At 64.2% G+C, this 57,500-nt stretch carries 49 protein-coding genes and 2 pseudogenes (1 of these 51 running past the window's edge); 27 read left to right on the forward strand and 24 right to left on the reverse strand.

The window, feature by feature from the left end; genetic code table 11:
• Window positions 1-318 precede the first annotated feature (318 nt).
• Together IVB31_RS33600 and IVB31_RS00010 are read right to left on the reverse strand one after the other, a co-directional pair.
• Window positions 319-588: an HGGxSTG domain-containing protein gene (locus tag IVB31_RS33600; protein ID WP_346730842.1), complete on the reverse strand. Its 270-nt coding sequence runs from the start codon at window positions 586-588 to the stop codon at window positions 319-321.
• Window positions 585-1,241, reverse strand: a complete 657-nt coding sequence (locus IVB31_RS00010) for a hypothetical protein (RefSeq protein WP_247317126.1) — start codon at window positions 1,239-1,241, stop codon at window positions 585-587. Before IVB31_RS00010 ends, IVB31_RS33600 begins: the two co-directional genes overlap by 4 nt.
• Before the next feature lie 504 nt (window positions 1,242-1,745).
• On the opposite strand from IVB31_RS00010, the gene IVB31_RS00015 reads away from it, so the two are divergent.
• Window positions 1,746-2,720 (forward strand): tripartite tricarboxylate transporter substrate binding protein, encoded by a 975-nt coding sequence (locus IVB31_RS00015; RefSeq protein ID WP_247317127.1) that lies wholly within the window; start codon window positions 1,746-1,748, stop codon window positions 2,718-2,720.
• 41 nt (window positions 2,721-2,761) lie between these two features.
• Here the strand turns inward: IVB31_RS00015 and IVB31_RS00020 are convergent, their stop codons facing one another.
• Complete coding sequence (locus IVB31_RS00020) at window positions 2,762-3,709, reverse strand: lytic transglycosylase domain-containing protein (protein ID WP_247317129.1); 948 nt, start codon at window positions 3,707-3,709, stop codon at window positions 2,762-2,764.
• Window positions 3,710-3,915: 206 nt separating this feature from the next.
• Here IVB31_RS00020 and IVB31_RS00025 point away from each other — a divergent pair, with 206 nt between their 5' ends.
• A complete protein-coding gene (locus tag IVB31_RS00025) occupies window positions 3,916-4,950 on the forward strand; it encodes a L,D-transpeptidase family protein (protein WP_247317131.1) in 1,035 nt (344 codons plus the stop codon).
• A 9-nt stretch (window positions 4,951-4,959) separates the two neighbouring features.
• Here IVB31_RS00025 and IVB31_RS00030 read toward each other — a convergent pair whose 3' ends face one another.
• The 3 genes from IVB31_RS00030 to IVB31_RS00040 all read right to left on the reverse strand — a co-directional run bounded on the left by IVB31_RS00030 (window position 4,960) and on the right by IVB31_RS00040 (window position 7,506).
• Complete coding sequence (locus IVB31_RS00030; RefSeq protein WP_247317133.1) at window positions 4,960-5,235, reverse strand: hypothetical protein; 276 nt, start codon at window positions 5,233-5,235, stop codon at window positions 4,960-4,962.
• Window positions 5,236-5,310: 75 nt separating this feature from the next.
• Window positions 5,311-6,168: a VOC family protein gene (locus IVB31_RS00035; protein ID WP_247317135.1), complete on the reverse strand. Its 858-nt coding sequence runs from the start codon at window positions 6,166-6,168 to the stop codon at window positions 5,311-5,313.
• Between the two features lie 147 nt (window positions 6,169-6,315).
• Window positions 6,316-7,506, reverse strand: a complete 1,191-nt coding sequence (locus IVB31_RS00040; protein ID WP_247317136.1) for a urate hydroxylase PuuD — start codon at window positions 7,504-7,506, stop codon at window positions 6,316-6,318.
• Window positions 7,507-7,741: 235 nt separating this feature from the next.
• Between IVB31_RS00040 and IVB31_RS00045 the strand changes: the two genes are divergently transcribed.
• Window positions 7,742-9,073, forward strand: a complete 1,332-nt coding sequence (locus IVB31_RS00045; protein ID WP_247317138.1) for a sorbosone dehydrogenase family protein — start codon at window positions 7,742-7,744, stop codon at window positions 9,071-9,073.
• Between the two features lie 56 nt (window positions 9,074-9,129).
• Here the strand turns inward: IVB31_RS00045 and IVB31_RS00050 are convergent, their stop codons facing one another.
• Window positions 9,130-9,930, reverse strand: coding sequence for an SDR family NAD(P)-dependent oxidoreductase (locus IVB31_RS00050; RefSeq protein ID WP_247317140.1), 801 nt, complete (start codon window positions 9,928-9,930; stop codon window positions 9,130-9,132).
• A 162-nt stretch (window positions 9,931-10,092) separates the two neighbouring features.
• Here IVB31_RS00050 and IVB31_RS00055 point away from each other — a divergent pair, with 162 nt between their 5' ends.
• The 4 genes from IVB31_RS00055 to cyoD are packed head-to-tail and all read left to right on the forward strand — an operon-like array spanning window position 10,093 to window position 13,943.
• The gene (locus tag IVB31_RS00055; protein ID WP_247317141.1) at window positions 10,093-10,926 is read left to right on the forward strand and encodes a cytochrome ubiquinol oxidase subunit II; all 834 of its coding nucleotides are present in this window, start codon (window positions 10,093-10,095) and stop codon (window positions 10,924-10,926) included.
• Entirely contained in the window at window positions 10,916-12,916 is a 2,001-nt protein-coding gene (gene cyoB, locus IVB31_RS00060; protein ID WP_247317144.1) for a cytochrome o ubiquinol oxidase subunit I, read from the forward strand. Before IVB31_RS00055 ends, cyoB begins: the two co-directional genes overlap by 11 nt.
• Window positions 12,916-13,557, forward strand: a complete 642-nt coding sequence (locus IVB31_RS00065) for a cytochrome (ubi)quinol oxidase subunit III (protein WP_247317147.1) — start codon at window positions 12,916-12,918, stop codon at window positions 13,555-13,557. Before cyoB ends, IVB31_RS00065 begins: the two co-directional genes overlap by 1 nt.
• Window positions 13,554-13,943, forward strand: a complete 390-nt coding sequence (gene cyoD, locus IVB31_RS00070) for a cytochrome o ubiquinol oxidase subunit IV (protein WP_247317152.1) — start codon at window positions 13,554-13,556, stop codon at window positions 13,941-13,943. The genes IVB31_RS00065 and cyoD overlap by 4 nt, the downstream gene beginning before the upstream one ends.
• A gap of 219 nt (window positions 13,944-14,162) precedes the next feature.
• On the opposite strand, the gene IVB31_RS00075 is transcribed toward cyoD, so the two are convergent.
• Window positions 14,163-14,951, reverse strand: a complete 789-nt coding sequence (locus IVB31_RS00075) for a thermonuclease family protein (RefSeq protein ID WP_247317155.1) — start codon at window positions 14,949-14,951, stop codon at window positions 14,163-14,165.
• A 198-nt stretch (window positions 14,952-15,149) separates the two neighbouring features.
• Between IVB31_RS00075 and IVB31_RS00080 the strand changes: the two genes are divergently transcribed.
• The 6 genes and pseudogenes from IVB31_RS00080 to IVB31_RS00105 all read left to right on the forward strand — a co-directional run bounded on the left by IVB31_RS00080 (window position 15,150) and on the right by IVB31_RS00105 (window position 22,885).
• The gene (locus tag IVB31_RS00080) at window positions 15,150-16,748 is read left to right on the forward strand and encodes a GMC family oxidoreductase (RefSeq protein WP_247317157.1); all 1,599 of its coding nucleotides are present in this window, start codon (window positions 15,150-15,152) and stop codon (window positions 16,746-16,748) included.
• A 198-nt stretch (window positions 16,749-16,946) separates the two neighbouring features.
• Window positions 16,947-17,396 carry a gluconate 2-dehydrogenase subunit 3 family protein gene (locus tag IVB31_RS00085; protein ID WP_247317159.1) on the forward strand — a complete coding sequence of 150 codons (450 nt, stop codon included), beginning with the start codon at window positions 16,947-16,949 and terminating at the stop codon, window positions 17,394-17,396.
• Between the two features lie 65 nt (window positions 17,397-17,461).
• Complete coding sequence (locus tag IVB31_RS00090) at window positions 17,462-18,481, forward strand: trypsin-like peptidase domain-containing protein (protein WP_247317161.1); 1,020 nt, start codon at window positions 17,462-17,464, stop codon at window positions 18,479-18,481.
• Window positions 18,482-18,540: 59 nt separating this feature from the next.
• Window positions 18,541-20,266 (forward strand): annotated as a pseudogene (locus IVB31_RS00095) (FAD-dependent oxidoreductase).
• A gap of 251 nt (window positions 20,267-20,517) precedes the next feature.
• A complete protein-coding gene (locus IVB31_RS00100; protein ID WP_247317163.1) occupies window positions 20,518-21,222 on the forward strand; it encodes an isochorismatase family cysteine hydrolase in 705 nt (234 codons plus the stop codon).
• A 10-nt stretch (window positions 21,223-21,232) separates the two neighbouring features.
• Window positions 21,233-22,885 (forward strand): regulator, encoded by a 1,653-nt coding sequence (locus IVB31_RS00105; RefSeq protein WP_247317164.1) that lies wholly within the window; start codon window positions 21,233-21,235, stop codon window positions 22,883-22,885.
• Here IVB31_RS00105 and IVB31_RS00110 read toward each other — a convergent pair whose 3' ends face one another.
• From IVB31_RS00110 to IVB31_RS00155, 10 genes are all read right to left on the reverse strand, one after another.
• Window positions 22,886-23,710, reverse strand: a complete 825-nt coding sequence (locus IVB31_RS00110; protein WP_247319302.1) for a carbohydrate ABC transporter permease — start codon at window positions 23,708-23,710, stop codon at window positions 22,886-22,888.
• 11 nt (window positions 23,711-23,721) lie between these two features.
• Window positions 23,722-24,660, reverse strand: coding sequence for a sugar ABC transporter permease (locus IVB31_RS00115; protein ID WP_247317166.1), 939 nt, complete (start codon window positions 24,658-24,660; stop codon window positions 23,722-23,724).
• Window positions 24,657-25,982 (reverse strand): extracellular solute-binding protein, encoded by a 1,326-nt coding sequence (locus tag IVB31_RS00120; RefSeq protein ID WP_247317168.1) that lies wholly within the window; start codon window positions 25,980-25,982, stop codon window positions 24,657-24,659. Before IVB31_RS00120 ends, IVB31_RS00115 begins: the two co-directional genes overlap by 4 nt.
• Before the next feature lie 82 nt (window positions 25,983-26,064).
• A complete protein-coding gene (gene soxA / locus IVB31_RS00125; protein WP_247317171.1) occupies window positions 26,065-26,844 on the reverse strand; it encodes a sulfur oxidation c-type cytochrome SoxA in 780 nt (259 codons plus the stop codon).
• Window positions 26,841-27,158, reverse strand: coding sequence for a thiosulfate oxidation carrier complex protein SoxZ (gene soxZ / locus IVB31_RS00130; protein ID WP_247317175.1), 318 nt, complete (start codon window positions 27,156-27,158; stop codon window positions 26,841-26,843). The genes soxA and soxZ overlap by 4 nt, the downstream gene beginning before the upstream one ends.
• A complete protein-coding gene (locus IVB31_RS00135) occupies window positions 27,158-27,625 on the reverse strand; it encodes a SoxY-related AACIE arm protein (RefSeq protein WP_247317177.1) in 468 nt (155 codons plus the stop codon). Before IVB31_RS00135 ends, soxZ begins: the two co-directional genes overlap by 1 nt.
• Before the next feature lie 8 nt (window positions 27,626-27,633).
• The gene (soxX, locus tag IVB31_RS00140) at window positions 27,634-28,068 is read right to left on the reverse strand and encodes a sulfur oxidation c-type cytochrome SoxX (protein WP_247319306.1); all 435 of its coding nucleotides are present in this window, start codon (window positions 28,066-28,068) and stop codon (window positions 27,634-27,636) included.
• Between the two features lie 198 nt (window positions 28,069-28,266).
• Window positions 28,267-29,535, reverse strand: coding sequence for an NAD(P)/FAD-dependent oxidoreductase (locus IVB31_RS00145; RefSeq protein WP_247317179.1), 1,269 nt, complete (start codon window positions 29,533-29,535; stop codon window positions 28,267-28,269).
• Between the two features lie 54 nt (window positions 29,536-29,589).
• Window positions 29,590-31,776 carry a molybdopterin cofactor-binding domain-containing protein gene (locus IVB31_RS00150; RefSeq protein WP_247317180.1) on the reverse strand — a complete coding sequence of 729 codons (2,187 nt, stop codon included), beginning with the start codon at window positions 31,774-31,776 and terminating at the stop codon, window positions 29,590-29,592.
• Between the two features lie 11 nt (window positions 31,777-31,787).
• A complete protein-coding gene (locus IVB31_RS00155) occupies window positions 31,788-32,237 on the reverse strand; it encodes a (2Fe-2S)-binding protein (protein WP_247317182.1) in 450 nt (149 codons plus the stop codon).
• A 269-nt stretch (window positions 32,238-32,506) separates the two neighbouring features.
• Between IVB31_RS00155 and IVB31_RS00160 the strand changes: the two genes are divergently transcribed.
• The 7 genes from IVB31_RS00160 to IVB31_RS00190 all read left to right on the forward strand — a co-directional run bounded on the left by IVB31_RS00160 (window position 32,507) and on the right by IVB31_RS00190 (window position 41,117).
• Complete coding sequence (locus IVB31_RS00160) at window positions 32,507-32,764, forward strand: hypothetical protein (protein ID WP_247317184.1); 258 nt, start codon at window positions 32,507-32,509, stop codon at window positions 32,762-32,764.
• A gap of 84 nt (window positions 32,765-32,848) precedes the next feature.
• A complete protein-coding gene (locus IVB31_RS00165; RefSeq protein WP_247317185.1) occupies window positions 32,849-33,907 on the forward strand; it encodes a radical SAM/SPASM domain-containing protein in 1,059 nt (352 codons plus the stop codon).
• Window positions 33,904-35,871: a RiPP maturation radical SAM C-methyltransferase gene (locus tag IVB31_RS00170; protein WP_247317187.1), complete on the forward strand. Its 1,968-nt coding sequence runs from the start codon at window positions 33,904-33,906 to the stop codon at window positions 35,869-35,871. The genes IVB31_RS00165 and IVB31_RS00170 overlap by 4 nt, the downstream gene beginning before the upstream one ends.
• Window positions 35,868-37,028 (forward strand): radical SAM protein, encoded by a 1,161-nt coding sequence (locus IVB31_RS00175; protein WP_247317191.1) that lies wholly within the window; start codon window positions 35,868-35,870, stop codon window positions 37,026-37,028. Before IVB31_RS00170 ends, IVB31_RS00175 begins: the two co-directional genes overlap by 4 nt.
• A complete protein-coding gene (locus tag IVB31_RS00180; protein WP_247317194.1) occupies window positions 37,025-38,455 on the forward strand; it encodes a hypothetical protein in 1,431 nt (476 codons plus the stop codon). The genes IVB31_RS00175 and IVB31_RS00180 overlap by 4 nt, the downstream gene beginning before the upstream one ends.
• A gap of 22 nt (window positions 38,456-38,477) precedes the next feature.
• Window positions 38,478-39,317, forward strand: coding sequence for an HEXXH motif-containing putative peptide modification protein (locus IVB31_RS00185; protein WP_247317197.1), 840 nt, complete (start codon window positions 38,478-38,480; stop codon window positions 39,315-39,317).
• A gap of 180 nt (window positions 39,318-39,497) precedes the next feature.
• The gene (locus IVB31_RS00190) at window positions 39,498-41,117 is read left to right on the forward strand and encodes a B12-binding domain-containing radical SAM protein (protein ID WP_247317200.1); all 1,620 of its coding nucleotides are present in this window, start codon (window positions 39,498-39,500) and stop codon (window positions 41,115-41,117) included.
• Between the two features lie 3 nt (window positions 41,118-41,120).
• On the opposite strand, the gene IVB31_RS00195 is transcribed toward IVB31_RS00190, so the two are convergent.
• Entirely contained in the window at window positions 41,121-42,509 is a 1,389-nt protein-coding gene (locus IVB31_RS00195; RefSeq protein ID WP_247317204.1) for an MFS transporter, read from the reverse strand.
• Window positions 42,510-42,678: 169 nt separating this feature from the next.
• On the opposite strand from IVB31_RS00195, the gene IVB31_RS00200 reads away from it, so the two are divergent.
• Window positions 42,679-43,740: an isocitrate/isopropylmalate family dehydrogenase gene (locus IVB31_RS00200; protein WP_247317207.1), complete on the forward strand. Its 1,062-nt coding sequence runs from the start codon at window positions 42,679-42,681 to the stop codon at window positions 43,738-43,740.
• A 196-nt stretch (window positions 43,741-43,936) separates the two neighbouring features.
• Here IVB31_RS00200 and mdoH read toward each other — a convergent pair whose 3' ends face one another.
• The 4 genes from mdoH to IVB31_RS00220 form a co-directional block, all read right to left on the reverse strand.
• On the reverse strand, window positions 43,937-46,069 hold the full coding sequence (gene mdoH / locus IVB31_RS00205) for a glucans biosynthesis glucosyltransferase MdoH (protein WP_247317209.1): 2,133 nt from the start codon (window positions 46,067-46,069) through the stop codon (window positions 43,937-43,939).
• Complete coding sequence (locus IVB31_RS00210) at window positions 46,057-47,517, reverse strand: glucan biosynthesis protein G (protein WP_247319309.1); 1,461 nt, start codon at window positions 47,515-47,517, stop codon at window positions 46,057-46,059. Before IVB31_RS00210 ends, mdoH begins: the two co-directional genes overlap by 13 nt.
• Before the next feature lie 211 nt (window positions 47,518-47,728).
• Window positions 47,729-47,944, reverse strand: coding sequence for a hypothetical protein (locus IVB31_RS00215; protein WP_247317211.1), 216 nt, complete (start codon window positions 47,942-47,944; stop codon window positions 47,729-47,731).
• Between the two features lie 183 nt (window positions 47,945-48,127).
• Window positions 48,128-48,871 (reverse strand): SDR family oxidoreductase, encoded by a 744-nt coding sequence (locus tag IVB31_RS00220; RefSeq protein WP_247319312.1) that lies wholly within the window; start codon window positions 48,869-48,871, stop codon window positions 48,128-48,130.
• A 158-nt stretch (window positions 48,872-49,029) separates the two neighbouring features.
• On the opposite strand from IVB31_RS00220, the gene IVB31_RS00225 reads away from it, so the two are divergent.
• The 5 genes and pseudogenes from IVB31_RS00225 to IVB31_RS00245 all read left to right on the forward strand — a co-directional run bounded on the left by IVB31_RS00225 (window position 49,030) and on the right by IVB31_RS00245 (window position 55,148).
• Complete coding sequence (locus tag IVB31_RS00225; RefSeq protein ID WP_247317213.1) at window positions 49,030-49,800, forward strand: methyltransferase domain-containing protein; 771 nt, start codon at window positions 49,030-49,032, stop codon at window positions 49,798-49,800.
• Between the two features lie 199 nt (window positions 49,801-49,999).
• Entirely contained in the window at window positions 50,000-51,001 is a 1,002-nt protein-coding gene (locus IVB31_RS00230; protein ID WP_247317215.1) for a DctP family TRAP transporter solute-binding subunit, read from the forward strand.
• Window positions 51,002-51,261: 260 nt separating this feature from the next.
• Window positions 51,262-51,606: pseudogene (locus IVB31_RS33630) on the forward strand (TRAP transporter small permease); the annotation flags it as partial.
• Window positions 51,607-51,846: 240 nt separating this feature from the next.
• Window positions 51,847-53,130, forward strand: a complete 1,284-nt coding sequence (locus IVB31_RS33635) for a TRAP transporter large permease subunit (RefSeq protein ID WP_247319314.1) — start codon at window positions 51,847-51,849, stop codon at window positions 53,128-53,130.
• Between the two features lie 89 nt (window positions 53,131-53,219).
• Entirely contained in the window at window positions 53,220-55,148 is a 1,929-nt protein-coding gene (locus IVB31_RS00245; RefSeq protein ID WP_247317218.1) for an alkyl sulfatase dimerization domain-containing protein, read from the forward strand.
• Between the two features lie 134 nt (window positions 55,149-55,282).
• Here IVB31_RS00245 and IVB31_RS00250 read toward each other — a convergent pair whose 3' ends face one another.
• Window positions 55,283-56,353, reverse strand: coding sequence for a glycosyltransferase family 4 protein (locus tag IVB31_RS00250; protein ID WP_247317220.1), 1,071 nt, complete (start codon window positions 56,351-56,353; stop codon window positions 55,283-55,285).
• A gap of 275 nt (window positions 56,354-56,628) precedes the next feature.
• On the opposite strand from IVB31_RS00250, the gene IVB31_RS00255 reads away from it, so the two are divergent.
• Window positions 56,629-57,500 carry the beginning of an ABC transporter ATP-binding protein gene (locus IVB31_RS00255; protein WP_247317221.1) on the forward strand. It continues 892 nt past the right edge of the window, so only the first 872 of its 1,764 coding nucleotides appear in the window; the start codon lies at window positions 56,629-56,631; its stop codon lies beyond the right edge, outside the window.

A 57,500-nucleotide genomic window follows, 5' to 3' on the forward strand; every position in this document is an offset into this window, starting at 1 on the left:
GTTTCCGCGCTATCCTAGATTGAAATTTGACTTGGATCGAGTCCAATGAATGTCTGGCTCTGGCCCTAAGCCGAACAGCGGTTCAGGCGTCATGATGTCCGCTGTCGCTGGTAAATCGGACGCCGGGCTGCACTTGCGTCGCCAGCCCCCTGTGACCCATTGCGGACGTGAGACCGACTTGCGGATTGGCCCTTACAAGCACGTGGAAATAATGATTAGGGCTAGTCCATGGGGGCGTTGATTGCGGGTCTCCACAACCGCGTTCGTCAACGACGATTGCGATCTACGGTGCATCGCCTTTATGGGCTATTCGGCAACTCACGGCAGCTCTCCAAGGAGCTTCAACGCATCATTCAGCACGGCCCGATCCTGCGCTCGTTCAGCGGCTGCATCACCCGTGAACTCGCCGTGCGTCCGCGCATTCTGATTTCCCCTCGGCGCGCCCGATCTCCGGGCGCCGCCGTGCATGCGGCAACGGGCCTTGCCGTGCACTGCCGGCGCGCGGCAGGCGGTGCCGCTACGCGTGTTGGCGCCGCAGCGCTGGCTCCTCATCATCGCGCCTGTGTTGCGGATGTGATCGCCACTCATGCGTTGGCGCCTTGCCTGGATTCGGCCTGTGCGCAGTCGCCGACCTCCCGCGACGGGACCAGTCCCGCCTCAATCGCAGCGTCCGGCTCCGCGATGATCAGGCTTGCGTGCTGGGTGACGTTGCCCAGGATCGCCCTGCCGCCATCCTGCACCGACAAATTCCGGACCGTGATCGCGCGCTCGCCGTTGTTGCGGTGGCGGCTGAGTGCCTCGATCTGGCCTGCGAAGGTGCGGGCCAGCCGGGTCAATGCGCGGGTAATGCTCTCCTGCTGCGAAATGTCGTCGGTGCAGGCGAGGCGACAGGCAGAGCGCATCGACGCCATGTGAATGGACACCATCTGCGCCACGAGCATGGCCTCGATCGAATCCTTCGGTGCGATGCTCTTCACCATCGAGATCATGAAGGCGAGATTGGCTTCGTCGGGCTTTCGTCCGATCGCGCTGGCCTTCACCAATTGCTTCAGCAGACCGTGCAGCGCGTCGAGGTCGGCGGCGCCGAGCGCCTCGGCCAACAGCGGTTCGGCGGCTTGCGGGTCCGAATGCTTGATCACGATGCGCCGCTTGGTGAGCTTGATCCGCGGGCTCGCGGCGAGGCTGCCGCGAGCGTTTGCCGCAAGCGCCGGCATGCCGTGGTGTTCCGGTGATGTCGTCATGTGCTTTGTCCTTTGCCGGCGCGGGTTCATGGCGCGCGAAATCAATCGCTCGCCTGGCGCGCTTGTGGGATTTTCGGGATGTGGATGAAGAGCTTACGCGCGATCGCCGTGATCCGCCCCGTGGTCGGGCGGCCTGAATGCTGGCGATTGTTGCGATGCTGCCATCATGCCAGTGTTTTGCCCGACGGGTCAAACGGATTTGCGTGGTGCGCAATCCTCGTCGTGCAAGTCTCTGACCGTGCAAGTCTCTGACCGTGCAAGTCTCTGACCGTGCAAGTCTCTGACCGTGCAAGTCTCTGACCGCGCAAGTTCTTGTTCTCCCAGGGACCGGCTACTGTGCATGGGGTTGTTTTCGCATTTTTGTTTTGGATGCGGCTCTGACGTGCCGCGCGGCGGAATGCCGGCGGGCAAACGCGATTGCGCAATCCGGCGCGGCCCCCCATCATGATCGCCGAATGTGCCGCGTCAGGCAAAAGCGGCCGCCAGCGTCTGGGGAGAGACCGAATGCAACGAACGCTTCGCCTGCTGGCGATCGTCGCCGGATTGTGCGTGACGAGCGAGGCCCTCGCGCAAAAATATCCGGTGCGGCCGGTCAAGATCATGGTCGGCTTCAGCGCCGGCGGTCCGGTCGACGTCGTCGCGCGCATCATTGCCGATCGTCTCGGCAACAAGCTCGGACAGCCTTTCGTGGTCGAGAACCGCGCCGGCGCCAACGGCATGATCGCTGCCGAAGGCGTCGCGCATGCGGAAGCTGACGGCTACACGATGCTGGCCTGCAACTCGTCCACCATCACGCTCAACAAGACGCTGTTCAAGGATATCCGCTACGATCCGGAAAAAGACTTCGCGCCCTTGACGACAATCGTGTCGGCGCCGCTCGTGCTCGTGGTCAATCCGGAGAATCCCAAGACGGCCAACGTCAACACCGTCGCCGATCTCGTCGCCGCGGCGAAGGCTGCGCCAGGCGCGCTCGCTTACGGCTCGGGCGGCAACGGCAACCTCGCCCATCTCGCCATGGAGCTGCTCAGCCAGAAGGCCGGCGTCAAGATGATCCACGTGCCCTATCGCGGTGGGGCTGCGTCCGAGGTCGGCATCCTCGCGCAGGAGGTCTTGGCGGTGTTCGATCCGCTCTCCGCGGTGCCATTGGTGAAGGCCGGAAAGCTGCGCGCGCTCGCGGTGTCGTCAGCCGAGCGGCTGCCGTCGTTGCCCGAGGTGCCGACCGTGGCGGAAGCCGGTTATCCCGGCTTCGACCTCTCGTTCTGGGTCGGCTTCTTCATGCCGAAGGCTGTACCCGCGCCGATCCTGGAGAGGCTGCACCGGGAGATCGTCGCCGCTGCCAGCGATCCGGGGGTCGCGGACAAGCTCGGCTCGCAAGGCGTCGTCAGTGTGCTGAGCCCGGCCGACTACGCCGCCAAGATCGCGAAGGAGACCAGGGAGCTCGCCGAGGTCGTCGCAGCCGCGAACATCAAGGCGGAGTAGCACGTCGCCGGTGACCGACGACGAGAAACCGGTGTGACCGGTTAGCGCTCGCTGGATGCGAGGCGGATGGCGCGGGCCTTCGCGTTCTTTCCCGCCGCGCGCGCGGCGATCATGCTGCGCGCCTTGCCGTGGGTGCTCTTCCGGATCAGGGATGCAAGCCGCTTGCGCGCGCGGTTGGCCGTCAACCGCGCCGCCAGTTGCTCGGCCTTGCGAATGATGGTCGTGACCGAGGGCGTCAGGTTCACGGGAACCCAGGCGATATCTTTCGTCTTGGAGAGGCTGCCGATGCCTTCGCATGGCGCTTCGCGCGGCAGGTCGATCCGGATCGCGAGGGCTTCCGCCCGTTCGGTCCACTCCTCGGCCTTGGTGCCGGTGATGATGCGGACATAGTCGCGCGTCTCGCGCGGCAGCTCGCTCTCTTTGGCGAGCCATTTCTGGATCCGGCCCGGGCCCGCATTATAGGCGGCGGCGGCGAGGCCGAGATTGCCGAAATCGTCGCGGAGCTTGCGCAGGAATTTTGCCGATGCCGGCAGCGCCTTCATCGGATCGAAGGGATCATCGAGCCCGACCTCCGCCGCCGTTTCCGGCATGAACTGCGCGACGCCTTGGGCGCCGGCCTGGCTGACCTCGTTCGACTTGAAGCGGCTCTCCTGCCAGATCAGGCGGGCGAAGAACGGCACGGGAATGCCGCTGGCCTCGGCGGCTTCACGAAGCGCGTGGCAGAAGCGTTCAGTCGGGGAGACCTGTGCCTGCGCGACAGGTTCGACCACACGCGGCGGCTCGGGCGTCTCCTCATAGGCCGCGCGCGCATTGGCGAGCTCGAGGGCCTGCACGCTTGCGAGGAACAGCTCGACGACCGGAACAAGTGGCGAGGCTTGCGTGTTTTGAAGAACGGCGTGATCGAAACTGGATGTTTGCCGGGACGTCGACGGATCGAGGTCGCACATCAGAACCAGAAACGCGGCGCAAGCCGCGACGACAAATCGCATTGCGTGGACAACCTCGAACTGTGGGATGCAAACTGTGGGATGCAAACTGTGGGATGAGTGGCCGGCGGCGGCGCCGGTGACAAGGACTTGTTAACTGCAATTGCGGCGAAGCTGCGATTCTACCGGTTCCGCCGGTGTTACTACGGTGTTCCCGAACAGGAGTTGCCCGCACTTGTGCGGGTCATTTTCGAATTGGAACAAGCGACATGATGCGATTGATATTCAGCGCCGTGATTTCGCTGGGACTGACCGGTGCGGCCTTCGCGGCCAATCTCGATGCAGCAGCGGTGAACGACGCTGCGCGTCCCGCAAAACAGCCGGCGACCGACAAGATCAGCGCATCCGTCGTCAAGCTTCAAATCATGCTGGACCGTGCGCAGTTCTCGCCCGGCGAAATCGACGGCAAGTTCGGCGAGAACGCGCAGAAAGCGTTGAAGGCATTCGCCGAGCAGAACGGTATCGCATCCGACAAGACGATCGCGCCGGAGCTTTGGGACAGGCTGAGCGCGGCGAGCGAAGGTCCCGCGATTGTCGACTACAGGATCGCCGACGCCGACGTGAAGGGGCCGTTCCTGAAGGAGTTGCCGGGCAAGCTCGAGGACATGAAATCGCTCAAGGCGCTGAGCTACACCAGCCCGCTCGAGGGGCTCGCCGAAAAATTCCACATGAGCGGTGATCTGCTTCGCACCCTCAATCCCGGCAAATCTTTCGACAAGGCCGGCGAGACGATTGCCGTTGCGAATGTCGCTGCACCAAGAGAGCTGCCACCCGTTGCGCGGCTCGAGATCGACAAGAAGAACCAGACGCTGAAGGCGTTTGACTCGGCCGGCCGCCTGCTCGCGTTCTATCCCGCGTCAATCGGCAGTCCGGACCGTCCGACGCCGAGCGGGACGCTCAAGGTCACCAGCACCAACGAGAAGCCGACCTATCACTACAATCCGGACTACAAGTTCAGCAGCGTCAAATCGAAAAAGCCGTTCGATGTCCAGCCGGGTCCGAACAATCCGGTGGGTTCGTACTGGATCGGTCTGTCGGCGCAGGGGTACGGCATCCACGGCACGGCGGAGCCCGACAGGGTCAGCAAGTCCGCGTCACACGGCTGCGTCAGGCTGACCAATTGGGACGTGCGCACACTGGGCGACCACGTCAAGCGCGGTACGCCGGCGGTCTTCCTGAATGCGCCGACGGAATCCTCGTCCAGGCAGCGGGGGAAGCCTGCCGGCAGGCGCGCCTCGAATTAGTCCTAGAAACTAGTCTTTGGGAAAATCCTTGCGCATCGCGATCTCGGCGGCATCGCCGGGCGACAGCACGGTCTGGTCGAACGCGGCTTGCGGCCTCGTCATGATGTCGTAGAGCGAGATGCCCTTGATGGGTTTTCCCATCAGCTCGCGGACGCAGTCGGCGAGCGTGCCGTTGTAGACCATATAGGGCGGCCCGCGATGCCTCTGTCTCTCGCCTTTCAGCGACGGCCACTTCTTCAGTTCGGCCGGCGCGTCGTAGGCGATCGGCGATTCCTCTTTGAACATGCGCTAGGCCTCGGGCGTGGATAGCCTGAAATCCTAGGGCCGCGCGGTAAACGCTTGTTAAAGAATTAGTTCAAATCAGCCGGCAACGAAGGCGAGCAGGGTCCCGTTGGCCTTGGCCGGCGGCACGCAGATCGCGGCCCCGCTGCGCACAGCGGCCGAACCGAGCGCCTTCTCGGTGGCGGCGAGATCGCCGCTTACCAGCACCAGGGCCGCGCCGCCGCGTTCGGAGAGACCTGCGAGCGATACGCCGGGATAGCGCTTGCCGAGCTGGTCCAGCGTCAGATAGACGAAATCGGCACGATCGCCGCCGGAGGGCACGGTGACCGCGCCGTCGGCTTCCGTCTTCGGTTCGCGGTCGATCAGCCGTCCCAGATGCGCGGCCTCCTGCGCGGGTTCGGGCGTCGCGATCAGCGTCTGCTTGATCCGCTTGGCCGCATTGGCGTGCTTCATCAGCTCGGGGATCCACACGGTTTCGCGGGTCTTGTGCTGGCAGGCGAAAATGCGTACGCCGCCGGGCGCTTCCGCGGTCGGCCACATGAAGGTGCGGAATTTCGCTGCCGAGACCTCGCCGTTCGGCAACGTCACCGGCCGTTCGAAATCGGTAGGCCCGATCGGCACCAGGCCGCGTGCGCGGATCTCCTCCGCGCCGGCGGTGGAATCGACCGCGGTGAAGGCGATGCGCTCGATGCCTTCACCGCGCTTGTCGAGGAAGGCGCGCGCGGGCGCATTGTGCTCGGTCGCGGCAAGCACGCCGAGCAGCTCCATATAGTCAGGGTCGAACATGATGGTGTAGTTGCCGGTGCCCATATGCGCGCTGTGGGTGCCGCGCGGCGAGAGGGTGAAGCCGAGCTGCCGGTAGTTCTCGGCGGCCTTGTCGAGGTCCTGAACCATGACCACGGCGTGGTCGATACCGATGACGTTCTTGAGGGCCACTGTTCTTATCCCCGAATGCAAAATGACTTCAGGCCGCGCCAGCGGCCGCGGCTCCTGTCTACGCCGGATAGGCGGTCAAGTCATTTTCAATTCAGCGGGAGCTGCGGATTTTCATTCCGCGAAATGCAGCTCCGAAGCGTCACGGGGTCAGCGCGCCTGCTCGATATAGGCGGCGAGGGTGGCGCGCTCCTCACGGGTCATCTCGGTGATGTTGCCCGGCGGCATCGCATTGGACCAGGCGGCGACCCGGCCAATCAGGCGGATGTTGCGATGGATGTGCTCGGGCGCATCGAGCAATATGCCCTTCGGCGCGGTGACGATGCCGGCCCAGACCGGCTCGACCGCATGGCACATGCTGCAGCGGGACATCACGATCTCCTCGACATTGGCGAGCGTCGGCTGCGCCGACAGCGCGGCTGTCTTGACCTCGCGCGGGCCGGCCGCGGAGAGGAAGAGGATCGCGATCACGCCGGCCGCTGCGACGCCCCACACCCACCACGGCGAATTGCGCCCGGCGTGCCGCTCATTGAAGAAGTGGCGGATCACAGGCCCGAGCGCCAGGATGATCGCGACGATGATCCAGTTGAAGCGCGTGGCGTAGAGCAGGGGATAGTGGTTGCTGATCATCAGCACGACGACGGGGAGCGTCAGATAGTTGTTGTGGACCGAGCGCTCCTTGCTGGTCTTGCCGAGTTTCGGATCAGGCGCCTGTCCCGCGATCAGGCTGGCGACGATCTTCTTCTGGTTCGGGATGATCAGCGTGAAGACGTTGGCGACCATGATGGTGCCGATGAGTGCCCCGATCTGGTTGAAGGCACCGCGCCCGCTCAGCACGTGCGCGAAAGCATAGGTCAACGCGACCAGGAACAGATAGCCGCCGATGGCGAAGGGGAGCTCGCGCTGCGCGAGCCCGGTGCGGCAGGCGCCCTCATAAAGCAGCCACGCCAGCGCGAGGCTGCAGAAGCTGAACAGTCCGGCCTGGAATGGCGTGAGGTCGAGGACCGACTTGTCGACCAGGAACAGATCGGCCTCGAGATAATACACCACCACCATCAGCGCGAAGCCGGACAGCCAGGTGGTGTAGGCCTCCCATTTGAACCAGGTGAGATCGTCCGGCATCTGGGCGGGCGCCACCAGATATTTCATGATCCGGTAGAAGCCGCCGCCATGGACCTGCCAGGCCTCGCCCTGCACGCCGTCGGGCAGGTCGCTGTTGGGCTTGAGGCCGAGGTCGAGGGCGATGAAATAGAAGGAACTCCCGATCCAGGCGATCGCCGCCACCACGTGCAGCCAGCGGAGCAGCAGGCTCGCCCATTCCGATACGATGGATCCCCACATGATCACCCCATCAATTGCGACACCAATGCCGCAGCTTTGATGACCGCAACCGGCGGCCCCGCCCTTACAATGTGTCGCACCGATCAGCGATATTTTCCAGTACGATGGGTTGGCGCCGATGCACATCGTGCGGGCATGAGCTGACGTGGGATTCGGCAGGCGATTGACCTGTCGCAGAACGTTTGTGGGTCGATCGGCGTTGACGCGCGACACGTGCAGGCCGGGAGGGAACGACGTGAAGAACAGGATTTCGGTCGTGGCGATGTCCGCAGGCTGGCTGGTCGCGGTTGCGACCTGCGCGCGGGCCGAGCCGGTACTGCAGGGCAAGGATGCCTACGGCGATTGGCAGGCCGACAAGCCCGGCACCGTCAGGTTGATCCGGCCGCAGGATCTGGTCAGGCCGGGCGCCACGCGATCGGTTGCGAGTTCGTCGCGCGTGGTGCCGCGTCCGCCAGAGGCCGTGCTCCAGGTGCCGACAGGTTTCAAGATCGAGCTTTTCGCCGAGGGCCTGCGCGCCCCGCGCATCGTGCGGGTTGCGCCGAACGGCGATGTTTTCGTCGCGGAGACGCGCGCCGGCAACATCCGCGTATTGCGCGCCGGCGAAGGCGGCAAGGTCGCGACCAACGAGGTCTTTGCGAGCGGCCTGAGGCAGCCGTTTGGCATCGCCTTCTTTCCGAACGGTGACAATCCGCAATGGGTCTATGTCGCCAACACCGACAGCGTCGTCCGCTTTCCCTATCAGGCCGGAGATCTCAAGGCGCGCGGCAAGGCGGAGACGGTCGTGGCCAGCCTGCCGCATGACGGCGGCCATTCCACCCGCGACATCGTCTTCACGCCTGACAACAAGCGCATGCTGGTGTCCGTCGGCTCGCTCAGCAACGTCGCCGAGGGCATGGGCACGCCGCCGGGCGGATTGGAAGCGTGGTCGAAAGTGCAGCCGCTCGGCGCGGCCTGGGCCAGCGAAACCGAGCGCGCCGCCGTGCTCGCCTTCGCTCCTGACGGCAAGGAGCGGAAGATCTACGCCACCGGCATCCGCAACTGCGTCGGACTTGCGGTCCAGCCGCAGACCGGGTTGCCCTGGTGCTCGACCAATGAGCGCGACGGGCTCGGCGACGATCTCGTGCCTGACTACGTCACCAGCGTGAAGGAAGGCGCCTTCTATGGCTGGCCGTGGTTCTACATCGGTGGCAACGAAGACCCGCGCCATGCCGGCGCGCGGCCGGACCTCAATGATAAGGTGACGGTGCCCGATGTGCTGGTGCAGCCGCATTCGGCCTCGCTCGGCATGATTTTCTACCAGGGCACGCAGTTTCCGTCCGAGTACCAGGGCGACGCCTTTGCCGCCGAGCACGGCTCCTGGAACCGGTCGAAGCGCACCGGCTACAAGGTGATCCGCATCCGGATGAAGGACGGCAAGCCGACCGGCGAGTATGAGGATTTTGTCACGGGATTCGTGGTGAGCGATACCGAGGTATGGGGGCGGCCGGTCGGTGTTGCCGTGGCAAAGGATGGGGCGCTGCTGGTGTCGGAGGACGGCAACGGCACGATCTGGCGGGTGACGCATTAGACCAGCGCCACCTTCTCCCACAAGGGAAGAAGGAAGCGGCACGGCGCTCGCTTCACCTACCCCCGCCTCACACTGGCACCGCCATCCACCGGCAGCGTCACGCCGGTAATGAAGTTCGCCTCGTCCGACGCCAAAAACAGCGCGGCATTCGCGACGTCCCAGCCGGTGCCCATCTTCCTGCGCAGCGGCACCTTGCTGTCGCGCTCGGCTTCGACCTCGGCGCGGGTCTTGTGCCATTCGCGGGCGCGGGTGTCGACGGCCATCGGCGTGTTCATCAGGCCGGGCAGGATGACGTTGGCGCGGATTCCGTATTCGGCGTTCTGGTAGGCAAGCTGTTCGGTGAAGGCGATCATCGCCGACTTCGTCGCCTTGTAGGCGACGTAGGGATAGGTGGTGATCGCCGCCATCGAGGAGATGTTGATGATCGCACCGCTGTTCTGCGCGCGCATGATCGGGATCACTTCTTTCGCGGCGAGAATACAGCTCTTGAGATTGATGGCGACGACACGGTCGAACGCCTCCTCGGTGATCTGCAGCAGCTCGGCGTCACCGCCGGACAGGCTGACGCCGACATTGTTGTGCAGCACGTCGATCCGGCCCCAGCGCGCTTGCGCCTCTGCCACCATCGCCTTGATGTCGGCGGACTTTGTCACGTCGGCCTTGAAGGCTGCTGCGATGCCTTGTTTTGCCGTGATCATGGCGGCGGTTTCCTGCGCCGATTCCAGATGATGGTCGACGCATAAAACCTTCGCGCCTTCGCGTGCGAAGGTCAGCGCGGTGGCGCGGCCGTTGCCCATGCCTTCACCGGGGCTTTGCCCGGCTCCGACCACGATGGCGACCTTGTCGTTCAGGCGCATAACGTTTCTCCCTGCTTTTTCATTACGATAGCACAGGCTTTGCACGTGTGCCCAAGAACTTGCCGCTGCTTAGGAACCGTGCCCACGCGCCCGCGTTTGCTGCCGGAGCCTGTCCCGCGCTAGGCTCTGTCCCGGGGCTTCCCAATCGCCAGTGGCTTGCCGATGAATCTGCTCGATCCACAAGGGCCTGTGGCTGCGGCCAACAGCACCATCCTGGTCGATTCCGTCTTCATCATGCTGGCGATCGTGGTGCCGACCATTGTCGCGATCCTGGTCTTTGCGTTCTGGTTTCGCGCCTCCAATCCAAAAGCGCGCTTCCAGCCCGACTTCGTCTATTCGGGGCGCGTCGAGATGGTGGTGTGGGCGATCCCCGCGCTCACCGTCATCCTGCTCGGCGGGGTCGCCTGGATAGGCTCGCACCAACTCGACCCGGCAGCACCGGTGCCGGGGACTGGCAGCCCGGTCCGCATCCAGGCGGTTTCGCTCGACTGGAAATGGCTCTTCATCTATCCGGACCAGCGCATTGCCACCGTCAACACGCTGACCGTGCCGGCCGGTGCGGAGCTGAATTTCCAGCTGACGTCGTCGAGCGTGATGAACGTGTTCTTCATCCCGCAGCTCGGCAGCATGATCTACACCATGAACGGCATGGTGACGAAGCTGAACCTGCGCGCCGACAGCGAAGGCAAGCTGCATGGCCTGTCGGCGCATTTCTCGGGCGACGGCTTTCCGGACATGATGTTCGACGTCAACGTGATCTCGCCGCTCGCTTTTCCGGATTGGGTGGCTGCCACGGCGAAGAGCGACGCTGTCCTCAATGAGGAGAGCTACAAGAAGCTGATGCAGCAGGGCGTCGAAAAGGGCAGGCCGGTCTACCGGCTCGACGATCCCCGCCTGTTCGACCTGATCGCGACCCAGCACATTCCGCCAGGGCCGGGGCCGGAGCTGATCTCCGACGCCGGCCGCCCGCACAGTGGAGGCCACGATGCTCGGTAAGCTCGATTGGTCGGCTATCCCGTTCGATCAGCCCATTCCGCTGATCGCGGGCGCGGTGGTGCTGGTCGGGATCCTGGCAGTGCTGATCTGGGTCGTGGTTAAGGGGCATCTGCCCTATCTCTGGCACGAATGGATCACCAGCGTCGATCACAAGCGCATTGGCGTCATGTACATCCTGCTGGCCTCGGTGATGCTGCTGCGCGGCGGCAGCGACGCCATCATGATGCGGATCCAGCAGGCGGTCGCCTACCAGTCGCAGGGCTATCTGCCGCCCGAGCACTACAACCAGATCTTCTCAGCGCACGGCACCATTATGATCTTCTTCGTGGCGATGCCGTTCGTGATCGGGCTGATGAACCTCGTCGTGCCGCTCCAGCTCGGGGTACGCGATGTGGCTTTCCCGACGCTCAACTCGGTCGGTTTCTGGCTGACCGCGACCGGCGCGCTGCTGGTCAATCTCTCGCTCGTGATTGGCGAATTCGCCCGCACGGGCTGGCTCGCCTTTCCGCCGCTGTCGGAATTGTCCTATTCGCCGGGCGTCGGCGTCGACTATTACGCGTGGTCGCTGCAGATCTCCGGCGTCGGCACGCTGGTGGCCGGCATCAATCTTGTCACGACCGTGCTGAAGCTGCGGACCAAGGGCATGAACTATCTGCGCATGCCGATGTTCTGCTGGACCACGCTGGCCTCGAACCTCCTGATCGTCGCGGCCTTCCCGATTCTCACCGCCACGCTCGCGATGCTGCTGCTCGACCGCTATCTCGGCTTCCACTTCTTTACCAACGAAGCCGGCGGCAACGTCATGATGTTCATGAATTTGATCTGGGCCTGGGGGCATCCGGAAGTCTACATCCTCGTGCTGCCGGCCTTCGGCATCTTCTCCGAGGTGGTGTCGACGTTCTCCGGCAAGGCGCTGTTCGGCTATCGCTCCATGGTGCTCGCCACCATGGCGATCTGCATCATTTCCTTCATGGTCTGGCTGCATCATTTTTTCACGATGGGCGCCGGCCCCGACGTCAACGCGATCTTCGGCATCGCCAGCATGATCATCGCAATACCGACAGGCGTGAAGATCTACAACTGGCTGTTCACGATGTATGGCGGCCGCATCCGCTTCGAGACGCCGATGCTGTGGTCGATAGGCTTCATGGTCACCTTCATTGTCGGCGGTTTGACCGGAGTCTTGCTCGCGGTGCCGCCGGCCGATTTCATGCTCCACAACAGCATGTTCCTGGTCGCGCATTTCCACAACGTCATTATCGGCGGCGTGCTGTTCGGTGCCTTCGCTGGCTTTGAATACTGGTTCCCGAAGGCGTTCGGCTTTCGGCTCGACGAACGCTGGGGCAAGCTCGCGTTCTGGTTCACCTTTCTCGGCTTTTTCATCACCTTCGTCCCGCTCTATATCGCCGGGATGCTCGGCATGACGCGGCGGATGCAGCACTATGATGTCGCGGCATGGCGGCCGTGGATGATCGTGGCGGCCGTCGGCATGGCTGTGCTCACGATCGGGGTGATCTGCCAGATCATGCAGATCGTGGTCAGCATCCGCAACCGCGAGGCCCTGCGCGACCGCACCGGCGATCCCTGGGACGGCCGCTCGCTGGAATGGGCAACCTCGTCGCCGCCGCCAGTGTTCAATTTCGCCTTCGATCCCGACGTGCGCGGCGAGGACGCCTATTGGGATCTGAAGGCTCACGCCAAGCGACAATCGCTCGAGCATGAACCGCCGGAATACCACGACATCGAGATGCCCCGGAATTCGCCGACCGGATTCGTCTGCGCGTTCTTCGCCACCATCATGGGCTTTGCGCTGATCTGGCACATCTGGTGGATGGTGATTCTGGGCGGCCTGGGCGCTTGGGCGACCTTTGTCGTGTTCGCCTGGCGCGACCATGACGAATACGTCATTCCGGCCGATGAAGTCGCGCGCATCGATCGCGTCTCCATCGAGGACCGGCGCAATCTCGTCAGCATGGCGGGGTCTGTCTGATGTCGATGACCGCAACCGCCGGCCGCGCCCATGCCGACCCGCATCATATCGGCCGTACCGCCGAACATGAAGGACCGGCGCCAAAGCGCATCGTGACTGCCTACGGCTTCTGGATCTTCCTGCTCTCCGACATCGTGATGTTCTCGTGCTTTTTTGCAGCCTACGCGGTGCTGTCTGGCCAGACCGCCGATGGCCCGAAGGGCACGGAGATCTTCGAGCCGCGAAACGTGGCGATCGAGACGGTCTGCCTGCTGTTGTCGAGTTTTACGTGCGGCATGGCCAGTATCGCGGCCGATGTCCGCAACCGGTTCTGGTTCTACCTCGGCATGGCCGTGACCTGCGGGCTCGGACTGGTGTTCCTCATCATCGAGTTCCGCGAATTCGCCGATCTCGTCTCCCGCGGCTATGGGCCGTCGCGCAGCGCCTTCCTCACGGCGTTCTTCTCGCTGGTCGGGTGCCACGGGCTGCATGTCTCGGCCGGCGTGCTGTGGCTGCTGACCATGATGGCCCAGGTCTTCGCCAAAGGCTTTCGCGCCGACGTTCTGCGCCGGATGATGTGCTTTGCGCTGTTCTGGCACGCGCTCGACATCGTCTGGGTCGGGGTCTTTTCCGTGGTCTACCTGCTTGGGAGTGGCGGATGAGCGACCAGACGCATATGCCGGCCGGCCATGACCTTGCGCCGGGCGACGAGGAGCAACACAGTGTCGGCGCACGCATTCTCGGCTACGTCGTCGGCGTTGTGCTTGCGCTGCTGCTGACGGCGACCTCGTTCTTCATCGCCGGCACCGATCTGGTCTGGCAGCCTTCCATTCCCGTCGCCCTGATTGTGCTGGCCATCGCCCAGATGGGCGTGCATCTCGTGTTCTTTCTGCACATCACCACCGGCCCTGACAACACCAACAACGTGCTTGCGCTGGCGTTCGGGCTGCTGGTGGTCTTTCTGGTGGTCGGTGGCACCGTCTGGATCATGGGGCATCTGAATGCGAACATGCCGCCGATGGATCAGATCATGCAGATGCGCCGTTAGCGCATGGTGCAAAAAAGAAGAGCCGCTTGTTGTGGCAAGCGGCCCAAGTCTAGGGAGGAAACGCCCGAGCAAAGCAATCAGGCCGGAGCCGGATTGCCGCCAAGGAAACGCTCGCGCAAAGCGCTTGCGTACGTCTACAAATGCAGCAACTCCCGATAGAGTTCAATTCCGGATCAATACTGTCTCCGGCTACCGCTCACGGGCGCGTGATGGGCTTCGTCATTTCGGCCGGCGGCAATTATAGGCCTTGCGGAAGCCTGCGGCCTGGGCGTCGTCCTCCGAGCAGAACCAGCGGTCCGGCTTGGTGGTCGCGGGATAACTCGGGCAGCCCCGCAGATGATAAATGCCGATATTGCCGGTGACGCGTGCGCGCACCGCGAGCTTGCCCTTGATGCCACAGCTCGGCGGCATCGTCAGATCGTCGGGAAACAACACCGCGCGAATCTCCTTGTCGCGGTCGGCGCGGCAGGCGGCGCCCAGCAGCGCGCCGTCCTTCTTGCCGGTGCGGAATTCTTGCGGTGCAACAAAGCAGCCCTTCCAGATCCCGGCTGTGGCCGATTTGGCGTCGGACGCCGCCGGCTTGACGTTCGCCTTGATCGGCTCGCGCGCGATGGCATAGCCGAGCTTGACCAGTTGCTCGTTCAAGCTGGTCTTGTCGCCCTCGGCGGTGCAGATCGCGCGGTGCCGTTTGCCGAAGCTTTTTTCGGGCCCGACATCGTCGCAACGCACGGTTCGCTTGCCGATCAGCTTGGCGAGCTGGTCGCGGGCCTCGATGCCGCAGGTCCAGGGATCGGCGTGATCGTCGATGCAGACCTGGTCCAGCTCGGGCGCGTCGACACCGTCGAGGCGGTAGGTGACGTCGCCGAGCTGGATGGCGTTGCCGTCGCGGACCGTCGCGGCGGCGGTCAGCGCGGAGGCGGGGTTGCAGGTGCCCAGAAATCCGGACAGAGCGAGAAAGGAAACGAGCGCGAAAGCGCGGGCGGCGGCAAATGAATTCTCGAAGGACATAAGGTCTCGCTATCGATTGCTCTCTCGCCTTGTTCCTAGCATCCGGATGTGGCGATACCAATGGTCTGCGCCCTGCGAAGTGCGACATTCCGGCCCCGCGGCTTTACTCAGCCGTAGCTCTGATCCTATCGTTCGCCGGCCTCGTTGACCGCGAAGGCCGAATCGCCCGGGAAGCGGCGAGGGGAGGAAGAGGCTGCGATGAAAGACCCCGTGGACGTCCTGATCATCGGCGCCGGCGCTTCAGGCGCGGCAGTCGCATGGTCGCTGGCCGAGACCAAGATGCATATTCTCTGCCTGGAGCAGGGCGGCTGGATGAATCCGGCGGAATACCCCAGCACGGGCCGCGACTGGGAGGCCAAGTTCTACGGCGAGTGGTCGTCGAGCCCGAACATCCGCGGCCGGCCCGAGGACTATCCGATCAACGACGACAATTCGCCGATCAAGGTCGTCAACTACAACGCAGTCGGCGGCTCGACGGTGATGTACACCGCGCACTGGCCGCGGCTGCATCCCTCCGACTTCAAGGTCAAGACGCTCGACGGCGTCGCCGACGACTGGCCGATCGACTACGACGCCCTGACCCCGTTCTTCGAGGAGAACGACCGCATCATGGGCACGTCAGGGCTGTCAGGGGATCCGCTGTCGCCCCTGACGCATCCGCCGATGCCGCAGCAGCCGCTCGGATTGTCCGGGGCCATCATCGGCAAGGCCATGAACAAGCTCGGCTGGCACTGGTGGCCGTCGGATACGACGGTCGCGACCATGGACTACGAGGGCCGCGCGCGCTGCATCAATCTCGGCCATTGCACGCCGGCCTGCGCGCAAGGCGCGAAATCCTCGACCGACATCACCTATTGGCCGCACGCGATCCGCGCCGGCGTCGAGCTGCGCACCCATTGCCGGGTGCGCGAGATCACCACCGCCGAGAACGGCATGGCCACCGGTGTGGTCTATTATGACAAGGACGGCGTCGAGCAGTTTCAGCCGGCGCATGTCGTCATCATCGCCTGCAACGGCGTCGGAACGCCGCGGCTCTTGCTGAACTCGGCGTCGAACCGCTTTCCGAACGGGCTTGCCAATTCGTCGGGCCTCGTCGGCAAGAATTTGATGTTCCATCCATATGCGCAGATCTACGGCTATGTGAAGGAGCCGACCGACAGCAACCGCGCACCGCCGACCTGCCTGTGGAGCAAGGAGTGGTACGACACGGACCTGTCGCGCGGCTTCGTGCGCGGCTACGGCGTTCAGTTCGTGCGCGGCGCCGGGCCGGTATTCGAGGCTGTCGTTAGCGAGCAGAAGGGAGTTCTGCCGTGGGGCGCCGATCATCACCGCGTCTTCCGCAAGCTCAACGGCCATCGGCTGGGTTTCTCCGCGATCTGCGAGGACCTCCCGGAAGAGCATAACCAGGTCACGCTCGATCCGGAATTGAAGGACAGCCACGGCATTCCGGCGCCGAAGATCGACTACACGATCAGCGAGAATAGCCGGAAGATGATGGAGCATGCGCTCGCGCGCGGCCGCGAGGTCCTCGATACCGCGGGGGCGAGCGACATCTGCGTCAACTCGCCGATCCCGTGGGGCGGCTGGCACCTGCTCGGCACGGCACGCATGGGCGCCGACCCCGAGCGCTCCGTCGTCAACGAATGGGGCCGTTCGCACGACGTGAAGAACCTCTTCATCGTCGACGGCAGCATCTTCGTCACCTCGGGCGGGGTGAACCCGACGTCCACCATACAGGCCCTCGCGCTCTACATCGCCGACCAGATGAAGCAGCGTCTCGCCAATTTGTTTGATTGAGAATGATGCAGAACAAAGCGACCTCCGCATTCGATGCACCTCTCCCGCTTGCGGGAGAGGTCGGTACGAAGTGCCGGGTGAGGGTTCTCTCCTCTGGGGGAGTCTCTCTGTGGAAGCACCCTCCCCCTGACCCTCCCCCGCAGGCGGGGGAGGGAGCGCACTGTCACCGCGGTTGTAAAGTTCTGACGAGAGGACACGATGCCTGATCCACTCTCCCTCACGCCGCGGCAGCGCGACGACCTTCGCACCATCGCCGCGATGATCGTTCCCGCCAGCGACGAGTACAAGATGCCCGGCGCCGACGACCCCGCGATCCAGGCCGACATGCTGGGGACGCTGGGGCGGGACGCCAAATTGGTGGCGGCAGCGCTCGACCATCTAGCGCGGCTTGCGGGCCAACCGTTCGCCGAGCTCGATGCGGCGAAGCGGGATGCGGTGGCGCGGGAATTTCGCAGTTCCGGCGGCGCGGCCGCCGCAACGCTCGTCCGCGTCGTGCTGCAATGCTACTACCGCGACGATCGGGTGCTGCGGTCGCTCGGGCTGGAGCTGCGCGCGCCGTTCCCCATGGGCTACGTGCTGGAGGATGGCGACTGGTCGCTGCTCGACCCGGTCAAGGCAAGAGTAGGCACGCTGCGACGGGGGGCCTAGCAGCCCGCGCCACTTGCGCGGGAGGGAACAGGCCACCATCTGTGTGAGCCTCAAGGACTCTTGCCATGTTGGACTTTACCTCAGACATCGTCGATGACGCACCGTCATCGCGAACGACAGCGTCTGCCCCGGTCGACGACCGGGCCCTGCTGGACGCCTATTCCAATGCCGTGATCGACGTGACCGATCGCGTCGGCCCTGCCGTCGTGCGCGTCGAGACCGGGCCGAAAGTGCCGAACGGCCGCGAGCGCGGCGGGCTCGGCTCCGGCATCGTGATTTCGCCGGACGGACTCGTGCTCACCAACAGCCACGTGGTCGGCTCCTCCAGGGAGATCCGGCTGCGGGACGTCGAGGGCCATGTAGGCGATGCCCGGGTGCTCGGCGTCGATCCCGATACCGACCTCGCGCTCCTGCGCGCCAACGGCGTGCGGGACTTGCCCTATGCCGCGCTCGGCAACTCCCAGAACCTGAAGCGCGGCCAGCTCGTGATCGCGATCGGCAATCCGCTCGGCTTCGAATCGACCGTCACCGCCGGCGTGGTCTCGGCGCTCGGGCGCTCGATCCGCTCGGTCAGCGGACGCACCATCGAGGACGTGATCCAGACCGACGCCGCGCTCAATCCCGGCAATTCCGGCGGTCCCCTGGTGTCATCGAATGCCGAGGTGATCGGCATCAACACGGCCATCATCAGCGGCGCGCAAGGCATCTGCTTTGCGGTCGCCAGCAACACCGCGCAATTCGTGCTGTCGGAGATCATCCGCCACGGCTATGTCCGCCGAGCCTATATCGGCGTCGCCGGCCAGACCGCGCCGATCCCGCGGCGCCATGCGGTGCTCGCCGGCGTCGAGAACAAGATGGGCGCGCTGTTGGCGCAGATCGAGCCGGACGGACCGGCCGCGAAAGCCGGCCTGTTGTCCGGCGATGTCGTGATCAAGCTGGACGGCGTCGAGATCAACGGCGTCGACGATCTGATCCGCGTACTCGATCGCGACCGGATCGGCCGGCGGCTCGCCATGGACGTGCTGCGCCTCGGCCGGCTGCGGGCGATCGATATCGACCCGGTCGAGCGGAAGCCGGCGCGCTAGCAGGCCGGCGTCCGGACGGGGTATGACGGTGTCATGCCCCGCTTTTGAAAGCATGCCGCATGATGCCGGCACATGAGACCTACGACGTCATTGTCATCGGCGCCGGTGCGGGTGGCATGACAGCTGCGGCCGTGGCCGCCGCCGAAGGCCTGCGCGTGCTGGTCATCGAGAAGACGGCCTTTGTCGGCGGCACCACCGCGTGGTCCGGCGGCATGGTCTGGATCCCCGCCAATTTCGGGATGAAAGAGGCGGGGCTTTCCGACAGCGTATCCGATGCCGTCCGATATCTCGCGAGCACCGTGTCCGAGCCCGCCAATGCGGGCTTGCGCGCCGCCTTCCTCGCGCGCGGGCCGGAGGCCATCGCCTATCTCGAAGCCAGGACCGAACTCCGCCTCCAGGTCGTGAAGGCCTATCCGGACTATTACCCGGAGCGTCTCGGCGCGACTGCGGGTGGACGCGTGCTCGAACCGGTCGCGTTCGACGGCACGCGGCTGGGCACGAGTTTCGCCCGATTGCGGCCGCCGCTGCCGGAGTTCACGCTGTTCGGCGGCATGATGGTCGATCGCCTCGACGTCCCGCATTTGCGCAAGGTCGGGACGTCGCTGCGTTCGACATTGCGTGCGGCGCGGCTCGTGTCTGAATACGCGTTACAGCGGCTTCGCAGCCCGCGCGGCACGACGCTGTATCTCGGCAACGCGCTCGCCGCGCGGCTGTATGCCTCGCTGTTGTCGCGGCAGGTTGAAATCCTCTTCAGCGCCGACGTCGAGGAATTGTCGATGCAGGGCGGGCGCGTCGATGGTATCGTGATCCGCCACGGTTTCCGCGACCGCCTGATCGCCGCGCGCCGCGGCGTCGTGGTGGCGACCGGCGGCTTTTCGCACGATGCCGTTTTACGCAAGCGTTTCTTCCCGCCCGCGGCCGGGTTTGTCTCGGCGACCAACAGCTCCGCTACCGGCGACGGGCTTCGCCTCGCGACCGCAACCGGAGCCGCGCTCAGTACCGAGGCGACCAGCCCGGCGTACTGGGTGCCGGCCTCGCTGTTCCGCCGCGCCGATGGCAGCCGTGGCGTTTTCCCGCACACGGTGACCGACCGCGCCAAGCCCGGTGTGATCGCGGTCAATGCAGCCGGCCGGCGCTTCGTCAACGAGGCGCTGTCCCACCACGAATTCGTGCTCGCGATGCTGCGCGACGGCAATGGCGAGCCGAATCTGCCGTTCTATCTGATCTGCGACCGCCAATTCCTGTGGAATTACGGCCTCGGCCGCATCAAGCCGTTCACGCGCAATATCAGGCGCTATGTGACGAGCGGCGATTTGATCGAGGCCGGAAACATCGGGCAGCTCGCGACGAAGCTCGGCGTCAAGCCATCCACGCTCGCCGTGACGGTCGCGACCTACAATTCCGATGCGAACGAGGGCCGCGATCCCGCGTTCGGGCGCGGCAGCACCATCTATCAGCGCCATCTCGGAGACGCCGCTCACAAGCCCAACCCCTGCGTCGCTCCGATCGTTTGCGCGCCGTTCTTCGCGTTGCGCATCCATCCGGCCGATCTCGGCACGGCGATCGGCATGAAAGGTCGACGCGCAAGCACGCGTGCTGCGCGAGGACGGTACGCCGATCGCCGGCCTCTACGCCTGCGGCAACGACATGGGCTCGATCATGAACGGCAACTCTCCGGGGCCAGGGATTGCGCTCGGGCCGGCGCTGACATTCGGGTACATCGCGGGGCGGCATCTGGCGGAGGGGACGTCGCACGCGGCGAATGTAGCCACGGTCTCCACGTAGCGGTCCTCTCCGCTGTCATGCCCGTTGCCGCCCCGGAATGACGAGGTGATGAGTTCGTTACCATCGCCCAAGGCTTGAGCAAATGCACGTCGCAAAGCCGTCGCACAGGGAATAAGCAACCCTCCGTTCCCGACGTAAGTTTCTGACGACGCAGCAAATTCGTTCGCTGCCCGCGCGCCATCGGCATTGTACACAATGGCACGGCGCTTGCAGAACTCCCGGCAAAGAGAGTTCTCGCGGGGGCCTACGTTATGTTGAGCTCAACCAAGCCTACTCTGGACGTCGTCAGCGCCGAGCCTGAGCCGATCAAGCTCGACTGGGCGAGCACCGCGCTCATCATCATCGACATGCAGCGCGATTTCATGGAGCCCGGCGGTTTCGGCGAGACGCTCGGCAACGACGTCAGCCAGCTCGCTCGCGCGGTAAAGCCGATCGGCGCGCTGCTCAAGGCGGCGCGCGACACCGGCATGCTGGTCGTCCATACGCGCGAGGGGCATCTGCCCGATCTTTCCGACGCGCCGCCGGCGAAAGTCGAGCGCGGCGCGCCGAGCCTGCGCATCGGCGATCCCGGCCCGATGGGGCGCATTCTCATTCGCGGCGAAGCCGGCCACGACATCATTCCAGAACTCTATCCGCTCGACAGCGAGGTCGTGATCGACAAGCCGGGCAAGGGCGCGTTCTACGCCACCGAACTCACCGACGTGCTGGAGAAATACGGCATCGAGAATCTGCTGGTGTGCGGCGTCACCACTGAGGTGTGCGTCAACACCACCGTGCGCGAAGCCAATGACCGCGGCTACCGCTGCGTCGTCATCTCGGATGGCTGCGCATCCTACTTCCCTGAATTTCACGAAATGGGCCTGAAAATGATCAAGGCCCAGGGCGGAATCTTCGGCTGGGTTGCGAGCTCAGCCGCGGTACTGGAGGCGATGAAGACTTCAAATATTTCAGCTTAGGGGCATCACCATGAGCACAAGCACGACGGGGACGGCCGGCACCTCCGAATTCAAGCCGGCACTATGGACATCGGGCGACTGGAACGCGTTTTTCGGCTTCGGCACCAACATCCTCGTCAACATGCTGGTGCTCACGGGCCTGCTTCGTTTCGTTTTGAAAATGCCGGACAGTCTCGTGTTCGGCCGCATCCTGCCCGCGCTCGGGCTGATGATGTGCCTGTCGACCTTCTATTATGCGTATCTGGCCTATAAGCTCGCGCAGAAGACCGGCCGCAACGACGTCTGCGCGCTGCCCTCGGGCGTCAGCGTGCCGCACATGTTCATCGTCACCTTCGTGATCATGCTGCCGATCACGATCAAGACCGGCGATCCCCTCAAGGGCTGGTCGGCCGGCCTGGTCTGGGTGTTCTTCCAGAGCTTTATTCTCATGATCGGCGGCTTCATCGCGCCGTTCATCCGCAAGATCACGCCGCGCGCCGCCCTGCTGGGCACGCTCGCCGGTGTTTCCGTCACCTTCATCTCGATGCGGCCGGCGCTCGAAATGTACATGACGCCGCAGATCGGCCTGGTCTGTTTCGCCATCATCCTGGTGAGCTGGTTCGGCGGCGTGAAGTATCCGAAGAGCATTCCGGCGGGCCTGATCGCGATTGCGGTCGGCATGGTCATCGCCTGGGGCTCGAACCTGTTCGGGCTCAATCTCGGCGGGCTGAGCATCAAGGGCGTCGGCGATGCCTTTGCCAGTTTCGGCTTCTCGGTGCCGATCCCCGCGGTGGGCCAGGTCTTCTCCGGCTTCGAATTCCTCGGGGTCATCCTGGTCACCGCCATTCCCTTCGGTATCTATGACCTGGTCGAGGCGATGGATAACGTCGAGAGCGCGGAAGCGGCCGGCGACGAATATCCGACCACGCGGGTTCTGACCGCGGACGGGGTCGTCAGCCTGATCGGCTGCCTGATGGGCAATCCCTTCATCAACGCGGTCTATATCGGCCATCCCGGCTGGAAGGCGATGGGCGGCCGCATCGGCTACTCGGCTGCAACCGGCATCATGGTGGTGGTGCTGGCCTGGTTCGGCATCATCCCGGTCCTGCTGGCGCTGGTGCCTGTCGTCGCGATCTCGCCGATTCTGCTCTATATCGGCATGCTCATCGGCGCGCAGGCGTTCCAGACCACGCCGGTCAAGCACGCCCCCGCGATCGTGCTGGCGCTGACCCCGCATCTTGCGGCCTGGGCCAAGCTCCAGATCGACACCATGCTGGGCTCGACCATGAATGCGGCTGCGACCGTCGGCGGCATGGCCGCCGACAAGGCCGACGCGGTCAAGACAGCCGCGATCGCAGCACTGCCGCAACAGGGCGTGTTCTACCACGGGCTAGAGATCATGGGCGGTGGCTCCATCCTCGGCGGCCTCATCCTGGGCGCGATCGGAGTCTTCATCATCGAGCGTGACTTCGAGAAGGCCTCGGCGTTCGCCTTGGTTGGCGCCGTGCTCACCTATTTCGGCTTCATGCACGGTGAGTCCGTCGGCATCGGCGGAGGGTTCGGGGTCACGCCATCCGTCGCCTTCGCCTACGCCGTGGTGGCCGCCGGACTGTACGTTCTCAGCCGGCGCACCAGCGAACACTACGTGCCGCACGCGGAGATGTCGGCGGCTCCTGCGGAGTAACTACCCGCCCTTGACGGCACCAGCGGTTAGCCCGGCGACGATCTGTCGCTGGGCTAATACGGTCAGCAGCAACACCGGAAGGGTGACGATCAGCGCGGCCGCCGCCAGCGGACCCCAGCTCAACTGGTCGAACGAGATCATGTTGTAGACGGCGACGGGCAAGGTGCGCGTCTCTCGTCCTGCCAGCACGATGCCGAACACAAAATTGTTCCAGGAGAAGATCACGGCCAGGATGAAGGCGACCGCGATGCCCGGCCGCGCGATCGGCAGTGCGACGTGGCGAAAGACCTGCCAGCGCGTGGCGCCGTCGATCAGGGCGGCTTCCTCCAGCTCCATCGGGGTGGTCTCGAAATAGCCGATCATGATCCAGATCACGATCGGCACCGTCACGACGAGGTGGATGATGATCTGCGGCACCAGCGTACCCAGCAATCCCAGCCACTGAAACAGCAGGAACAGCGGGATCAAATAGGACAGACCGGGCGTGATGCGGGCGATCAGGATCACGATCGCGGATTTGTGCGCGGCCATGCGCGCGATGCCGTAGCCGGCGGGGACGCCGACGATCAGCGCAAGCAGCGTCGCGCTGCCTGTCACGATCAGGCTGTTCACGAAATAGGTCATGAAGCGGTTAGAGGCGAGCACGTCGGCATAGTTCTTCCAGGCGATGCGCTCGGGGATGAACACCGGCGGGTAGGCGGCGTTGTCGACTTCGAATTTGAGCGACAACGAGGCCATCCAGAGGAAAAACAAAATCGCCGGCGACACGATCACGAGCACCGAAAGCCAAAGGCCGATCCGGCCGACGATCTGACGCAGATTGATATGGCCTGGATTCATGCGCCGCTCGTGATTTCGGTCCACAGCATGCGCTGACGGGCGTAGAGCATCACGGCGGCGAGCAGGATTATCAGCAGGAAGAACACGACCGCGATCGCCGAGCCGTAGCCGAGATCGTAATAGGTGAAGGCGACGCTGTAGAGATAGATATTGATCGTCTCCGACGCCGAGCCCGGTCCGCCCTGCGTGATCGCGAAGATGATGTCAAAGCTCTTCACCGCATCGATCATGCGGATCATGCCGGCGATGAACAGAAACGGCATGATCAGCGGCAGGGTGATGAAACGAAACACCTGCCAGAGGCTGGCGCCGTCGATCTGGGCGCTCTCGTAAGGCTCGCTTGGGATCGCAGCCAGGCCGCCGAGCACGATCAGCATGACCAGCGGCGTCCATTGCCAGGTCTCGACCAGCACCAGCGAGGGAATGACGGTTGCGGGATGAAAGACCCAGAGCTGTGCGGGGATCCCGACCAGCGACAGCAGGTAATTCAGCACGCCGAGCTGGGGATGGAACATCATGGTCCAGACCAGCGCGATCGCGACCGGCGTCGCCATCATCGGCATGATGAAGACACCGCGCAGGAAGCCGCGGCCGGGGAATTTCTGGTGAAACACCACAGCGGCGAACGTGCCGAGGATCAGGGGCAGCACCACCGACAGCAGGGTGTAGACCATGGTGTGGCCGACCGCCTCGAGGAAGCGCGGATCGCTCGTCAGCCGCAGGTAGTTGGAAGCCCCGACGAAGGTGGTCGCCGACCCGACCTTCCACTCGTTCAGGCTCATCCAGATGGTGAAGACCCACGGGAAGATGATGATGGCGAGCACGACGACCAGCGCCGGCACCACGAACGGCCAGTAGGACGGCGGTCGCAACGCCTTCTCCGGCGCGGCATCGGACTGTGCCGCGGCCGGAGTCGATTGTGTCAACGCACTCACGCTTTTTCGCTGCGCTCCAGGATCGGCCGGTACTGGTCGTTCGCCTTCTTCAACTCGGTCGCGGGATCGGCGCCTGACAGGGTCGAGGTCAGTGCCGCGCCGACGATGTCGCGGAATTCGGCGACGGGGATCACGACGGGCAGGCCGAGCTTGCTGATCTTGCCGGAATCGATCACCGACTGCAGCCATTCCCTGGGCATCTTCACACCGCTTTGGACCTCTGCATCGTTCAGGATCGAGTTGCGGAACGGCACGCCACCGCCGGCCTGCAGCAGCCGCGCGCCCTGTCGCTTCGAGACGGCCCATTGGCAGAGCAGATAGGCGGCCTCCTTGTTCTTGCTCGCGGCGGCAATGCCGATGCCGTCGCCATAGGTGGCCGAATATTGCCCCTTCGGTCCGGCAGGCACGACCGTATAGCCGACCTTGCCGACGACGCGGGAGGCTGCCGGATCTTCCAGCGGCGGCGCCCATCCGACGCCGTCGATCCACATCGCCGAACGTCCTTGCGTGAACGAAGCCATCGACTCCATCCAATTGAAGCCGGCAACGCCGGGCGGGGCGACCTTCGTCAGCAGCGTCTGGTAGAGTTTCGTCGCGGCGATGGCTTCCGGACCGTCGGTCAGGATGTTGCCCTTGGCATCGAGGAATTCGCCGCCATAGTTGAGGAAGAAGTTGGTCCACAACGTCATGTTGGCGTTGCGCAAGCCGCGCCCGACGAAGCCGTAGATGCCTTCCTTGGCATCGGTGAGTTTTTCGGCGGCCGCGACCATTTCGTCCAGCGTCTTGGGCACCGCGACGCCCTTCTTCTGGAACAGCTCCTTGTTGTAGTAGAGGATGAAATAGTCGACCGACCAGGGCAGTGACAGCATCTGGCCCTTGTCGTTCCTGGCGTATTGCAGGCCGGCGACAGAAAAATCGCTCTCGATCAGGTCCGGCGCAGTCAGCGTCGGATCCTTCAGGAATGGCGTCATGTCGGCGAGCCAGCCGCCCTTCTCGAACTGTCGCTTCTGCACGTGATAGCTGAGATGGACGACGTCGAAGCTCGGACGGCCGGAAGTGAGCTCGATCACGACCTTCTGGCGCTGCTGCTGCTCGGGAATCTGCTCGGATTCCACCTGGATGCCGGTGAGCTCGGTGAACTCCTTGATGTTCTTCTGCAGGTTGTCGCCGCGCGGACCCTTGGCGAGAATCACCTCCAGCTTGGTCCCGGCGTATTTTTTCCAATTGACCTCGGCGCGCGCCGGCAGTCCGGTCAGGCTGAGCGCGCCGGCCGCGGCTGTGCCCGTCAACAGCGTACGGCGCGAGATGTTGAGGTTGGCCACTTCAAGTCCCTCCTTCGATTCATTTTCTTTGGGAGGGATACTAGCGGCCGTGCCACGCCTGCCTAGTCCTAATCTTGTGGACTCAGGGACGCACCGCGGGTGTTTCCATCTGCAGGCCGCGCGCCCGTGACATCAGATAAAGCTCGAGCGCAACCAGCTCGGGCGCGCCGTAATCATAGGCCTGGGCGCGGACGCCGCTCATGCAACTGCGCAGCCGCCGCTCCAGCGACCCCAGCGTCTGCCATTCCAGCCGGTAAAGCGGATAGCCGGTCGGCTGCCCCTGCGTGACCGGTGCGCCGGCAAGATGCTTGCTGTAGTTGTCGTCGTGGCAATTGGTGCAGGCGAGGTTGAGTTGACCCTCGCGCTGCGTGAAGAGGTCGCGGCCCTGTGCGACGAACGGCTTGAGCTCTGGATCGTCGCCGGTGGTGATCGCGACGCCGCGGGACTGGTGAGCGATGAAGGCCGACAGCGCCAGCAGGTCGCGGCTCTCATAGGGCAGCGGCGTCGCCTGCTGATGATTGCTGCGGCAAAGATTGATGCGCTGGTCGAGCGTGACGGGGCGCGTCAGCGCCTTGTCGAAGGCGGGATAGCGCGCCGCGACGCCCTTCATGCTGCTGCGGGCATCGCCATGGCAATCAGCGCAGGCTTTCTCCGCGCTGCCGGTCTTCTTGCCCCACAGCGTTTCGCCATCGAGCACGAACAGCATGCCCGGATTTGAGGTATCGTCGTCCTGCATCGCGCGCGTGTCGGGGCCCATGAAAGAATAGCCGGAGCGGCGCGCATCGGGCGGAATTTCACCGGCGAGCAGGGCAGGGGCTGCGGCCAACAATGTTGCCGCCGCTATCGCGCGCCAAAAGATCATTCGACCGTGATCGACGCCGATGCGCTCGACGAATAGCCGTTGTCGCCGATCCACTCGAATTCGAACTTGCCGCTTTCCTTCGCGACGGTGAAGAAGGACAAATATGGGTTCGCAGCGATCGCCGGGAAGAGATCGGCGCGAAAGACCTCGGTCCCATTGTAGCGGCAGGTGAAACTCGTGATGATGTCGCGCGGCACCAGCGCGCCGTCCGCGGTGTGGCGGAAGCCGGTTTCCATGATGTGCGAGGTCAGGGTGCGAATCTCGATGATGTCGCCACGTTTGGCTTTTGCCGGAACATTGATGAGCGCGGCCATCAATTCATCTCCTCGGTGCAGGCGGCCAGCGTCACGACGATTTCGGCCGTGACCTGCCAGAACGTGTCGTCGGACAGGCGCGCGATCGCCACCACCTTCTGGGTGTCGGCAAGGCGGATCCGGGTCGAGATTTGGGCGCGGCCGGACGAAGGGCCGAGATGGAAATTGCCGACGTTCGGCTGCGGGTTCTTCTCGTTGAAGACGTGGATGCTCTTGACGTAGTCGTCCGCCGTCATTGGGCTGGCGACGCTCACCGTCATCGGCACCGTGTTGCCGTTCTCGACCAGTGGCGGAATGTCGAGCTTCACCTTGCCGGTGCGTACCGGTGCTTCACCGACGACGTTGCGGATCGCGGTCGTGAGCATCGCCGGTGTCGCCTCGAGCGGCCGCAGGGTGACGATCGGGATCGACCCGGCGGCCGCGACGCCGCCGGCGATGCTCAAGAATTGTCGTCGCGTGGTGGGCATGAACAGTCCTAGTCCCGAAGCGTTGCAAGAAAGGCCACGATGTCCTCGATCTCCACCGCCGATAAGATCGGCTTGCCGGCGAAATTGCGCCCGACGCGCACGAAGTGGTCGTTGCGATAATAGGACGGCATGATGGTGTCCGGATTGAAGCGCGCCGCATCGACCAGTCGAAGCCGCAACTGGCTCGCTGACCAGCGGTTCCCGGAGCCGGTGAGATCAGGTGCAAGGTCGCCCTGGAACCGTGTCTCCGTGAAGGGCCCGGAATGGCAGAGGATGCAGGTCGTCGTGCGCGCGAGCACCAGCGCGCGGCCACGCGCGGCATCGCCGGGCGCGCCGGTGAGGGAGGCGGGAATGCCGTCGCCGACGATTTTGTAGGAGGTGAGTTCCTCTGCGCTCGCGACGGTGGCGGGTGCAAGGGTTATGGTGACAAGCGCAGCGAAAATCGAGCAGGTGTGAGAAGTGAGATCGAGCCACGTGCCCGTCTTACCTCTCCCGCTTGCGGGAGAGGCCGCGAAGCGGCGGGTGAGGACTCTTTCCACTCGGGGGGTCTCGCGCGTGGAGACACCTTCTCCCCAGCCCTCCCCCGCAGGCGGGGGAGGGAGCGCACCGCGTTCGTGGCGACAGCTTGGTCCGATCATGTGCTAGCCGAACGTGTCCGCCGTGATGGTTTGAAACCAGCGCTCGGCTTCAGTCGCCTCGCGGGCGCGCAGTTCGCGCGGGGCATCGACCGGGCTGGTCGAGCCGCCCTCGACCTCGGCGAAGATGTCGCCCTTTGGCTGGTAGTTGCCGGCGAGTGAAAAGCCGTAACCGGGGGCGGCGATGTTGTAGCAGACGCCCGTCAATCGCGGCGCCTCCGGCGCTCGGCCGGCAAGCAGGTTCACGATCGCGGCGGCGCAAGCCTTGCCTTGCGCGCTCGCGGCCGATGCCGATTTGGGAATGCCGCCGCCGAGGCAGGCATCGCCGATGACGTGGATGTTCTGGACGAGTTTTGACTCGAAGGTAACAGGGTCGATCGGGCACCAGCCGGTCGCATCCGTGGCGCCCGCGATCCCGGCGATGCGCCCGGCACGTTGCGGCGGAATGACGTTGGCGACGTCGGGGTTGTAATTGCCGAATTCGGTGACGATGGTCCTGGTCGAAGGATCGACGGAGGTGACGCGGCCGCCTTGCGACAGCGCGATGCGCTCGATCATGTCGCCGTAAAGCTCCTTCCACGCCTTCTCGAATAGCCGCTGCTGGGAGAAACTGTCTTTGGCATCGAGGATCAGGACTTTCGAGCGCGGCTTCGTCGTTTTCAAATAATGCGCGATCAGGCTGGCGCGTTCGTAAGGCGCGGGCGGGCAGCGCGAGGGATTGGCTGGAATTGCGATGGCGACCGTGCCGCCGTCCTCCATCGCTTCCAGTTGTCGGCGCAGCAGCAGCGTCTGCGCGCCGGCCTTCCAGGCGTGCGGCATCTTGTCCGATGCAGCGTCGTCGTAGCCGGGCAGGGCTTCGAAGTGAAAGTCGATGCCGGGCGAGAGGACCAGACGGTCATAGGGCAGCGCAACGCCATCGGCCGTCAGGACGCTGCGTTGCTGCGGCTCGATCGTGGTTACGGCCTGACTGATCACGGTGACGCCCTCGGCGCCGAGCGCGTCATAGCCAAATTGCTGAGCTTTGATGTCGCGCAGGCCGGCAATCACCTCGTTGCTGAAGGGGCAAGAGGTGAAGACCGCATTGGGTTCGATCAGGATGACTTGCAGATTTTCCTGCGCGCGCTTTAGCGCGCGGGCGCAAGCAGCGCCGCCAAAGCCGCCGCCGACCACGACAACGCGCCCCGTTGATTGGGCGCGCAGGATGGAAGGTACGGTGAGCGTTGTTGCCGCGGTGATGCCGATGATGGCATTCCGTCGTGTCACCGGCGTATTCATGGTTATTATCCGGAAAGTGTACCGCGGCGGCCATTACGACCGCCGCGGCGTGGCTCAGGCGAAGGTGATGTTCTGGTCGCGCAGCGGCACCGAGCGGATGCGTTTGCCCGTGGCCGCGAAGTAGGCGTTGAGCACCGCCGGCGCCGCGACGCCGATGGTCGGCTCGCCGACGCCGCCCCAGAATCCGCCGCTCGGCACCATCACCGATTCCACCTTCGGCATCTCGTTGATGCGCATCGAATTGTAGGTGTCGAAGTTGGTTTGCTCGATCTTGCCGTCCTTGACGGTGCAGCCGCCGTAGAACAGCGCGGAGAGGCCATAGACGAAGGAGCCGGCGATCTGCCGCTCCACCTGTGCCGGGTTGACGACGTAGCCGGGATCGGTGGAGGCGACGATGCGATGCACCTTGATCTTGTTGCCGTCGCTCACCGAGATTTCGGCGGCGCCGGCGACATAGCTGCCATAGCCCATCACCTGCGCGATGCCGCGATAGACGCCCTGCGGCGCCGGCGTGCTCCAGCCGATCTTCTCGGCGACCGCGTTGAGCACCGCCAGATGCTTGGGGTGATTGCCCATCAGCTTGCGGCGGAATTCGAGCGGGTCCTGGCCTGCGGCCTGGGCCAGCTCGTCCATGAAGCACTCCATGTAGATCGCGTTGTGATTGACGTTGACGCCACGCCAGAAGCCGGGCGGAACGTGCGGATTGCGCATCGCATGCTCGACCAGGAGGTTCGGCACCGAATAGCCGAACGCGGCCTCGCCGGATTGGGCGACGCCCTGGAACGCCGCCGGATCCATGCCGTTCTGCAGCGCTTCGGGGCGCAGCGAGAACAGGATCGATTGTCCGGACAGGCGGTAGTGCAGGGCCACGAGGTTGTTGTCGGCATCGAACGCGCCGGTCATCTTGCACTGGGTGATCGGGTGATACCTGCCGTGCGCCATGTCCTCTTCGCGCGACCATAACAGCTTGATCGGCGTGCCCGGCATCTCCTTGGCGATCGTGACGGCCTGGCGGACATAGTCGGTCTGACCGCGCCGGCCGAAGCCGCCGCCCGGCATCACCTTGTAGACGTCGCACTTCTCCGCCGGCAGGCCCGAGGCCTCCAGCACCGCCGCGAAAACCGCCTCGCCATTCTGCGTGCCGCACCAGACCTCGCATTTGTCCGCCGTGTAAACCGCCGTGGCGTTCATCGGCTCCATGGTGGCGTGGTTCTGATAGGGATAGCTGTAGATGGCCTCGATCTTCTTGGCGGCACCGGCAATCGCCGCTTTGGCGTCGCCGTTCTTGTTGCCGACATAGGCCGGCTGCGCATTGTCGAGACCTTCAGCCAGCCATTTCGCAATCGACTCGCTCGAGACCTTGGCGTTGTCGCCCTCGTCCCAGACGATCGGCAGCGCTTCCAGCGCAGTCTTGGCGTGCCACCAGGTGTCGGCAACGACCGCGACCGCGGTATCGCCGACCTTGACGACCTTCTTGACGCCTTTCATCCCGGTGACCTTGGCTTCGTCGAAGCTTTTCAGCTTGCCGCCGAACACCGGGCAGTCCTTGATCGCGGCGTTCAGCATGCCCGGCAGCTTGACATCGATGCCGTAGATCATGGTGCCGGTGGTCTTGTCGGCGGTGTCGAGCCGCTTCACGCCCTTGCCGATCAGCTTCCAGTCCTTGGGGTCCTTCAGCTTGACGTCGGCCGGTGGCGTCAGCTTGGCCGCGGCCTCGGCGACCTTGCCGTAGGTCGTGGTCTTGCCCGACGGCGTATGGGTGATGACGCTGTTGGCGGCCGTGCATTCGGACGCCGGCACCTTCCATGCCTCGGCGGCGGCCTGGATCAGCATCACGCGCGCTGTGGCGCCGCCCTTGCGGACATAGTCGTGCGAGGAGCGGATGCCGCGGCTGCCGCCGGTGGAGAAATCGCCCCAGACGCGCTTGCGAGCGACGCTCTGGCCGGGTGTCGGATATTCGGTCGAGACCTTCGACCAGTCGCATTCGAGCTCCTCGGCGACGAGCTGGGCGAGACCTGTGAGCGAGCCCTGGCCCATCTCGGAGCGGGCGATGCGGATCACGACAGTGTCGTCGGGCCGGACCACGACCCAGGCGCCGATCTCGGGCGAGCCGTCGGCGGCGCGTACTATTGCTGGGCCGCCGAAGGGGATGTCGAGGCCGATTGCGAGACCTGCGCCGACCGCGGCGGTGCCGATGACGAAGGCGCGGCGGTTCATTCGGGGAGAGACATGCTTGTTCATGTGGCGGCTCCTTACGCGCTTGCGATCGTGTGGATCGCTTCGCGCACCTGCTGGAAGGTGCCGCAGCGGCAGATATTGGTGATGGCCTCGTCGATGTCGGCGTCGGTCGGCTTTGGCTTCTCGGTGAGAAGCGCCGCCACCGCCATGATCATGCCGCTCTGGCAATAGCCGCATTGCGGCACGTCCTGGGCGATCCAGGCTTCCTGCACCTTGTGCAGCGAGCTGGCTGAGGCGAGCCCCTCGATCGTGGTGATCTTCTTGCCCACGGCCTCGCTGACCGAAACCCCGCAGGAGCGGGTGGCGACCCCGTCGATGTGAACGGTGCAGGCGCCGCATTGTGCAATGCCGCAACCATATTTGGTGCCGGTCAGGCCGGCATTCTCGCGGATTGCCCACAGCAGCGGCGTATCCGGCTCGACGTCGAGTGTGAAGGTTTTTTCGTTGATTGTAAGGTTTGCCATCGCAGTCCCCTGATTGGTCCAATCCACCGATTGGACTCAGGGGCGCAATGTGTCCGGCAAATTGGAACTGTTCAAATCAATAGTCCGAGGGGTGGCCGTCAACGAGGCTGGTATGGGCAGGGAAGAATGTCGCACTCGCGGTGTTGCGGCGTGTGAATGGCCGTGCATGGCCGCAGCGCTTGGCCGCAGCGAATTCATTTGACTAATAGGGGGCGTTGTACAACCTTTGCGTTTGATGGATTATTAGTCCATCCTAAGGGAGAAGCGCCATGGGTCGCATCGTTACAATTGATCTCGAAAAAGTTCTTGCGTCAGGTACCGATCTCAAAGCCAAGTCACCTGCCGGACTCACGTCCCATGCGGATCTGCTCGGTCTTGCGAGCGACGTCGCCAAGGATCCGGTGTCTTACTTGAATAGCGTGGGCGTTCAGCTCGACGACCAGACCGCGTCGATGCTGCGGGGCAAGCTGGCCTCGCGCAGCGGCGGCGTCCAGGCCGGCACGATTCATATCGACATCCCAATCTGATCCGGCTCGGTACATTTTTCGTCGGCAGATCATGATGGCCGGCTGACCGGTTCGCCGGGCAGCCGGGATATGGGGTCGTCGGCCATGGCGCTCGGCGCAGAATATTTATCCGATTTACGTGCGGCCAGGGTGACGCCTACCAATCTTGTTCTGAATGTCACCTTGAAATGCCCGCTCAAATGTTCGCACTGCTGCTTTTCATCTGACATGTTTCACGGCGGCCATCTCTCCGCCGCTGACGTTCATCGCTGCATTCAGCAGGCTGCGGAGATACCGTCGATGGAGATCGTGCATTTCGTCGGGGGCGACCCGATGCTGCATGCGGACATCGTTGCCGACGCGGTGACGCTGGCCGCATCGCTGGGCTTGCGTGCCGGCATCACCACGAGCGCGTTCTGGGCCAAGTCCCCCGCGCGCGCGACGGCGGCTGTTCGCCAATTGCGCACCGCCGGTCTCACTGAAATGACATTGTCTTATGACGATCCGCACGCCGAATTCGTGCCGCTGAACTTCATCGCCAACGCGGTCGCGGCGGCGCGGGGGTGCGGCCTGTTGCTCAGGATCGCGGTGGTGGTCGAGGCGGGTTCGAAGATCACCGCCGCCAGCCTGCGCGCCGACCTTGGCCTTCAGGACGAGCCCGGAATCAACATCTATGAGACGGTCGCCAACTCCACCGGGCGCGGTGAGGGCACGGACGAGGACACGCAGGCGGGGCGCGTTCACCATGCGTCGGCATATCGGGGGCCCTGCGAGTCCGTTCTCCACACGGTCACGGTCGATCACGACGGCGGCATCCGGCCCTGCTGCGGTGTGCTTCCGCACTACGACTCCCTGAAGGTCGGCCACATCGCCGAAGAGGGGATCGAAGCCGCCATGCGGGCAGCCGCCGACGATCCGCTCTATCGATGGATCAGGCTCGAAGGGCCGGTCGCTATTCTCGCCGCCGTCACGGCCGACGATCCCGCGCCGATGCGCGTGGAGGATTTCGACGGCATCTGCACCGCCTGCGATCGTATCTTTCGCTCGCCAGAACTGCTGGCGCGCGTGCGCGCCGCCGCCGAAGCGCGGCGCAGCCAGATCGAGACCTGCGAGATCCTGCTGGACCGGCAGGCCGGGCCTGCGAACGTCGTGGCGGTCCAATGAGCGTCGATGTGCTCTTCTGCTCGGCGCCGGTGATGTCCGTGGTGCGTCCGTCGGCTGCGCTCGGCCTGTTGCAGGCGCTGTTGCGGGAGAAGGGTATTCGTGCCGAGTCGCTCTATCTCAATCTGGTCTTCGCTGACCGGATCGGGCTCGATCTGAACGAGCAGCTCGCGGAGAAGCTGCCGAGCCACCTCCTTGCGGGCGATTGGCTGTTCGGCGACTGCCTGGGCACGCGGCCCGACCGGTCGCAGGCGCTGCGCCATATCAGCGAGCTCGGTGTCGCGATCGAGCGCAAGGGGCTCGCACAGCTTTACGAGATCCGCCGCAACCTGATCCCGTCCTTCGTGGCGGAAGCGGCCGACCGGCTGCTCGCACGCAATCCCAAGATCATCGGCTTCACCTCGATGTTCGAGCAGACGGTCGCCTCGCTGGCGATCGCGGCTGCGGTCAAGGCGCGTGATCCGTCCGTCGTGATCTGCTTCGGCGGCGCCAATTGCCACGGGCCGATGGGCGCAGTGCTGCTGAAGAACTTTGCGCAGATCGACTATGTCTTCAACGGCGAGGCCGACAATGTGTTCGGGCCGGCCGTCGAGGCGATCCTGCGCGGAGAACAGCCTAGCTGCATGCCGGGCTGCCTGTGCCGCGACCAGCCTCCCTCCGGGGTGGCCGTCGGACCGACCGCGATGGATGCGCTGCCGATCCCCGACTACGCCGACTATTTCGCGCAACTGGCCGAGCTGTCCGAAGCCGCGCGCGTGCGCCCCTCCATTCCGTTCGAATCCTCGCGCGGCTGCTGGTGGGGCCAGAAGCACCATTGCACTTTCTGCGGCCTGAACGGGGAGGGCATGGCGTTCAGGGCCAAGTCTGCGCCGCGCGTGCTCGACGAGATCGAGACGCTGCATGCGCAGTTCGGGATCGGCCGGTTCGCCGCGACCGACAACATCCTGGGCATGAGCCACATCGACGGCGTGCTGGGCAAGCTCGCAGAGCGCCCGTCGCGCGGCTTTCGCTTCTTCTACGAGATCAAGGCCAATATGGACGAGGCGCAGCTCGAGAAGCTGGCGCTCGCGGGCGCGGTCTGGTTGCAGCCCGGCATCGAGAGCCTGTCCGATCCGGTGCTGCATCTCATGCGCAAGGGCGTGAGCGCCCTGCTCAATCTGCGTCTCCTGCGCAACTGCCGCGAGCTCGGCGTCGGCCTCGTCTGGTCGATCCTGTACGGATTTCCCGGCGAGCCGCGCGACGCCTACGACGCCGTCGCCGAAATGGCCCCGCTGCTCGAACATCTTCAGCCGCCGGTCGGCTGCGGCCGTATTCGGCTCGACCGGTTCAGCCCCAATTTCGAACGTGCCGCCGCGATCGGTTTTTACAACGTGACGCCGATGCCGGCCTACGGCGCGATCTACGACGTCCCCGACGAGGATCTCGCCGACCTTGCCTATTTCTTCGAAGGCGACGCGCCCGAGGCCGCGCGCGAGCAGGATTTGGTGGCGCTGAAGGCCGCAAGTGCGACGTGGCGCGCGCGATGGTTCGACCAGCCCTTCGCCCCGCAGTTGACGATGACGGCCGTCGGCGCCGCTCATCTCGTCAGCGACACGCGGGCATGTGCGCTTCAGCCGTTCTATTGCCCGACACCGGTCGAGATCGCCATACTCAATTGGCTGCGCAATCCCTCCACCCGGCCGAACTCCGTCGCGCAGTTCGCCGGTCGTTTCGACGCGGCATCGATCGAGGCCGCCATGGATGCGCTTCTGATGCGGCGGTTCGCGATCGAGATCGACGGCAGGATGTTGTCGCTCGTCACCGAGGCCGGTCGAGAGATCTTCGATGCGGAGGCCCGGGCCGAGTTTCCGCTCGGCTTCGTGCTGCCGCGCGGACGTGCGGCGGTTCAGGATGACGAAGGCGAGCGATATGCAAGCTTGACGGACGTCCGCGATGAACCCGTGGTGCTTGAGCAGGTGGAGCCATGACCGTCGAAGTCCGCCCGCTCGGCGACAAGTGCAACATCAAGTGCCGCTACTGCTATCAGGAGGGCATCCGCACCGCCGGCAATGTGCCGACGCGCTACGATCTCGATGCGATCATCGCGACGCTGGACAAATTGGCGGAGCCGTTCAGCCTGTTCGGCGGCGAGATCATGTTGACGCGTCGCTCCGATCTCGAACGCCTGATGCAGCTCGGATTCGACCGCTATGGCGGCGTCGGCATGCAGACCAACGGAACGCTGATCGAAGAACGCGACATCGAGCTTTTCAGGAAATACCACGTGCGCATCGGCATCTCGATCGACGGGCCGGGGCCGCTCAACGATGCCCGCTGGGCCGGCAACCTGCCGGCGACGCGGCGTGCGACCGCGCGCATCGAGGCGGCGATCGAGACGCTGTGCCGGGAGGGCATGCCGCCGAACGTGATCGTGACTCTGAACCGGATGAACGCGGCGCCGGATCGGTTGAACGTGCTGTGCGCGTGGATCGGATTTCTCGGCGGCATCGGTGTGCGCAAGTTGCGCCTGCATCTGCTGGAGCAGGACGAAACGGAAGCCGGCGAGGGCCTCGCTCTCACCGCGCAGGAGAACCTTGTCGCTCTGCGGCGCCTCAAGCGGTTCGAGCAGGAGCTGCCATCAGTTCAATTCGACATCTTTGCCGAGATGGCGGCGATGCTCGGGGGAGACGACGCCCAAACCTCGTGCGTCTTCCACGCCTGCGATCCCTATGCAACCCGCGCCGTGGTCGGCGTCGAGAGCGATGGCCGGCTCGGCAATTGCGGCCGCACCAACAAGGATGGCGTGACCCATATGCGCGCCGGCCGCGAGGCTTTCGAGCGCCAGCTCTCGCTTTACCGCACGCCGCAGGCCGATGGTGGATGCCAGGGGTGCCGGTTCTTCCTCGCCTGCAAGGGCAATTGTCCGGGCACCGCGATCGGCGGCGACTGGCGCATGCGCTCGATCGATTGCCCGGTGTGGTTCGGTCTGTTCGAGGACATCGAGACCGAACTGCTCGCGAACGGAGAAACCGCGATCAGCCGGTCGGAGCGCCGGTCCGATCTCGAAGCGAAGATGATCGCGGCCTGGTCGATCGGTGACAATCCGACCTTGCATTCGCTGATCAAGCAGGCGGGCACACCATGACGGCCGCGCTGCTGACATGTTCGTTGACCTGGCCCCGTCCTCCGCTTGCGGCCACACCGCGCGAAGCCGACATCGCCAAGGCGGCCGCGCAGCGCATCAGTTTCAGCGGCCCGCAGACGCGCGCACTCTGGCAGCCGCGTCTCGAGCGTCTCGGCGAGGTGGCGCTCGCAATCGAGCTGGAGATGGTCCGTCGGAAGCGCATTCCGGCGGCAGTGCTCTGGACCGGCCATGATGGCATCGGCGCCCTGACGGAGCGGGCCCGCTCGATCGGACTCGACGCCAAGCCGATCAAGGCGTCGCTCGGTTATGCCGCCGACTGGCCGCTTGAAGCGTCGATTGACGACCCGAAGCGACTGCTCGACTATGCCTTCCTGATCGGCGCTGCGCCGCTCGATGCATCGATCGCCGAGCCGGCGGCCGATGGCCTGGAGCAAGCGGCGATACGGTTCGGCTATCCTCCGTGCTGCGCAAAATCGTGGGCGGACTACCTTCGGCAGGGTGGAAGTGATCCGCTGGCCCGCCTGCTCGCACGCGGGCACAAAACGGCCGTGCCTGCCTACGTCGCCCTGGCGGTGCTGGGATTGGGACCAATAAGGCACGGGCCGTGCGCGGCGGATTGTTCCGCCACGCGCGATCAGTCGCGCGCGTTTCTCAATCTCGGCCGCGAGTTGGGATTCGCCGAGGAAATGAGCTGGCTCGACGAGATCGCGGATTGGCCGGTCGTTGCGTCGCTGGTCAATGGCATCGCCGAGGTCACGACGGCTGCATTTCGCTGCACGTGGCTGTCCGACGAGGACACATCGCCGCGTCACGGCACAGCGGCGACACGCCCGGCAAAACGCGTGGGGGCAGCAGCCGCGACCGTGAAGTCCGCGGATAGCGCCGACATCCTCACCGAACTCGGAGTCGGATTTGAAGCGGCCGGCTTCGAAAATCCTTTCGCCATGCGCTCGCGCTTCAGCACCGTGGTCTGGGAGCAGACCGCGGCGCTGCGCCGCGCTGCATCGGCCGTGCACGTCGGATGTGGCGATGGATTGTTGCTGGAGCTGATCTCCCAGACAAAGCCAAGGCTGAGATTATATGGCACCGAGCAAGATGCCGCGGCAGCAGGGGCCTCGCGCCGGCGCCTCGGTGCGTCATTGCCGGTGCTTAGTGGACCCAGCATCGAGGCGCTTGCGGCGTTGTCGCGTCTTGCGCCGGACGGCATCGATCTCGCCTTCGTCGATCCGGAGCGGCTTGACTGCCGCGAAGCGCTTGCCGCCGTCCGCGCGATCGCGAGATCGGTGATCGTGATCGGCACCGACCGCTCGCTGCACCGGCACAAGGACATGGATACGCTTGCCGTAACGATGGGGCTTGCCTTGCTGCCCGGGCGCGCAGGGCGTGTGTCCGCGGCCCTCTCGGCGCCGAGTGGTCGCCCGCACTGACCGGTTCGAAGGAGAACTCGCCATGGACGCGACATCGATTGACTGGGAACGCACGGCACGTCCACAGGCCGACGGCTACGATACCGCCGTCGCCCTCGGCCTGGTCGAAACCGAGTCGACGCCGTGGCGGCCGCTGCCTCCGCTGCGGCCGCCGGTAGGCGACGCGCCGGCCATTGCGGAAGGCAGGGTTGCGCTGCGCACCGAGGATCCCTTGCTCCCCGCGCCGCGGTTTGTCCCCGACGCGCAAGCCGTCGCGGCAATGGAGCAGGCGCTCCACTACGTCGGCCGCTGGCCGCTCGCCGCGAAGCAATGGCCTGATATCGTGCACACCGTTCAGTGCTACCACGACACCGAGCAGCCGACCGAGGGGCCCGGCCGTCTCGGCTCGGCCAGCCATTCGGTCGATGCGCGGTTCGGCGTCATCGGCCTCACGGTCAATTGCCCACTCGCGATCGCGCAGGCGATCGTCCATGAAATGGCCCATCACAAGCTGAGGGCATTCGGCGTCGCCAATGAGAATGCGATCCGGATCATCGGCAATCCGCAAGACGAGCTTTATCCCAGCCCGATCGTGGTCGACCGGCCGCGTCCGATGACGGCCGTCCTGCACGCGCAATATTCGTTCATCCACGTCACCCAGCTCGACGTGCATATGCTCGAACAGGAAGACGATCCGCAAGTCCGCAGCGACATCCGCGCGCTGCTCGCGCGCAATGCCTCCCGGATGGAGCAGGGGTTCGAGACATTGCGGCAGCACGCCCGCACCGACGCGGCCGGCTGCGACTTCCTCGGCGCGTTCTTCGCCTGGTGCAGCGACGTGCTGGCAAGCAGCCGGAAGATGCTGGCGACCGAGCGTTGCTGATCGGCCCGCCGCGCCGCCGGCCGGGTTCCAGGCGCCAATCCTCGGCTTGAGGCGACGTCCGGCCGCGAATGCCGGTTCCGGGCTCGATCATCGCTGCGTTGCGGCGACAGTTTGTCTCGTTTGCCGGGGTGCAAGACGGGGGCGCTCTGTTACACTGGGGGCAATGACCAAAGGAGTTCCATGAACGTGCCGAGCCCCTGCAACGTGCTCATGCTCTATCCGCTCTTCACGGCGGAGTCGTTCTGGAGCTTCGGCGAATCCTGCAAATTGATGGGCGTGAAGCGCCCTGCGGCTCCCCTCGGCCTGATCACGGTCGCGGCGATGTTGCCGAAGGACTGGACCGTCCGGCTGATCGACTGCAACACGCAACCCTTCGACGACGACGACCTCGCCTGGGCCGACGTCGTCTTCACCGGCGGCATGCTGCCGCAACAGGCCGACACCCTGCGCCTGATCGAGGTGTGCCGCGCGGCCGGCAAGCCGGTGGTCGTCGGCGGTCCCGATCCCACCTCGAGCCCTCACGTCTATGAGAAGGCCGACTTCCGCGTGCTCGGCGAGGCCGAGAGCGTGATCGACGAATTCATTGCAGCCTGGGACAGCGGCGCGCGCGTCGGCGTGTTCACGGCGCCGAAATTCCAGGCCGACGTCACCAGCACGCCGGTGCCGCGTTTCGACCTGCTCAAATTCGAGGACTATCTCTATCTCGGTGTGCAGTATTCCCGCGGCTGCCCGTTCACCTGCGAGTTCTGCGACATCATCGAACTCTATGGACGGGTCCCGCGGACCAAGACGAATGCGCAGATGCTGATCGAACTCGACAGGCTCTACGACATGGGCTACCGCGGCCATCTCGACTTCGTCGACGACAATTTCATCGGCAACAAGAAGTCGCTGCGGCTGTTCCTGCCCCAGCTCGCCGAATGGCAACGCGCGCACGGCTATCCCTTCGAATTGTCGACCGAGGCTTCGGTCAATCTGGCCGACGATCCCGAGCTGTTGGATTTGATGGGTGCGGCCAATTTCTTCGCCGTCTTCGTCGGCATCGAAAGTCCGGATCCGGCGACGCTGGTCGCGATGCGGAAGAAGCAGAACACGCGTCGCAACATCGCCGAGAGCATCCACAAGATCTACGGCGCCGGGATGCTCGTCACCGCCGGCTTCATCGTCGGCTTCGACAACGAGAAGGTCGCGATGGCGGATGCCATGGTCGACTTCATCGAGGAGGCCGCGATTCCGGTCGCCATGGTCGGCCTGCTCTATGCGTTGCCGAACACGCAGCTGACGCGTCGTCTCGCCAGCGAAGGTCGGCTGCACGCGGACCACGATCTGGCATCGACGACGGGCGGCGATCAATGCACCGGCGGAATCAATTTCGATCCGATTCGCCCGCTGCGCGACATCCTGACGGACTACAAGACGGTGCTGGAGCGCGTCTACAGCCCGGCGGCCTATGCCGGCCGTGTCGATCGCTTGATGACGCTGCTCGACCGTTCCAGACAGCGCCACGAGCTGGTCGAGGGCGATATCCGCGCCAGGGTCGGCGCGATGGAGACCGTGCACCGTGTGGTCACCGCCATTCCGGAGGCGCGCGGACCGCTCTGGCAAACCTTCATGAACAGCGCCAAGCGCGATACGTCATCGGCACGAATCGCCGTGCAGATGATCGCGGCCTATGCGCATCTCGGACCGTTCTCGCGCAAGGTCATCGATGCCATCGATGCGCGTCTCGCCGAACTCGACGACGAGACGGTCATCCCGGCGGCGACGATCGACGTGACGGCGGCCCGACATCTGGCCTGAGGTCTACTTCACTGCCAGCCGCAAGAAGCTCATCACGCTGCCGAGCGCGGCAAAGCCCGCGCCGAGTGCCAGCGCGACGATTGCACCTTCGTGACCGGCGAGCGCGAAGCAGAGCGCGGCGAGCGCCGCACCCGTCGTCTGTCCCGTCAGGCGCGCGGTGGCAACGATCCCTGAGGCGCTGCCGCTGCGGTGAGGTGGTGCGCTCGACATCACAGCCTTCATGTTCGGCGCCTGGAAGAAGCCGAAGCCCATGCCGCAGATCACCATCCGCCAGATGATGTCGGGGATCGCAGGATTGGCCGGCAGCATCGCGAGCAGCGCCATGCCGAGGCCGAGCAGCACCAGCCCGATGCCGCCGAGCAGGCCGACGGCGTGGCGGTCGGAGAGGCGGCCGGCGATCGGCGCCATGATGCCGACCACCAGCGGCCAGGGCGTCATGAAGAATCCGGTCTCGACCTGCGAACGCCCGAGCACGTCCTCGAAATAGAACGGCAGCGAGACGAAGGCGAGGCCCTGCACCACGAAAGAGCAGACCGCGGTTGCGGCCGACAGCGCGAACATCGGCCGGCTGAACAGGTCGATCGGCAGCATCGGCGCCGGATGATCCGCATGGCGGCGCGTCAGGATGAAGCCGAGCACCAAAGCGGTGATCAACTCGACGCCCACGACGACCGGCGAGAGATTATGCGCGGCGCTGCCGATGCCGGTGATGAACAGCCCGAGGCAGGCCGACGCAAGGATCGCGCCGAGAAAATCAAAGCCGTGATCGGCGCGCGGCGTCTTCGGCAGCATCGCAAAGCCGATGCCGATCGCGACAAGGCCGAAGGGGATGTTGACGGCGAACAACCACGGCCACGGACCGACCGCGAGGATGGCGGATGCGATCGACGGCCCGATGGTGAAGGCCGTCGCGACCACCAGCGCGTTGTGGCCGAAGCCGCGGCCGAGCATGCGGCCGGGATAGACGAAGCGCACCAGCGCGGTGTTGACGCTCATGATGCCGCTTGCACCCAACCCTTGCAGGGTACGCGCGACCAGCAGGCTGTCCAGTGACCACGCCACGGCGCAGAACAGCGAGGCGATGGTGAACAGGATGAGGCCGCCGAGATAGATGCGCTGGTGCCCGACGATCTCGCCGAGCGCACCGAGCGGCAGCAGCGTCGCCACCAGCGCGATCTGGTAGACATTGACCACCCAGACCGACTGCTCCGGGGTGACATGCAGATCGGCGGCAATGGCGGGCAGCGCGATGTTGGCGATCGCAGTGTCGAGCGAGGCCATCGCCAGCGCGGTGAAGATGGCGGCGATGGCCCAGCGCCGCTGCGCTGGTGGCAGGCCGTCGGAAACGGTGTGGTCGGGCTCTCGCGCGGCTGCAGGTAACGTGATTGTCATTGCGTTAGCGCGTTGCTCCGGCGGCGTGGCTATAGGGACTCGGCATGTACTACGGCCACGCCGGCTTCCACAGGCATATGCTTGCATGCAGTGTATGCGCGAAGGCTGGGCGATGAACCTGCGCGCTGGCGTATGATTGCGCCAGCTGCTGCAATTTGAGGGGATCGCCATGCAAATCGTCGTTCTGCCCGGTGACGGCATCGGACCGGAGATCACCACCGCGACAACGGGCGTGCTGCGCGCGGCCTCCGAACGCTTCCAGCTCAATCTGCGCCTTGAGGAGCACGCAGTCGGCCATGCGAGCCTCAAGCAGTTTGGCACGACCGTGCGCCCCGAGCTGCTCGACATCGTTCGCGCCGCCGACGGCCTGATCCTGGGCCCGACCGCGACCTTCGACTTCAAGGACGAGGCACATGGCGAGATCAATCCGTCCAGGCATTTTCGCAAGAACCTGGATCTCTACGCCAATGTCCGGCCCGCGCGCACCTATGCAGGGAGGCCCGGCCGGGTCGGCGATTTCGATCTTGTCGTGGTGCGCGAGAACACCGAAGGGTTTTACGCCGACCGCAACATGGAGCAGGGCAACGGCGAGATGCTTGTCACGCCTGATGTCGTGATCTCGCTACGTCGGATCACGCGGGCGTGCTGCGAGCGCATCGCGCACGCCGCCTGCCGTCTGGCGATGAGGCGACGCAAGCATCTCACCATCGTGCACAAGGCCAATGTGCTCAGGATCGGCGACGGTATGTTCCTCGACATCTGCCGCGAGGCGGCGAAGGGTTATGCCGGCCTCGCCGTCGACGACATCCTGGTCGACGCCATGATGGCGCATGTCGTGCGCAGCCCCGACCGCTTCGACGTCATCGTCGCCACCAACATGTTCGGTGACATCCTGTCCGATCTCACAGCGGAGCTCTCCGGCAGCCTCGGTCTCGGCGGCTCGCTCAATGTCGGTGACCGCTATGCCATGGCGCAAGCCGCGCACGGCTCGGCGCCCGACATAGCGGGGCAGGACGTCGCTAACCCGGTCTCGCTGATCCTGTCGACGGCCCTGCTGCTGGCCTGGCACGGCGAGAACAGCGGCGCCGTCCGCTACGAGGAGGCCGCGCGTGCGATCGAGGTTGCGGTGGCGAAAGCGATCGGCGAGGGCAGGGCAACGCGCGACGTCGGTGGCAAGCTCGGCACGATCGCGGCGGGAGCGGCGATTGCGGAGATCCTGCAGGCGAAGTGAGGGGCTCCAAAACAAAAACGCGAAAACAACCCCATGCACAGTAGCGATGGGCTTGATCGAAAACAGGTTTTTTAGACGACGTCGCGGACGGCACCCTGCCGCGATCACGTTGACACGTCGGGCAAAACACCGGCAGGATGCTAGCGTGGCGCCGGTTGGGAATTCAGGGCGTGCTTCCGAGCGGTCCTACTCCTGTCTATCTGCCGCGAGGCATCTCCAGGATTTTCTGGAGCAGCGTCGGATGGCTGAGAACCGCGCGCAATTCCGACTTGTCGAGCCAAGCGGCGGCGTCCTCGAAGCTGTCGCATTCTTCGACCTTGGCGTGTGCCGTCGCAAGCGGCACATGGACGGGGGCAAACTTGCGCGGGCTCGCAAGCGACAGCGATCCCATATGCTCGCCCAGCAATTCCGGATCCTGGCTGAGCTGGTGCAGAGCTCCGGCCATTTCGATGGGCGCGGAGGCGGCCAGTTCGTTGGCGCGGAGCACCACGGCAGGCGGGCTGTTGGTTTCCGGCGTTGCAAAGACGCCGGGCGCCTTCAACCGCGATGACGTTATGATTCCCAACGGGATCGCAAGCAGGAGACCCAGCACGACCGGCGACATCCAAATCAGCAGCGGCCAAGAGACGGCATAGGCGCTGAGCGCAAGGACCAGGCCGCACAGGGACGGCCCGGCGAACTTGCGATAGATTTCGCCGCGCGCAAGCTCTCCATCGCTTCGGCGCTGCACCTGCCATCCCGCGTCCCGCCCAATGAGAATTTCCACCACCGCCTTGCTCTGGAAGATCATCATGCAGGGCGCTATCAGTGCCGCGATAAGAGTTTCGCAAAGCACTCCCAGCAGCACGCGAGGGGTTCCCGCGAAACCGACGCGCCCCTCGCGACTGCTGATCACCACGACATAGGCCAGCAGCTTTGGCACGATCAGAAGCCCCATCGTGGCGGCAAAGACCCAGGCCGCGAGCACCGGATCCTGTTGCGGCCAGGTCGGAAATAAGCTGAACCCTTTCGGAAAGTATTCGGGGCGGATGAAGTGCGCCTGCAATGAGATGAGCAGGCCGAGCACCAGGAATAGAAGCCACAGCGGGGCGGTAAGATAAGACCCGATGCCCGTCAGCAGGTGCAGCCGCGACACCCAGTATAGCCCGCGCGCCGGCAACACCGCGAGATGCTGAAGGTTGCCTTGGCACCAGCGCCGGTCTCTCCCCGCAAAGTCCAGCACCGACGGCGGGACTTCTTCGAAGCTGCCGCCGATGTTCGGTGCCATATAAATCCTCCAGCCCGCGCGGCGCATCAATGCGGCCTCGACAAAATCGTGGCTCAGGATGTGGCCCCCGAAAGGCTTGCGGCCGCGCAGCTCGGGCAGGCCGGCCTCCTCCGCGAAAGCCTGCACGCGGATGATGGCGTTGTGGCCCCAATAATTGCTGTCGCCCCCGTGCCACCAGGCATTGCCGGCGGCGATGATGGGGCCGTAAAGACGACCGGAGAACTGCTGCAGTCTGCTGAACAGCGTGCGGGCGTTGACGATAACGGGCTGCGTCTGGATCAGTGCGGCAGCGGGATCGGATTCCATCGCGTGGACAAGGCGGACGATGGTGTCGCCTTCCATCAAGCTGTCTGCGTCGAGAACGATCATGTGATCGTAGGCCGCGCCGAACCTGCTGACCCAGTCGGCTATGTTGCCGGACTTCCGCGCGGTATTGTCGGAGCGATGCCGGTAGTACAACCGATCCAGGCCGCAGACGCGGCGCAGCCGCGTGAACGTCATCTCTTCACAAATCCAGATGTCCGGGTCGGTTGTATCGCTGAGCAAGAACCAGTCGAATTTTTCTCCATATCCCGCGGCGTCGACGGATTCATACATGGCGCGCAGCCGCGCCATCACATGATGCGGGTCCTCGTTATAGGTCGGCATCAGCATGGCCGTGCGCGACGTCACCGCAGGCAGGGGGCCGGTGGTGTCGAGCGGCAGGCCGACGGGCCGGCGCGTCAGCAGCGCGAAAAACCCGGCAAGCGCGGACATGAAGGAGAACGCGACCCAGGCGAGCAGCACGAGAAAGAGAACTAGCAGCACCGCTTCGAGAAAGGTCACGCCACCGACTTCGACGACGTCGTACATGCCGTAGGCGCCCGCAACCGTCAGCAAGGCCGTACCGAGGAAGATGAAGAGACGCCGAAGAATCAGGGTGGTTCCGGAATGAACCCGATCCCGCCCGGAGTCTGTCGCGTGGTCCAGCCGGCACGGCAGCATCGTGAGCGGACTTTCCGGCGGCAGGAACGGGCGGCCGGCGGCGCTCCGCAGCGGCGCCGGCGATTTCAGGGCGTCCATCGATAGATCCACACTTCGGAAACCGGCGCCTCGCCTTGCGCCAGGAACGCTCGCAATTCGATCGACGTCTGCCCCTTGACCGCACATTGAAAGCTTAGACGCCATCCGCCTGTTACGGGATTGGGTTGCGTGACGACGTTGCTGATCTCAGCCTTTTCAGCGGTCACCACGCCTTTGATCGTCTTGGGATCGACGCCTTTGAGTTGATCGCCCATCAATTCCAGGACGAAAAGTTTGCTGTCATCGCCCCGGCTGCCGATTCCGGTTCGCGTGAACCGCGCCAGCGATTCGGGTTTCGGCGCGTCGGGCCCCCAGTGCAGCCGGTAGGTGAAGATGTGTTCGCTCTTGGCGGTCAGCGGCTGTTTGGGTTGCCAGAGCGCGGCGATATTGTCGTGGACCTCCTCCTTGGTCGGAATCTCGAATAATTTCACCGCCCCTTCGCCCCAATCGCCGATCGGTTCGAACCAGAGACTTGGGCGCTTTTCGAAGGTGGATTCGAGATCCTGATAGGCGGCGAAATTCCGCTCTCGCTGCATCAGGCCGAAGCCGCTTGGATTGCGATCGTTAAAGGTGCTGACCTGCAGATCCCTGGGGTTGTTGAGCGGGCGCCAGAGCTGTTCACCTCTGCCGTTGAGAATTGCAAGTCCATCTGAGTCGTGAACCGCGGGGCGGAAATCGTCAAAATCCTTGCGGTCGTTCGGTCCGAAGAAAAACATGCTGGTCATCGGCGCGAGCCCGGCATGCTCGACGTCGACCCGCGGATAGAGGGCCATCTCGATGTCGAGGACCGTGGTCTGGCCAGGACGGATGGTGAACCGGTAGCTTGCCGCCGCACTCTTGCTATCCAACAGCGCATGCACCACGAGGGACGAGGCATTGAGCGCCGGCTTTTCCAGCCAGAACGCCTTGAACACCGGAAACTCCTCGCCCTTGCTTTCGCCGGTATCGATCGCCAGCCCGCGCGCGGACAGGCCGTATGTCTGCCCCTTCGCGACGGCCCGGAAGTAGCTTGCGCCCAGGAATACGCAAACCTCGTCATAATAATCTGGCCTGTTGATCGGGGCGTGGATGCGAAATCCGGCAAACCCGATATCGGCATCGGGCCATTGTCCGAGACCCTCGCCGAACGAAAAGTCATCGCGCCGATACGGGATCGGCACGACGCTTCCGTTCGCCACCTGAAAGATGTCGACCCTGTTCTTGTAGAAAAAGCCACGGTGGAAAAATTGCACTTCGAACGGCAGCTTCCCGTCACGCCACAGGGCCTTCTCGGGTGCGAAACGAATGGACCGGTATTTGTCATAATCGAGATTCTTCAGCGCATCCGGTAGCTTCTCGTCGGCGGGAGCGAACGGCTTGGCTGCGAGTCCGCGTGCAAGCTCGCGTACGGAGGACGGGCTGAACGGGGCGGCGGGGCCGGTCTGAGCCTCCGTTGCACGCGGCAGTATAACAGCGGCTGAAACAGCAGCCGACGCGCGAAGAAGTTGCCTGCGGTTCACGCTTGGGTCTCCCGGTTCGGAACAGGAGAGGAAACGACCCATGTTCCCCAGAGTTCCGCCTGGGTCAGGCTGGCGCGACTGTGGTCATTTCGTCAGATTCAGGGCCGGACGAATTGCCTCACAAACGATCTCTCCAGCCTCGACCCCAAGCAGACTTTTGTCAGGGCTGCAGCAGTGAGAGGAGCCGTTGTCGGTCTTGATCGCAACGACGCTGGTTTTGGCGCAACATTTCAAGTTCTTTTTCAGCGTTGCCCGTATTCAGACTTTGCCGCTTCAACTCGACAATCAGCGCCTCTTGTTCTGCCAGCCGTCGTTCGCCTTCGACCACATCGGATTCGATGTGCCTCAATTCGTCATATATCGGATCTTTGTTCATCAGGATGATCCGCAGCAAGTGACGTTACTGAATCAAACTTGGCTGTCCTCTCGACGTTCCTGCCCGATGCCATTTTTTCCCGACACGAACGTCGTGCGAATGCGGCGTGCGCTTCGGCAAAACGAACTCATGCTGTCAGCTCCCAACAGCCGAGCGGACAGGCTGATCTCCAGGAGCCCCGGACTAAAACTGGTACCTCCGCAACCCCCCATCCACCGGGATCACGGTGCCTGTGATGTACCGCGCCACCGGCGAGGCCAAAAACACCGCGAGCGCGGCGAGGTCCTCCGGCTCGCCCCAATAGCCGACCGGAATTTCTTCCTCCGCAAAACGCTCGCGATAATCCGGCGCGTAGTTGCGGCGGATCTGTTCGCTCATGATGCGGCCGGGCGGGATGCAGTTGATGGTGATGCCGTGCTCGCCGATCTCGCGCGACAGGCCCTTGGCCCAGGCATGCACGGCGGCTTTCGCCGCGAACGCGGCGTTGAGCCCTTCCGGCTCGGACTTGCCGGTGATGTTGACGATGCGGCCCCATTTGCGTGCGATCATCTGCGGCAGCAGCGCGTGCGCAATGCGGCGGTAGCTGGTGAAATTCAGCGCGATCGCCTCGTCCCATTTGCTGTCGGGTGCATCGACCGGCAGCGGGCGGCTGCCGCCGGCATTGTTGATGAGGATGTCGACATGGCCGAGCTCCTTGAGCGCGAAGGCCGCAATCTTCTCCGCCGCGTCCTTTTCCATCACGTCCTGCTCGAACGGCGCGATCAGACCGCTGCCGACTTCCTTCACGAGCTCCGCGAGCAGATCGTTGCGGCGCGCAACGCCGACGACGCGGACGCCTTCGGCAGCCAGGCCCTTGGCGATGGCGCGGCCGATGCCGATGCTCGCGCCCGTGACGACTGCGGTTTTCGATTTGAGCCCGAGGTCCATGGTCACACGCTCTCTTGTTTGCTTTTTTGCTTGTTGCGGTTCGTTGGGTGTTCGTTTTCCTGCCCGTCCCGCGGGCTTTGCGAATTGCCTGAGCGGGACGAGCAGTGGTAACCAAGAGCCGCCGCGAAGGAAACACGAAAAAGAAAAGGCGTCGAACGATGGTCTGGGATCCGCAGCAATATCTCAAATTCTCCGGCCACCGGCTCCGGCCCGCCATCGACCTGTTGATGCGGATACCGGATGTTGGTCCTCGCACGGTCGCCGATCTCGGGGCGGGCGCGGGCAACGTGACAAAACTCATCAAGGAGCGCTGGCCGGATGCGGCCGTGACGGGCGTCGAGGGTTCGGCCGAGATGGTCGCTGCCGGCCGCAAGGCGGCGCCTGACGTGGAATGGTCGCACGAGGACCTCGGTCATTGGCGCCCGGCCAAGCCATACGATTTGGTCTATTCCAATGCCGCACTGCACTGGCTGCCCAATCATGCGGCACTGTTTCCGTCCGTCATGGAGAAGGTGGCGCCCGGCGGCATGCTCGCGGTGCAGATGCCGCGTAACTTCCTGGCCCCTTCGCATGTGCTGATCGGCGAGACCGCGCTGAACGGACCGTGGCGGTCCAAGGTCGAGCATCTCGTCACGCCGCCGCCGGTCGAGGGGCCGGCCTTCTATCATGATCTACTGGCGCCGTTGTCGGAGAACGTCGACATCTGGGAGACGGAGTATCTTCAGGTGCTCGAAGGCGACAACCCCGTGAAGGAATGGACCAAGGGGACTTGGCTGACGCGCTATCTCGACATCCTCGATGGCGACGAGAAGGCGGCTTTCGAAGCGGCCTATGGCGAGCGTGTCGCGAGGGCGTACCCGAAGAATGCCGCGGGACAGACCCTGTTCCCGTTCCGGCGGCTGTTCATGGTCGCCCAGCGCAAGGGCTGATGCGACGATCGCAATGCGACATAAGCGCTCGCTTCGGGCCGAGGAGGCGGGTGCCGGGTTGCGTCGAGAGCAGCCGTCAAGATAGCTTGCCTGCGGCAAATTGGGCTTAGGTCTAGTTGTTCGGGTGGCGGATTGCTGCCACTACTGAAACCGTAAAACAAAAAAGTCCCGGTTTTAGAGGTTGTTGGGAGGTTGTTTCATGCGCAAGCTGCTTCTGGCGGTCGCGGTCGCGGCTATCTTCGTGGTCCCTGCTGCCGCCCAGGCTCAAAGCCCCATCGTCATCAAGTTCAGCCACGTCGTCGCCAACGACACCCCAAAGGGCAAGGGCGCGCTGAAGTTCAAGGAACTCGCGGAGAAGTACACGGACGGCAAGGTCAAGATCGAAGTCTATCCGAACTCCTCGCTCTACAAGGACAAGGAGGAGATCGAGGCGCTGCAACTCGGCTCGGTGCAGATGCTGGCGCCCTCGACCGCGAAATTCGCGCCGCTCGGCATCAAGGAATTCGAGGCGCTCGACCTGCCCTGGCTGTTCAAGGACGACGCGACCTATTCCAGCGCGATGAAGGGCACGATCGGCAAATGGCTGTTCCAGAAGCTCGAGGCCAAGGGCATCACCGGGCTCGCTTATTGGGACAATGGCTTCCACATGGTCTCGTCGAACCGTCCGCTGGCCAAGCCGGAGGATTTCAAGGGCCTGAAGTTCCGCATCTCCGGATCGAAGATTGCCGATCAGTATTTCCGCCTGATGGGTTCGATCCCGCAGATCATGGCGTTCTCCGAAGTCTACCAGGCGCTGCAGACCGGCGTCGTCGACGGCTGCGAGAACACTGCGTCGAACTATCTGACCCAGAAGTTCTATGAGGTGCAGAAGGACATCACCGTGTCCTATCACGCGCATCTGCAATATGCGGTTATCGTCAATTCGAAATTCTGGAGCGGTCTCCCGCCCGACGTCCGCACCCAGGTCGAGAAGGCGATGGCGGACGCAACCGAATACACCAACCAGATCGCGCACCAGGAGAACGAGGACGCGCTGGCCGAGATCAAGAAGGCGGGCAAGACCACGCTGCATTATCTCACTGACGCCGATCGCAAGGCGTGGCAGGAAGCGATGCAGCCGACTTACAAATGGGCAAAGGGACGGGTCGGGCAAGAAGTGCTCGATCTCCTCGGCCAGGAACTCGACGTCAAGATGAACTGACGCGGTTTGGCGCAGGATAATGTGAACGGTCGGGAGTGTGTGCACTCCCGGCCGTTTCGCATCGATAGGGGGAGTTTGATTTGCTTCGCGTGCTCAATTCGGCGCTCAATCATCTTGAAGAGTGGTTGATCGCGACGCTCATTGCGGCTGCAACCGGTTTGATCTTCATCGCCGTGCTGCACCGTTACGGCGCCGGTGAATCGATCGTCCTCTCCAGATGGGCGGCCGCGCACGGGATGAATTGGCTCGCGACGCTGTCGATGGTGGTGTTCACCTTCCTGTCCGAGCTCGACCTGTCCTGGGCGCAGGAACTCTGCATCTACATGTTCATCTGGATGGCGAAGTTCGGCGCGGCCTATGGCGTGCGCACCGGCATCCATGTCGGCGTCGATCTGCTCGTCAACCGCTTGCCGGAGCATTCGCGCAAGCACGTCATCCTGTTCTCGCTGCTCTGCGGCGCGCTGTTCACCGGCATGATCGCCGCCTTCGGCGCTTCCTTTGTCGCCGAGATGTTCAAGACCGGGCAGCAGTCGAACGATCTGGAAGCGCCGATGTGGTTCGTTTACCTGGCGATCCCGCTCGGCTCCGGCCTGATGTGCTTCCGCTTCCTCCAAGTCTCCTGGTCCTACTACTGGACCGGCCATCTGCCGCATCATGACGAGAGCCAGGTCGAGGGCATCGAGGTCGACGGCTCGCCCGCGCTGCATCCCCAGCCCGCCGGCGCCGCGACCAAAGCTGCCGCGCGAAAAGTCTCGCCGCTCGGCGTCATCCTGATCATGGCGCCGGTCCTGATCTTCGCCATGTGCCTTGCCGAGAAATTCGGCGTGCTGGAGCTGCCACAGTGGATGCGCGCAGCGACCGTGTTCGCGCTGCTGATCGCGCTGATGCTGACCGGCGTCCCGGTCTCGATCGCGCTCGGCCTCACCGTGATGACGTTCTTGTTCACGTTGACCACGGTGCCGATCGAAGCCGTCTCGATGAAGCTGTTCACGGGCATCGAGGGCTTCGAGATCATGGCGATCCCGTTCTTCATCCTCGCCGGCAATTTCCTCACCCATGGCGGCGTCGCGCGCCGGATGATCAATTTCGCGACCTCGCTGATCGGCCATTGGCATGGCGGCCTCGGCCTTGCCGGCATCGTCGCCTGCGCCATGTTCGCGCTGGTGTGCGGCTCGAGCGTCGCGACCGTCGCCGCGATCGGCGCCATCGTGCTGCCCGAGATGGTCCGCCACGGCTATCCGATGCGCTTCGGCGCCGGCATCATCACGGTCGCCGGCTCGCTCGGCATCCTGATGCTGCCGTCTATCCCGAAGATCGTCTATGCGGTCTCCACCAACACCTCGATCGGCGCGCTGTTCGTCGCTGGTCTCCTGCCCGGCATGCTGCTGACGACCATGCTCTGCATCGTCACCTGGTGGCTCGCGCGCAAGCGCGATTATCCGCGGCTGCCGAAGGCCAGCTGGGGCGAGACCGTTCGCACCTTCCGCGAGAGCATCTGGGGCCTGATGCTGGTCGTCATCATCATCGGCGGCATCTATAGCGGCCTGTTCACTGCCACCGAGGCGGCCGCGATGGCTGCGGTCTACTCCTTCGTCATCGCCGTGTTCGTCTACAAGGCGATCGGCCTCAAGGACGTGCCGCGGGTGCTGCTGCGCGCCGCCAATACCAGCGCGATGCTGCTCTATATCGTCACCAACGCGGTGCTGTTCTCGTTCGTGCTGGCCAATGAGAACTTGCCCTCGGCCCTGGCCGACTGGATCGCGGCGCAGAACCTCGGCTGGGTCGGCTTCCTGCTGGTGGTCAACATCCTGTTGCTGCTCGCCGGCAACTTCATGGAGCCGAACTCGATCATCCTGATCATGGCGCCGATCCTGGCACCGGCGGCCAAGAAGCTCGGCATCGACCTCGTGCATTTCGGCATCGTCATGGACGTCAACATGGAGGTCGGCCTCTGCCATCCGCCTGTCGGTTTGAACCTCTATGTCGCATCGATGATAGCGCGAATGCGGATCACGGATCTGGCCGTGGCGGTGATGCCGTGGCTGATCACCATGCTCGGCTTCCTCGTCATCGTGACCTACTGGCCCGATTTGACGCTGTGGCTTCCGAGGGTGCTCGGGATGCACTGAAGCGCGAGCTACGCATCGTTCCGTCCACTGTGATGGCAATCAGCCGCGAGATGCGGTTAGATGCCGCGCAACGGTCGGGAGGACGCCAGATGACAGACATATCCAAGGAGCCGAAGGGAGCAACGCCGTCCGTCATCGCGCAGCAAACGGCGATGCTGAACGCGTTGCCGTTTTCCGACACGCGGGATTTCGACGATGCCGCGCGCGGCTTCCTCGGCACCGTCGACAACGCAGAGGTCGCCAATCCGCAAGGACGGACGGTCTGGAGCCTGGAGCCCTATGGCTTCCTCTCCACTGAGGAGGCGCCGCCCACGGTCAATCCGAGTCTGTGGCGCCAGTCGCGGCTCAACATGCAGCACGGTCTGTTCGAGGTCGTGCCCGGCGTGTACCAGGTGCGCGGGCTCGACATCGCCAACATGACGCTGATCGAGGGCGACAGCGGTGTGATCGTCGTGGACACGCTGACCTCGATCGAGGGGGCGCGCGCTGCGCTCGACCTCTACTTCAAGCACCGCGGACAGCGGCCGGTCGTGGCCGTCATCTTCACCCACACCCACACCGACCATTGGGGCGGCGCGCGCGGTGTGCTGGAGGAGGATGCGCTCGCGACCTCCCGCGTGCCGATCATCGCGCCAAATTTGTTCATGGAGCATGCCGTCTCCGAGAACATCATCGCAGGGCCGGCGATGCTGCGCCGGGCACAGTACCAGTTCGGGCCGCTCCTCGCCAAGGGGGCGCGAGGGCAGGTCGATTGCGGTCTCGGCAAGTCGATGGCGGCGGGCTCGGTCGCGCTGCTGCGTCCGACCGATTTGATCATGGCGACCGGCGACAGGCGCGTGATCGACGGCGTCGCGTTCGAATTCCAGATGGCGCCGAACAGCGAAGCGCCGGCGGAGATGCATTTCTTCATCCCGCGCTACAAGCTGTTGAACCTCGCCGAGAACTGCACCCACAATTTCCACAATCTGCTGCCGTTCCGCGGCGCCGACGTGCGCGACGCGCTGGCCTGGTCGAAATATCTGGGCGAGGCTTTGCAGCTGTGGGACGGCAAGGCGGAGGCGATGTGCGGCCAGCATCACTGGCCGGTGTGGGGACGCGAGCGCATCGGCACGATGATCCGGCAGCAGCGCGACCTCTACAAATTCGCGCATGACCAGACCATCCGCCTGATGAACCACGGCCTGACCGCCGCCGAGATCGCCGAGACGATTCAGTTGCCGAAAAGTCTCGAAGGCGCCTGGCACGGCCGCGGCTATTACGGGCATATCCGGCACAATGTGAAGGCGATCTATCAAAAGTACCTTGGCTGGTACGACGCCAATCCCGTCAATCTCGATCCGCTGCCGCCGGTCGAAGCCGGCAAAAAATATGTCGAGTATATGGGCGGCGCCGACGCCATCCTCGCGCGGGCGCGCGCGGATTTTGAGAAGGGCGAGTTCCGATTCGTGGCGCAGGCGCTCGGCCATCTCGTCTTTGCCGAGCCTGATCATGCGGCGGCGCGCGCGATGCTGGCGGATACGCTGGAGCAGCTCGGCTACGCCGCCGAAAGCGCGACTTGGCGCAACGCCTATCTGTTCGGCGCGCAGGAATTGCGCCAGGGCATGCCGAAGGTGCCGCCGCGCCCGCCGATGCCGCGCGAGACGCTGGCGGCGCTGCGCACCTCACAGCTCTGGGACGTGCTCGGCATCCGCCTCAACGGACCCAAGGCGGAAGGAAAGCACATCGTGCTGAACTGGAGGTTTTCGGACACCGGTGAGACGTTCGTGCTCAATCTGGAAAATTGCGCGCTGACTTACGCCGAGGGCATGCAGGCGGAAGGCGCCGATGCCAGCTTCACGCTGGCGCGCGGAACGTTCGACGAGGTCATCGCCAAGCTGACGAGCTTCCCGGAGGCGGTGGCCGCCGGCAAAATCAAGGTCGCCGGCAATCCGATGCGCCTCGCCGAGCTGATGGGCCTGATGGACGAATTCCCGCGGATGTTCGAGATCGTCGAGCCGAAGCGGGCGGTGGTGAGGTAGGGCAGCCGGCCACCGCGTTCTCACTGTCATCGTCCGGCTTGACCGGACGATCCATTACGCCGCGGCGGGAGTTGCGTGAACAAACTGCTGCCTCGGCGTACTGTATGCCCCGCCTTCGCGGGGCATACAGTAAGCTACTCCGCGCTGCTCACCAGCTTGATCCGCGGCGCCTGTTCCTCGCCAAGGCTGCGATAGGCCGCGAGATAATCCAGCGCCATGCGGCGCGCGGTGAAGCGTGTCTCAAACTGCTTGCGGATGGCGGCGCGGTCCAGTTGCGGCAGGCGCTTGACGACGCCGGCTGCACTGATGATGTCCTCGACGACGAAGCCGGTGAGACCCTCATCGATGATCTCCGGCACCGAGCCGCGGTTGAAGGCGACGACCGGCGTGCCGCAGGCCATGGCTTCGATCATCACCAGGCCGAACGGCTCCGGCCAGTCGATCGGCAGCAACAGGCCGAGTGCGCCGCTCAAGAAATCCGACTTCTCGTGATCGCTGATCTCGCCGATGAATTCCACCAGCGGATTGTTCTCGATCATCGGCCGGATCAGCTCGTCATAGTAATCCTGGTCCGCACGATCGACCTTGGCCGCGATCTTCAGCGGGATGCCGCAATGCATCGCGATCTTGATGGCGCGGTCAACGCCTTTTTCCGGCGCGATGCGGCCGAGCACGGCGAGATATTCCTGTTTCCCGGGCTTCGGCGTCAGCAGGTTTTCCGGCAGGCCGTGGTGGATCGTCCTCACCCAGTTCGCCTGCGGCACTGGCCGTCGTTGCGCATTCGAGATCGAGATGACCGGGACCTTCGAGAAGGTGTTGAAGACCGGCTGATGCTCCGGCAGGTCGAGCCTGCCGTGCAGCGTGGTCAGGAACGGCGTCGGCTGCCGGTAGAACAGCGACCACGGATAATAATCGAGATGGAAGTGGAGGAAGTCGAACTCCTCGTCGTCACATTTCTGCCGTACCCGCTCCAGCATCACCATGTGCAGCGCATTGGGATCGCGCACGGAACCATCGAGGCGGAGCGCCCGCGGCCACAGCGCATCCAGCTTTGCGGAGGTCTGGGAGTCGCCGCTGGCGAACAGCGTCACGTCGTGCCCAAGGGCCACCAGCTCTTCCGTCAACCAATGCACCACCCGCTCGGTGCCGCCATACAGCTTGGGTGGAACAGCCTCCGTCAACGGAGCAACCTGCGCGATGCGCATCTCACCATCTCCTATGTGCGATCATGAAGTCAAAGCCCCCATCGTATTCGGCACCGGCATGCCGCGAGGGGAACGTTCTCGCGTTTGCGAAGTTCCCTCAACGAACGTTACTTCTTCGACACACTGCAGCGTGGTCGCGATGATGCCATCACCTCTTCTCAGAACGTCCGCATCCACGTGTCGTGATGGTCCCGCCCGGGAACCGAGGCAAGCGGTCGATGTTCAATCGACAAGCAAGAACAATTGAAATCTTGATGATGACGGGGTTGCACTGCATGGACCATCTTTCTGGATACGCGCGCCGGCCGTTTGCCTTTGTCTTGCGCTATCTGCGGTGCCGTTGGGCGTCGCACCTGGTGATCCTGTCCGCCGTCGTCGCGGCGGTTGCCTGTTCCGTGGGCACGCAGTACGGCGTCAAATCCCTGGTCGACAGTTTGACGGGTGGCCCGTCGCACGGTGGAAGCGTATGGCTGGCATTCATTTTCCTCATGTCGCTGATCGCCGCCGACAACTTCCTGTGGCGGATCGCGAGCTGGACGGCGAGCTTCACCTTCGTTCGTGTCACGGGTGATTTGCGGCGCGACATATTTCGTCATCTGACCGGCCACGCGCCGAGCTACTTCTCCGACCGCATGCCCGGCATGCTGACCAGCCGCATCACCGCGACGTCGAACGCGGTGTTCACGGTCGAGAACATGTTCGTCTGGAATGTGTTGCCGCCGTGCATCGCCACGGTTGCGGCCATCGCGCTGATTGGAACCGTCAGTCCCTATATGGCGCTCGGCCTGATGGTGATCGCCGGCGGCATGGTGCTCGCAATGTTCCGGCTGGCCGCCGCGGGCAAACCGCTGCATGACGACTTCGCGGACAAGGCTGCCGTCGTCGACGGCGAGATGATCGACGTCATCAGCAACATGCCGCTGGTGCGCGCCTTCTGCGGCATCGGGCACGAGCATGAGCGGTTCGACGCAACGGTGAACCGGGAGCTGACCGCGCGCGGCCGCAGCCTGCGCTATCTGGAGAAGCTGCGGCTTATCCACGCCGGCATCACTGTCGTGCTCACGGTCGCGCTGATGGCCTGGGCGATCATGCTCTGGCAGGATGGCGAGGCGACCACCGGCGACGTCGTGCTGGTCTGCACGCTGGG

Source organism: Bradyrhizobium sp. 21, assembly GCF_023073335.1.
In the GTDB taxonomy this organism is placed as follows: domain Bacteria; phylum Pseudomonadota; class Alphaproteobacteria; order Rhizobiales; family Xanthobacteraceae; genus Bradyrhizobium.

Bases quoted from the DNA above. Each gene is read 5' to 3' on its own strand.
- cyoD (WP_247317152.1), top strand. From the start codon at position 13,554: ATGAGCGACCAGACGCATATGCCGGCCGGCCATGACCTTGCGCCGGGC.
- IVB31_RS00090 (WP_247317161.1), top strand. From the start codon at position 17,462: ATGTTGGACTTTACCTCAGACATCGTCGATGACGCACCGTCATCGCGA.
- IVB31_RS00165 (WP_247317185.1), top strand. From the start codon at position 32,849: ATGGCGCTCGGCGCAGAATATTTATCCGATTTACGTGCGGCCAGGGTG.
- IVB31_RS00195 (WP_247317204.1), bottom strand. From the start codon at position 42,509: ATGACAATCACGTTACCTGCAGCCGCGCGAGAGCCCGACCACACCGTT.
- IVB31_RS00215 (WP_247317211.1), bottom strand. From the start codon at position 47,944: ATGAACAAAGATCCGATATATGACGAATTGAGGCACATCGAATCCGAT.
- IVB31_RS00075 (WP_247317155.1), bottom strand. From the start codon at position 14,951: ATGTCCTTCGAGAATTCATTTGCCGCCGCCCGCGCTTTCGCGCTCGTT.
- IVB31_RS00040 (WP_247317136.1), bottom strand. From the start codon at position 7,506: ATGTGGGGATCCATCGTATCGGAATGGGCGAGCCTGCTGCTCCGCTGG.
- IVB31_RS00025 (WP_247317131.1), top strand. From the start codon at position 3,916: ATGATGCGATTGATATTCAGCGCCGTGATTTCGCTGGGACTGACCGGT.
- IVB31_RS00055 (WP_247317141.1), top strand. From the start codon at position 10,093: ATGAATCTGCTCGATCCACAAGGGCCTGTGGCTGCGGCCAACAGCACC.
- IVB31_RS00220 (WP_247319312.1), bottom strand. From the start codon at position 48,871: ATGGACCTCGGGCTCAAATCGAAAACCGCAGTCGTCACGGGCGCGAGC.
- IVB31_RS00085 (WP_247317159.1), top strand. From the start codon at position 16,947: ATGCCTGATCCACTCTCCCTCACGCCGCGGCAGCGCGACGACCTTCGC.
- IVB31_RS00015 (WP_247317127.1), top strand. From the start codon at position 1,746: ATGCAACGAACGCTTCGCCTGCTGGCGATCGTCGCCGGATTGTGCGTG.
- cyoB (WP_247317144.1), top strand. From the start codon at position 10,916: ATGCTCGGTAAGCTCGATTGGTCGGCTATCCCGTTCGATCAGCCCATT.
- IVB31_RS00225 (WP_247317213.1), top strand. From the start codon at position 49,030: ATGGTCTGGGATCCGCAGCAATATCTCAAATTCTCCGGCCACCGGCTC.
- IVB31_RS00250 (WP_247317220.1), bottom strand. From the start codon at position 56,353: ATGCGCATCGCGCAGGTTGCTCCGTTGACGGAGGCTGTTCCACCCAAG.
- IVB31_RS00050 (WP_247317140.1), bottom strand. From the start codon at position 9,930: ATGCGCCTGAACGACAAGGTCGCCATCGTGGTCGGAGCCGGGCAAAGC.
- IVB31_RS00020 (WP_247317129.1), bottom strand. From the start codon at position 3,709: ATGCGATTTGTCGTCGCGGCTTGCGCCGCGTTTCTGGTTCTGATGTGC.
- IVB31_RS00150 (WP_247317180.1), bottom strand. From the start codon at position 31,776: ATGAACAAGCATGTCTCTCCCCGAATGAACCGCCGCGCCTTCGTCATC.
- IVB31_RS00100 (WP_247317163.1), top strand. From the start codon at position 20,518: ATGTTGAGCTCAACCAAGCCTACTCTGGACGTCGTCAGCGCCGAGCCT.
- IVB31_RS00170 (WP_247317187.1), top strand. From the start codon at position 33,904: ATGAGCGTCGATGTGCTCTTCTGCTCGGCGCCGGTGATGTCCGTGGTG.
- IVB31_RS00105 (WP_247317164.1), top strand. From the start codon at position 21,233: ATGAGCACAAGCACGACGGGGACGGCCGGCACCTCCGAATTCAAGCCG.
- IVB31_RS33600 (WP_346730842.1), bottom strand. From the start codon at position 588: ATGAGTGGCGATCACATCCGCAACACAGGCGCGATGATGAGGAGCCAG.
- IVB31_RS00245 (WP_247317218.1), top strand. From the start codon at position 53,220: ATGACAGACATATCCAAGGAGCCGAAGGGAGCAACGCCGTCCGTCATC.
- IVB31_RS00180 (WP_247317194.1), top strand. From the start codon at position 37,025: ATGACGGCCGCGCTGCTGACATGTTCGTTGACCTGGCCCCGTCCTCCG.
- IVB31_RS00010 (WP_247317126.1), bottom strand. From the start codon at position 1,241: ATGACGACATCACCGGAACACCACGGCATGCCGGCGCTTGCGGCAAAC.
- IVB31_RS00185 (WP_247317197.1), top strand. From the start codon at position 38,478: ATGGACGCGACATCGATTGACTGGGAACGCACGGCACGTCCACAGGCC.
- IVB31_RS00200 (WP_247317207.1), top strand. From the start codon at position 42,679: ATGCAAATCGTCGTTCTGCCCGGTGACGGCATCGGACCGGAGATCACC.
- IVB31_RS00175 (WP_247317191.1), top strand. From the start codon at position 35,868: ATGACCGTCGAAGTCCGCCCGCTCGGCGACAAGTGCAACATCAAGTGC.
- IVB31_RS00080 (WP_247317157.1), top strand. From the start codon at position 15,150: ATGAAAGACCCCGTGGACGTCCTGATCATCGGCGCCGGCGCTTCAGGC.
- soxZ (WP_247317175.1), bottom strand. From the start codon at position 27,158: ATGGCCGCGCTCATCAATGTTCCGGCAAAAGCCAAACGTGGCGACATC.
- IVB31_RS00135 (WP_247317177.1), bottom strand. From the start codon at position 27,625: ATGCCCACCACGCGACGACAATTCTTGAGCATCGCCGGCGGCGTCGCG.
- IVB31_RS00065 (WP_247317147.1), top strand. From the start codon at position 12,916: ATGTCGATGACCGCAACCGCCGGCCGCGCCCATGCCGACCCGCATCAT.
- IVB31_RS00155 (WP_247317182.1), bottom strand. From the start codon at position 32,237: ATGGCAAACCTTACAATCAACGAAAAAACCTTCACACTCGACGTCGAG.
- soxA (WP_247317171.1), bottom strand. From the start codon at position 26,844: ATGATCTTTTGGCGCGCGATAGCGGCGGCAACATTGTTGGCCGCAGCC.
- IVB31_RS00145 (WP_247317179.1), bottom strand. From the start codon at position 29,535: ATGAATACGCCGGTGACACGACGGAATGCCATCATCGGCATCACCGCG.
- IVB31_RS33635 (WP_247319314.1), top strand. From the start codon at position 51,847: ATGCGCGCAGCGACCGTGTTCGCGCTGCTGATCGCGCTGATGCTGACC.
- mdoH (WP_247317209.1), bottom strand. From the start codon at position 46,069: ATGGACGCCCTGAAATCGCCGGCGCCGCTGCGGAGCGCCGCCGGCCGC.
- IVB31_RS00160 (WP_247317184.1), top strand. From the start codon at position 32,507: ATGGGTCGCATCGTTACAATTGATCTCGAAAAAGTTCTTGCGTCAGGT.
- IVB31_RS00030 (WP_247317133.1), bottom strand. From the start codon at position 5,235: ATGTTCAAAGAGGAATCGCCGATCGCCTACGACGCGCCGGCCGAACTG.
- IVB31_RS00190 (WP_247317200.1), top strand. From the start codon at position 39,498: ATGAACGTGCCGAGCCCCTGCAACGTGCTCATGCTCTATCCGCTCTTC.
- IVB31_RS00230 (WP_247317215.1), top strand. From the start codon at position 50,000: ATGCGCAAGCTGCTTCTGGCGGTCGCGGTCGCGGCTATCTTCGTGGTC.